Here is a 55,382-nt window from a genome sequence, read left to right on the forward strand (position 1 = left end):
GTGAGAAGCTGCAGCCAGCCATCGATGCCCCGCGCTGGCGGTTGGAGGGCGATATGGCACTGGCGATCGAACCGGGCACGCCGGATGCGATCGTCAGGACGCTGCGCGACGCAGGCTACAGCGATCCGGAAGGTGCCGGCGAACTGGCCGGCCGCAGCGATTTCGGCGGTGCGCAATTCGTTGTGCGCGACGAAGACGGCGGCCTGCTCGGCGGCTCGGACAAGCGCAAGGACGGCGTGGCACTAGGCGCCTGAGCCGAGCACCTGCAAACATCACTCTCAACAGCTTTGGGGACAAGGATTTGACCACATCATTCGATCGCATCGTGCTCATCACCGGTGCCGGCAGCGGCATTGGCGCCGAAACCGCCCGCCGGCTTGCAACCCCTGGCATTGGCCTGGTGCTGCACACACGCAAGAATGCCGAGGGGCTGGAGAGCGTCGCCGAGACCTGCCGGGCATCGGGTGCTGCGACCGAGATCGTGCTCGGCGATCTCGCCGATCCCGTTGTGCCGGCGGCAATGATTGCTGCCGCCCGCGCCCGCTTCGGCCGCGTCGACCAGATCGTTTCCAACGCCGCCCAGGCGACGCGCTCGACGCTCGGCGAGGTCGGGCCAGACGATCTGGCCCAGGCGTTCGAGACGATGCCGACTGCATTGCTCCGTCTCGTCAATGCAGCGATGGCCGACCTCGTCGCCTCGGCCTGCGGGCGCGTGGTGGTGGTCAGCTCGTTTGTCGCTCACATCTTCGGCACCGCCGAGATCCATTTTCCGGCGACGTCTGCCGCCAAGGGCGCGCTCGAGGCGCTGGCTAAATCGATGGCCGTGCAACTTGCGCCGAAGGGCGTGACGGTCAATTGCGTCGTGCCGGGCTTCACCCGCAAGGATCCGACCGGCCATTTCGCGGCGACGACCTCGGCACTGGAAAAGGCGATCGCCGTGACGCCTACCGGCCGGCTGACCGAACCGGCCGACGTGGCGGCGGCGATCCTGTTCCTGCTGTCGCGCGACGCCAGGCAGATCACCGGCCAGTCGCTGCATGTCGACGGCGGGTTGACGCTGCCGTGACCGCGCCCCGCCGCCTGGCGCAATTCCAGAAAAAGTGTGCCGCGGTTTTCCGTCCGGAATTGCGCAAGAACAAGAAGGTGGAGCGCTTCCGCATTTCGAGGAAGAGCGGAAACGCTTTAGCCGCCGAAACGCGAAGGCGCGAAGGCGGCAACCGGCACCGGTGGCTGCTCGTCGTGGAGCAGGCTGGCGACGACGGCACCTGTCATCGGGCCGTTGGCGAAGCCGATATGGCCGTGGCCAAAGGCGAAGATCAGCCTGGGATGGCGGGCGGCGCGGCCGATGACCGGCAGCCCGTCCGGCGTCGACGGCCGGCTGCCGAGCCAGGTTTTGCCGTCGACCGGCGTGGTGAAGGAAAGCGTCTTTCGCGCATCGGGTTCGACACCGTCGATCTGGGCATGCTCTGGCGGATCGTCCTGCCGCGCCAACTCGACACCGGTGAGCAGGCGCACGTTGCCGTTCATCGGCGACAGCACGTAGCCACCGGCAGCATCATAAACCGGGCGGCGCAGCTCAACGCCCTCGGCAAGGGCAAAATGGCGATGGTAGCCGCGCTCTGCCGCAAGCGGAAAACGATAGCCAAGGGTGCGAGCAAGCTCGGCCGAACGGGCACCGGCGGCGAGCACGACATGGCGACCTTCGATCCTCCGGCCAGCGACCATGACCGCCATGGTCGTGCCGGTTTCGAGGATGGCTTCCGCCTTGCCGGCGACAAGGACCGCGCCCCGACCTTCTGCCGCCTGCCGGTAGAGCTCGACAAGTTCGCCGGGGCTTTCGACGGAACCGGTGTCGGGAAAGAAGATGCCATTGCTGAAACGGCGGGCGAGATGCGGCTCGAGCTGGCGGATCTCATCTTCGCCGAGGCAGTCGACACGGACGCCGTTCTCTTTCAGGACCGCCTGCTCCAGGGCGCTGCCGGCGAATGCCTCGGCGCTACGATAGAGGCGGAGCCAACCGTTGCGCTTGATCAGATGGCGGCCGCCGACGAGATCGGCCAGCGCGACATGGCGGTCGAACGCCTCGGCGACCATTGGGTTGAGTGCCGCCGCAGTGCGGCGCCATGCGCCCTCCTCGGCGGCAAGCAGGAAGCGCACCAGCCAGGGTGCGAGATGCGGCAGCGAGCGCAGGCGGGCACGCACGGCGATGTCGCGGCCAAGCGCATAACGCGGCAAGCGCGCGCGGATACCGGGTGCGGCCATCGGGAAGATCGAGCCACGGCTGAGCACGCCGGCATTGCCGAAGGATGCCCGGGCCTCGGCAATGTCAGGATCGATGACGGCGACGCTGAGACCGCGCGACTGCGCTTCGAGCGCCACCGACAGCCCGACGATGCCGCCGCCGACAACCACCACGTCGAACGGCTTTTCATTCTGCTTCACGCTGCCCACCCGATGCCCCGGTTGGTTCGATACCGGCCGATTCCAACAATGCATAACAGACGTATACTGATCAATTCCTATCTCTCAGCACCGGACGAAACATGCGCGACGTGACCCCACCTGCTCCCGCCTCCCAAGAGATCGCGCTGCCGCCCGAGGCAAGTGCTGCGGAAGCCGCCGATTTCGCGCGCGGCATAGCAGTGCTCGACAGGCTGGCCAGGCGCGTCACAGAGCTGGCCCGCACGCAGGAGCGAGAGGACAAACAATGAGCAGGCTGGAACAGCTTTCCATTGCGGAACTTGCCACCACAGTGACCCGCCGCGAGATCGCCGCCGTCGAGGTGACGGGCTATTTCCTCGACCGCATCGCGCGTTTTGATGGCGAGCTTTCGGGTTACGTCCATGTCGCCGACGAGGCAGCACTTTCGCAGGCACGGCGTCTCGACGCGCGCCTCGCGGCCGGCGAGACTGTCGGCCCGCTTGCGGGCGTGCCGATCTCGGTCAAGGACATAGTCGCGGTTGCCGGCATGCCCAACACCGGCGCCTCGCATTCGCGGCTCGGCCGCAGGCCGACGCAGGATGCGCCTGTCGTGCGCCGGCTCAGCGATGCCGGGGCGATCATCATCGGCAAGGCCAATTGCCATGAACTGGCCTTCGGCGGACCGTCCTTCGACCTGCCGTTTCCGCCGGCACGCAATCCCTGGAACCCTGAGATGTTTCCGGGCGGCTCGTCGAGCGGGTCGGGCGTCACTGTCGCCGGTGGGCTGTGCCTGGGTTCGGTGGCGACCGATACCGCCGGTTCGATCCGCCTGCCGGCGACGATGTGCGGCATGGTCGGCTTCAAGCCGGGCTTCGGCCTCGTTCCCGTGGACGGCATCGATGCGCTGGCCCATTCTATGGACCATTGCGGGCCGATCGCCGCGCGTGTCGACGACTGCCGCAGGCTCTATGCCGCGATGGCGGCGCACGAAATCGGGCCGATGCCTGCCGGCGACGCGCCGTCATTTACCGGCATGCGCCTCGGTGTATCACCTGACGCCTGGGGGCTGGGCGCCAGCCTGCGGCCCGAAGTGGTAACGGCAATGCGCAACGCGCTCGAGCTTTTCGCTGCCAACGGCGGCGAGATCGTCGAACTCGACCTGCCGCCGCTCGAAACCTTCCATGCGCCGGGCGCTGTGGTGATGATGGCCGAGATCGCGGCACATTACGGCGCCGAGGTGCGCGGCAATTTCTCCGCCTTCGGCGAAATGTTTCGCGGTCGCGCGCTGGTTGGTGAAAGTCTTGCCGCCGCCGACGTCGTCGCGGCACGGAAGCTGCGCGACGTGCTGCGCAGACGGGTCGACGCCAGCCTCGCCACTGTCGACGCCATGCTTTTGCCTGGCGCACTCGCACCGGCGGGACCGCTCAAGACAGTCGACAAGTTCTACTTCCTCGAGGAGCCTATCCCCAACATCCTGGCCAACCTGACCGGCCACCCGGCGCTGGCCTTCCCTTTCGGCAAGGCCGGCAGTGGCATGCCTCTGGGGTTGCAGATCGTCGGGTCAAGCGGGACCGAAAACCGCATCTTCGACATCGCCGCCATGTTCGAGCGCCTCGACGGCGATCTGGTCAGGCTGCCACCGCGCTATTTCAGCTGACGCCAGCCCCGCCGATCTGGCGGCCGACTCCTTGAACCACCGCAACAGTGGCGCCCGCCTGCTGCCCGCGTAACACTGCAGGCGGGCAACAGTTCAACATCGCTGCCAGCGAGAAACGCGATAACAGAACGTACAAGCAGTTCCTTGTTCGAAACGAGTATTGCCCAGCAATCTCATGCCGCGGTGGAGATCAGCCAAACAGGATAACGTCTCCCGCTGCACCAACAGGCTGGCGCAATTTGCACTCTTGTCGCCCAACACCAGCGCAGCCGTGGCTGTCGTCGCGATGTATTTTCCGCAGTCGTGACCGCCGGGAAAGGCGGAGGAACGCCGTCGTCCTTCTTACCATCGTCATTTTTGGTATACTATATGCAAGAAATTGCCAAAAAGAACCACTGGACCGATTTCTTGCGTGATATTCGTGAACGAAATTTCAGCAATCACGTTCTAAATTTTGTGCATTTTCAATAATTTACGGCGCCGTTTGGCGAATTTCAGAAACTCGACCCGGTATCGTCAGCAAAGTTGATCAACAATCGCTTGACAGTCGATTGCATACAATCCACTCTTCTGGCCGAGGGATGTGGCGGCCCACACTATCAGCGCAGCACAAGACTGCGCGCATCAGGTCGATTTTGTTGTCTTTGGCGAATGGGTGGACCAATGAACGTACTGACGAGACTGACAAGCAGCGCCGCCGTGGCGGCAATCATGGCACTTTCCCCGCTGTCGGCGCTGGCCGCCGACATCACCATCGCGATCGGTTCGGAGCCTTCGACGCTCGACCCGCAGGTGCGCGACGACGGCGGCGAGCGCGCGATCAACGACAATGTCTATGAGACGCTGATGGCGCGCACGCCGGACGGCGAGCTCATCGCCGGCCTTGCGGCCGCGGCGCCGACGCCGGTCGACGCCAAGACCTGGGAGTTCAAGCTCAGGCCCAACATCAAGTTCCACAATGGCGAGGCGTTCAACGCGGATGCCGTCGTCAACAGCGTCAAACGCGTCATCGATCCGGCGCTGAAGTCGGAGCAAGCCGCCTATTTCGGCACCATCACCGGCGCCGAGAAGGTGGACGACCTGACAGTGCGCATCATCACCTCCGGTCCGGATCCGATCCTGCCCTCTCGCATGTACTGGATGAAGATGATCCCGGCGACCTATGCGGCGGACGCCAAGTTCGCCGAGGCGCCGGTCGGCACCGGCCCATATAAGTTCACCAGTTGGAACCGCGGCCAGGACATCGTGCTGGAGAAGAACGCCGACTATTGGGGCGATGCCGCGTCGATCGACAAGGTGACATATCGCTTCGTAGGCGAATCCGGCACGCGCCTTTCCGGCCTGATGGCGGGCGAGCTCGATGTCATCACCAACCTTCTGCCGGAGTTCGCCCAGCAGGCGCCGAAATTCGCGGCCGTCAGCGGCCTCGAAACCAGCCTGATGATCGTCTCGACCGACAACGAGGTGACCAAGGATCCGCGTGTCCGCGAAGCGATGAACATTTCGGTCGACCGCAAGGCACTGGCCGAGAGCCTGTTCGGCGGCTACGCCACACCGGCCAAGGGCCAGGTCGTCAACCCCAAGGCCTTCGGCTACAACAAGTCGCTGCCCGACTATGTCTTCGACGTGGACAAGGCCAGGGCGCTGATCAAGGAAGCAGGCGCCGAAGGCAAGACCATCAAGCTCGTCGGCGAGGCCGGGCGCTGGCTCAAGGACCGCGAACTGATCGAGGCCGTCGGCGCCTACTGGAAGGACGCGGGCCTCAACGTCGACATCAAGATCGAGGACTTCGGCGAGTACCTGAACCAGTTGTTCGACAAGAACACACGGCCGGATGCGATCTTCCTGTCGAACTCCAACGAGCTGCTCGACGTCGACCGTGAAATGACCGCCGTGCTACAAAGCAAGGCGAGTTCCGCGTCCAACAGCGACCAAGAAATGTCGGACCAGATCAGCGCCGCCAGGACCGAGACCGACATCGAGAAGCGCCAGGCCATGTATGACGCCATCACCAAGAAGTCGTACGATCTGTCCTATCTCGTCCCGCTGCTCAACCAGCAGGACATCTACGGCTTCTCCAAGCGCCTGGAATGGCAGCCTCGCGTCGACTCCAAGCTCCTGGTCAAGGAGATGAAGATCACGGAGTAACCGGAACGATTGCGGCTTCGAACAACACAACAAGCGAACCGCAACAGATACGGGGCCGGCTCGACGAGGGCCGAGCCGGTTCCGGCAAATGGAGAGGACTATGGGTGGTTTTCTGCTCCGCCGGATTGGACAAGGTCTCCTTGTCGTGATCGGCGTGACCGTGATCGTTTTCATCGCCACACGCATGGTCGGCGATCCGGTAAAGGTGATGCTGCCGCTGTCGGCGACCGACGCCCAGCGCGCGGCCTTTGCCCAGCAGATCGGCCTCGACCGGCCTATCGCCACGCAATTCGTCGATTTCGTCAGCGACATGGCCCGCCTCGATTTCGGCGACAGCCTTTGGCAGCGCCGGCCGGCCCTCGACGTGGTGCTCGAACGCCTGCCCAACACGCTGAAGCTGATCGGCGCCGGCCTCGGCCTGGCGATCCTGTTGTCGCTGCCGCTCGGCGCCATCGCCGCGCTCCGGCCCGGTGGCTGGGTCGACCGGACGACCGTCTTCGTCGGCCTGTTCGGCCTGTCCCTACCGCAATTCTGGTTCGGCCTGCTGATGATCGTGTTCTTCGCCGTCACCCTCGGCTGGCTGCCGACATCGGGCATGGGCGGTGCGCGCTACTACATTCTGCCGGCAATCACGCTGGCCCTGCCCTCGCTGGCCCGGCTGGTGATGCTGGTGCGCTCGTCGATGATCGACGAGCTGAACCAGCAATATGTCCGCACCGCCCGCGCCAAGGGCCTGCATTTCAAGCGCGTGGTGATGGTGCATGCGATGCGCAACACGCTGGTTCCATTCGTGACGCTGGCCGGCTGGGAGCTGATCAGCGCACTGGCCGGCTACACTGTCGTTGTCGAGACGGTGTTTGCCTGGCCCGGCCTCGGGCTGACGGCAATGCAGGCGATCCAGAAGAGCGACCTGTTCCTGCTCCAGGCCATCGTCTTCACCGTCGCCGTTCTGATCGTGGTCATCAATGTCGGCCTCGATGTCATCTACAAACTCATCGACCCACGGATAAGGTTGGCTTGAGATGGCTATCCCCATGCCTGTGACGACGCCGGTGGCAACCGCCCGCAACGCCGCGCAACGTCCGACTCTGCTGAGCAGGCTCGACGAATTCGGCCGTGAGCTCTGGCAGGACAAGCTCGGCACGCTCGGCTTTGCCGTCATCGTCGCCCTTTTGCTGATGGCGATCCTCGCGCCACTGCTGGCGCCCTACGATCCGGCCGCCCAATCGGTGATCTCGCGTCTCAAGCCGCCGGCCTGGCTGCCAAAGGGCAGTTGGGAACACATCCTCGGCACCGACCATCTCGGCCGCGACGTGCTTTCGCGCGTCATCTACGGCGCCCGCGCCTCGCTGCTGGTCGGGGTGCTTGTGGTGCTGTTCGCCGGCAGCTTCGGCGTCGTGCTCGGCCTGTGGGCCGGCTTCAGAGGCGGCCGCACCGACTCGATCATCATGCGCATCGTCGACGTGCAGGTGGCATTCCCCGGCCTGCTGCTGATCCTGCTGGTCATCTCGGTCATCGGCCCGAGCATGGCGACCATGATCATCGTGCTCGTCGTCACCAACTGGATGGTCTATGCCCGCGTCGTCCGCGGCATCGTGCTGTCGGTCCGGCAGACACCCTATGTCGAGGCAGCCGAAATGATCGGCTGCAAGACCTCGCGCGTCATCTTCCGCCACATCCTGCCGAACCTGACCTCGCCGCTTCTGACGCTCGGCATCCTCGAATTCACCAACATCGTGCTGGCGGAAGCGGCTCTGTCCTTCCTCGGCCTCGGCGTGCAGCCGCCGGCGACGAGCTGGGGCCTCGATGTCGCCAATGGCCGCGACTACATCTTCGTCGCCTGGTGGCTGATCACCTTCCCCGGCCTGTCGATCGCCACCACGGTGCTTGCGGTCAATCTGTTCGCCAGTTGGGTGCGCGTCACCACCGACCCGCAGGAGCGCGAGAAGCGCTTCGCCTACCAGCGCGCCAAGCTGGCCGCCCGGCGGGCCCGCCGCAGCCCGCAAGCCCAAAGCTCGGAAGCCAAAAGCCAAGGAGGCCGCTCATGAGTGTCAGCGCCAACAGCACAGGCACGCCGCTCCTCGAGGTCGAAAAGCTGAAGGTCGAGTTCGACACCAGGCGCGGGCTGGTCCAGGGCCTGCGCGGCGTGACCCTGTCGATCGGCCGCGGCGAGACACTCGGCGTTGTCGGTGAATCCGGCTCGGGCAAGAGTGTCACCGCGCAAGCTGTGATGGGGTTGATCGACCTGCCCGGCCGCATCGCTTCGGGCGACATCAGATGGAAAGGCCGTTCGCTGCTCGGCTCCGATGGCGAGCGTTACGCCCGCGACATCAGGGGCAAGGAAGTGGCGATGGTCTTCCAGGACCCGATGACCTCGCTCAACCCGGTGCTCAAGATCGGTACCCAGATCGGTGAGGTGCTGGAGCGGCATCTCGGCATGACGCGCGCCCAGGCCCGCAACCGCGCCGAAGAGCTGCTTGCCGCGGTCGGCATCAGCGCCCCCGGGCGTCGGCTCGATCAGTATCCGCACGAGTTTTCAGGCGGCATGCGCCAGCGCGTCATGATCGCCATGGCGATTGCCTGCGAGCCTGAGCTGTTGATCGCCGACGAGCCGACGACGGCGCTCGACGTCACGATCCAGGCGCAGATCCTCGAACTGCTCGCCGAGTTGCAGCAATCGCTCGGCCTGTCGGTGGTGCTGATCACCCACGACCTCGGTGTCGTCGCCGGGCTCTGCCATCGCGTGGCGGTGATGTATGCCGGGCAGATCATCGAGACCGGACTGGCCGAGGACGTGTTCGAGCGTCCGGCGCATCCCTACACGCAAGGGCTGTTGCGCTCGACTCCGCGGCTCGACGAGGTGTCCGACCGCCTGGTTTCGATCGAGGGCACGCCCCCGAACCTGGTGACGCCGCCGGAGGGTTGCTCGTTCCAGCAGCGCTGTCCGCTGTCGGGCGAGGCCTGCCGCAAGGCGCCCAAGCTCGAACATATCCGCCCGGACGCCGAGGCCGCCTGCTGGCGGCCGTCGGTACCGGCCTGGGCAACGCCGCTGATGTCGCCCACCTTCCCCTGACAGGAATTTTTCGATGCTCAACCCCGTGCCAGCCCAGCCGCCAGCACCGCCACTGCTCAGCGTGCAGGGCCTCGACGTCACCTATGAAACAGGTGCTCAGGGCTTCTGGGGGCGACCCAAGGCGTTCAAGGCGCTGGAAGATATCTCCTTCGACCTCCACCCGGGCGAGACACTCGGACTTGTCGGCGAATCCGGCTCCGGCAAGACCACGACGGGCCGCGCCGTGCTGCGGCGCATCACGGCCTCGGCGGGCAAGATCGTCTTCCAGGGCAAGGACATCACCCACACCAAGGGCGAGGCGCTGCGCAAGCTCCGCCGCAACATGCAGCTGGTGTTCCAGGATCCTTATGCCAGCCTCAACCCGCGGATGCGGGTGATCGACCTCGTCGCCGAGCCGCTCCTGGTGCACGGACTGATCCGCCATGTCGACGAAGCCCGCGACCGCATCACCGAATTGCTGCGCATCGTCGGTCTGCCGGCGGACGCGCATGACCGTTTTCCGCACGCCTTTTCCGGGGGGCAGCGTCAGCGTATCGGCATTGCCCGGGCGCTGGCGTTGCAGCCCGAGTTCATCGTCGCCGACGAGCCGGTGTCGGCGCTCGACGTCTCGGTGCGGGCGCAGGTGGTGAACCTGATGCAGGACCTGCAGCGTGAGTTGGGGCTGAGCTACCTGTTCATCGCCCACGACCTCTCGGTGGTGCGCCACATCTCGCATCGCGTGGCGATCCTCTATGCCGGGCGCATGGTCGAGATCGCCGATCGCGACGATCTCTACGACCATCCGATCCACCCCTATACCGAGGCGCTGCTGTCGGCGGTGCCGGTGCCCGACCCGCGTACCCAGCGCCAGCGCAAGCGTATCGTCTATGGCGGCGAGATCCCCGACCTGGTCAACCCGCCGGCCGGCTGCCGCTTCTCGACACGCTGCCCGCTGGCGACGGAGCAGTGCCACAAGGAAGCGCCGAAATTGTCGGAGCGTTCCGCCGGCCATCTCGTCGCCTGCTGGAACAGATAGCCCCCGCTATCGGCCTGACGGCCTTCGGTCATTCGCCGAACTTGCCGGTGGCGAGCGCCGCCCGGCCGTATTTGTTGTTGGCCTCGAGCAGCCTGATCAACGTTGCCAGGAACGCATCGCGTTCCTTGTCGCCGAGCGTGTCGAGCAGCCTGTCCTGGGCGCGGCTCATCGCCGGATGCATGGCCGCGACCAGCTTCTCGCCCTCGCCGGTAAGGCGCGCCAGTACCATGCGCTTGTCCTCGGTGCTGCGGGTGCGCTCGACCAGCCCGCGCTGGGCCAGCCGCGACAGCACGTCGGCGACGTTGGTGCGGTCGATGCCGAGCGCCTGGGCAAGTGAGATCTGGTCGGAATCGGGATTGCCCGAAAGGATGGTCAGCAGCCCGTATTGCACCGGCGTAATGCCGAAACCCTCGCACTCCTCAAAGAACAGGGCGTAGTGGACCTGGTGCAGCCGGCGGATGAGATAGCCCGGCCGCTTCCACAGCGGCAGCCGCTCGATGAGCTGCTGCAGTTCGGGATTAGGCGCGGCGGCCGTTGCTTTTTTGTTCTGCGTCCCGTCCGTCCTAACCGACTTGGCCACGCTCATTCCCCTTGCCTGTCACTGCCCATCTCTATCCCTTGCCGGACCGGCGGGAAAGAGCGGTACCACCGCATACTTCCGGCCCTCGAAACGGCAATCGCGGGACGCCCGCCGCTCTGGAACCTTTGCCTGGCAAGGCGTTGCGCCTTGCGCACGCAATAAAAGGAAGTATACTGATGATTATTGGGAACACCGGAAAAGGAGAGTAGCATGGCGCAGGAACCGCTGGCCACGAAAGGCAACTTCCTTCACATCTACGACTTCCGCGTGGAAGTCGGACGCGAAGACGAATTCGTCCAACTGTTCGAGGAGTTCGACTATTCGGACGGCAATCCGATGCACAAGTCCTGGGCCCAGGTGAAGGACGGCGTGTTGTGCCGCGACACCGAGGATCCGCAGCGCTTCTTCCTCATCGCCGAGTGGTCCGACATCGTCGAGCACGCCAAGATCCGCAAGGTGCTGGCGGAAGAGCTCAAGCCGGCCTTTGTCGGCCTGATCGAGGGCCGCAAATTCGTGCCGAAATATGTCGAGGTCGTCTCGTCGACGCCCGACGAGATCCTCAACTCTGCGTCGCACTGACTGCCGGGGCGATGCGCACGCTCTACACCTTCTTCAGATCGTCGACCTCGTATCGGCTGCGCATCGCGCTCGCGCTCAAGGGGCTCGACTGGGAGCCCCGCTTCATCAGCCTGCCCAGGATGGATCACCGCACCGCCGACTATATGGCTCTCAACCCGCAGGGCCTGGTGCCGGCGCTTGTGGACGACGGCCAGGTCTTCGCGCAAAGCCTCGCCGTGCTCGAATATCTCGACGAAACCCACCCCGAGCCGCCGCTGCTGCCCACTGACCCCGCCGGGCGCGCTTATGTCAGGGGCCTCGCCCAGATCATCGGCTGCGACATCCACCCGCTCAACAATGTGCGCGTGCTGAAGTACCTGAAGGCGCGCTGGCAGCTGTCCGACGACGACACCAACGAATGGTACCGGCACTGGATCGAGGAAGGCTTCAGGTCGTTCGAGGCGACACTTCGCGCCGGCTGCCGGCATGGCCGCTATTGCCTTGGCGACACGATCACCATCGCCGACATCTGCCTGGTGCCGCAGGTGGCCAATGCCCGCCGCTTCGACTGCGACCTTTCCGCATTCCCGCTGTCGGTCGAGATCGCGGGCGCCGCTGCCGCCCTGCCCGCTTTCGCCGAGGCACATCCAAGCCTTCAGCCGGACGCGTTTTGAACTGTCGGCGCGGCCGTCCCGGTCAGCGCTTGCGCGCGACGATATAGGGCCTGTTGTCGTTGCCCTTTGTCGCGTGGTTTTCAGTCGCGACGACCTCGAAGCCCGCGGCAGAAATCATCCGGACCAGTTCTGCTGTACTGAAGGCACCGGCATGCGGCGCAAGTCCTGTGGCACGCATGACTGGCAACAGCGCCAGCCGGATCAGCGGGTTCATGTCGCCGAGGCACGGCGTCTTGGAGACGAACAGACCGTCGCTGGCCAGCAGCGTGTGGATGCGCCGCAAGGTGCCGGGCAGGTCGCGCACCAGATGCAGGTAGTTGAAACCGAGAACTACCTCGAACTGCCCGGACCCGAGCTGGTGCGCCTCGGCTGTAGCGGTCAGGAAGTCGAGACCCCTGATCGGGCAAACCAACCGCTTTTCCTCGGCAATCTCGATCATCGCTGGCGAGAAATCCGTCCCGAGATAGGATTTCACGTCACCGGCCAGCAGCATCGCCGTCGACCCGGTGCCGCATCCCAGTTCCAGCACCTGGTCGCCGGCCCGCAGCAGCCCGCGCGTCCGGTCCAGCGTGCGGGCGTAGCCGCTTTGGTCGGCCACCGCCGCCTTGGCATATCTGCGTGAAGACCGGTCCCAGAAGCGGGCGTCGCTCGCAATGCTCATCAAGGATGCTCCTTCACGGTCATACGAACCGGTACAATGTCGAAACCACGATCCAATCGAAATGGCATGTCGCAGTGATGAATAATCGGAGAGTCTTGCGGCAACATTGCGAGAAGCAGATGCGCAACGCGCGCGCACCTTTATCTATCTCCACTTCTTACGCGGCGGCACGTATCTGTCTTGTAGAGAACACAGACATATTCTTCCGTGCCCCGCGCCACCCTCAGGAAAGCACCATGGCGGCCCAATATGGCTTCAAGCTCCCCCCCGGGAACCTTGCCTTCTCCCGCCATCGATACGATCTGATCATCCAGAGTTGTGAAGCCCGTCCACCGTGGCACGACGACAAAAATTCGCTTCATCGTCAGCCGGCCTGCGGCAACGGGCTGGTATCCTTGTCGCAGCAAATCGTTGCTTGAGGGGCGTTCAGCCGCCGCCGAGTGGCCGGGACATGCGCACAGCAGTAATGCAAGCGTCAAAGCTGCCGCGATGCCACGGTTCATGAAGAACACCCTACGTCACGAGATGATAAGGCGGCAAAGCAGTTTATTGGCGCCAATAGGCCCACGCCCTGGCGCTTCGGCAAAACTGCCTTGTTCTCGATCAGCCATGAAAGATGCATGACAAGGCCTGCATCGCTCCCGGTTCAACCGCTCCACTCAACAACCGCAAGTCTCGGCCTGTTGCAACGGGTCAAATCTTGGGGTCATGCAGCGGGCCATGAAACGACCGGAGATCCTCGACCCGGGTGCCGCCGGCCGTTTGGCAAGAGCCACCTTCTCGCGCGCCTTCATGTCAGACACCAAGTGGCGGAAACTGATTGCCGCAGTGCGCGCCACGCGCATGTGAGATGCATGACGGTTCAATTCATCGATGCCGCCAATGTCCGACAGATGCGCTTTCCACCTGGACTAAGCCTACCCTTGGCCTTACATCGACACCATCGAATTCGGGCCGGTCGAACTTCGGTCCATTGTATGGGTGGAATTCGATGCCGACCTCACGGACCTGCTCGGCCCGATCGGCAGATGTTCGATCGAGCTGCGTGACGGCAGGACCAGAATAGTCGGCTATCTGGCCTGAGCGCGCCCACCCCTCACGCCGTTCGCCGCTCGGCTACCGTTGCCTTGTCGTAGCCGGCGACCTTCTTGTAGCTGTTCGACAGCGCTGCCAGTTCGTCCTGGGTGATGACGTCGTCGAGCCGGGCGAAAGGGCGGTCCCCGGTGCGCTCATGGACCTCCTTGAGGATGACATCGGGCGGAGTGGAGCGGTTGGTGCGCACGACAGTCGCGGTCGCCTGCAGCCGCTTGTCCTCATACGCCTTGAGCACAGCCGCGACATCGCCCCCCGATGCAAAGCAGTCGGCAAGCGCACGCGCATCAAGGATCGCCTGGCCGGCACCGTTGGAGCCGCGCGGATACATCGGGTGGGCGGCATCGCCGAGCAGCGTCAGCCGGCCAAAGCTCCATCGGGCGAGCGGATCCTTGTCGACCATCGGATATTCGAGGATCGCCTCGGCACCTCGGATCAGGCCGGGCACATCGAGGAAATCGAAGCTCCAGTCGGCGAAGGCATGGATGAAGTCGTCGAGCCGGCCGCGGCGGTTCCAGTCCTGCTGGTGATAATCAGGCGTCTCGATCTCGGCGACCCAGTTGATCAGCTGGCGACCGTCAGCGTCGAGCTTGTTGCGGATCGGGTAGATGACCATCTTGCCATGCGTCAGCCAGCCGGCGCGGACGTAGCTCGCGCCGCCGAGATAGGGCCGCCACCAGGTCGTGCCGCGCCACATGTTGACGCCGGAATAGATCGGGCCGCCATCGTCGGGCACAAGCTTGCGGCGCACGACGGAGTGGATACCGTCGCAGCCGACGATTGCGGCACCGGTCTGGACGGGCCGGTCTTCGCCGGTGCGGCCGTCGACGAAACGGGCGATCGCCGCATCCGCTGTCTGTTCGACATCGATGCATTTCCAGCCGGTAACGACGCAATCCGGGCCGGCCGTCTCGACGAGTGCTGCGTAGAGGATCTGCTGCAGGTCGCCGCGATGGATCTGGAACTGCGGGTAATCATAGCCGGCAAATGTACCGACCGGTTCCTTGTAGATCAGCTGGCCGAAACGGTTGAAGAAGCAGGATTCTCGCGCCGTGACCGCCACCTCGGCGAGTGCTGGCTGCAGGCCGAGCTCGGTCAACTCGCGGCTGGCATGCGGCAGGATCGAGATGCCGACGCCGATCGGCCTGATCTCCTGCGCGCTTTCGTAGACGCGGAAGGCAATGCCCGCCTTGTGCAGCATCAGGGCCAATGTCAGCCCGCCGATGCCTGCGCCGATGATCATCACGTCCATATGGCTCTCCGATCAATTTAAGCAGTATACTGACTATTTTTTTGCTCGAAAGGTGCGACCCGCCGGGTGCCGGGCCTAGACCGCCTCGCGGAACGGCAGCTCGAATTCCTGGCGGGCGTTGCGGTCGAGGATTTCCTTCGCAAGTGCTGCGGCGACGCCCGTCGGCTCGTTGGCGGCGCTGGTCAGGATGAACTCGACCTCCTCGAGCTGCGGCAGTTGCGGGCTGGTCGGCAGCACCATCAGCCCCGACGACACCATGCTGCGCGGCTGAACCATGATGCCGAGCCCGGCGCGCGCCGCTGCCTGCAAGCCGCTCAGGCTGCCGCTGGTGCAGACGATGCGCCAGGGGATGCCCTTGCGGTCGAGCGCCTCGATCGCCGCGACGCGGGTGATGCCGGGACGCGAGAACAGGATCAGCGGCAAGGGCTTGCCGGCTTCGACGACCGATGGGTCGCGCGCCGCCCAGACCAGCCGCTCTGTGCGCACGGCAACACCGCTGCGCGCCTCGCGCTGCTGGTTGAGCCCGACGCGGCGTTTGGCGATGACGAGGTCGAGCGCACCTTCGTCGAGCAAGTCGAACAGCGTGCTCGACAGCGCCACCGTCAGCTCGAGCTCGACCGACGGGTGGCGCTCGGTGAACTTGTGCAGCACGTCGGCCAGGCGGGTGGTGACGAAATCCTCGGAGGCACCAAAGCGGATGCGGCCGCTGAGCCTGGCCCCCTGCAGATAGCTGCGGGCACGTTCGTTGGCGTCGAGGATCGAGCGGGCGAAACCGAGCATCGCCTCGCCGTCCGGCGTCAGCATCACCGAATGGGTGTCGCGGACGAGAAGCCGCCGGCCGACGCTGACTTCGAGCCGCCGGATGTGCTGGCTAACCGTCGACTGGCCGAGGCGCAGATGCACCGCCGCCCCGGTGAAGCTGCGCGAGCCGGCAACCGCTACGAAGGTCTGGAGGAGTATCGGATCGAACATGATCCCTCCCTGTGTTCACGAAACGAAATGAGCATCATTCCTGTATGCGCCATTCACAATACCGCCGGCATTTGGCATACTGTATACAAAATTAGCTCATTGCCAAGGGATCACACGCCTTGTTCGCACGTTTTCGCCCCGACACCTTCATCATGCTGATGATCGCCTGCATCGTGCTGGCATCGCTTCTGCCGGCACAGGGCAGCTTCGCCGGCCATTTCGGCACCGCGACCAACATCGCCATCGCACTGCTGTTCTTCCTCCACGGCGCGCGGCTGTCGCGGGCGACGGTGATTGCCGGCATGACACATTGGCGACTGCACCTTCTGGTGTTCTCGACCACCTTCGTGCTGTTCCCGATCATCGGGCTTGGGCTCGGCCTGCTGGTGCCGACGGTGCTGCCGGCAGCGCTCTATGCGGGCGTACTGTTTTTGTGCGTGCTGCCGTCGACCGTGCAGTCGTCCATCGCCTTCACCGCCCTTGCCGGCGGCAACGTGCCGGCCGCCGTGTGCTCGGCCTCGGCCTCAAACATCATCGGCATGTTCCTGACGCCGCTTCTGGTCGGGCTGCTGTTCGCCAAGACCGGCGGTGGCGGCGTGTCGCTGTCGGCGATCGAAGGCATCATGCTGCAGCTTCTGGCGCCCTTCATCGCCGGCCAGCTCGTCCAGCCCTGGCTTGCCGGCTGGCTCGGCCGGCACAAATGGCTGGTGACTGTCGTCGACCGCGGCTCGATCCTGATGGTGATCTATCTCGCCTTCTCCAAGGCGATGGTCGCAGGCCTGTGGCAGCAGTTGCCGCTGCAGTCGCTGGTGGTGCTGCTGCTGATCGCCGCCTTCCTGCTGTCGACGGTGCTGGCAGTCACCATCTTCGCCAGCCGCTTCCTCGGCTTTTCCAGGCAGGACGAAATCACCGTCGCCTTCTGCGGCTCGCACAAGAGCCTGGCCTCGGGCGTACCGATGGCCAACGTCATCTTCGCCGGCCAGGAGATCGGCGCGATCGTCTTGCCCTTGATGCTCTATCACCAGCTGCAGCTGATGGTCTGCGCCTGGATGGCCAGGCGTTATGCCGAGCGCACCGCCGCCGAACACGCGACGGCAGCGGAAGCCCAAGGCGCGGCGCAATAGCCGCGCCGGAAAGACCTAGATCTTGGTGGCGCCGCCGTGGTTGGCCGGCAGCGAGCGGGCGCGCAGCGGGGCGACCGAGGCGTGCTGCTCGAAAGTCTCCTCACCGAGGCGCTCGACCTTGTGGCTGGGCAGGTCCTTTAGCAGGCCGGCAACGCGGGTGAACGACTGTTCGAGCGCGCGCTCCTTGATCTCGCCGGCCTTCAGGCCGGCCGCCATGTAGTCGATCATGCGCGTGATGATCTCGGTGTCGGCCCAGTAGGCGCACATGCACAAAAGGTCACAGCCGGCATTGATGATGCGGATCGTGGTTTCGGGCTTGTCGAGCCGGTCGGAGATCGCCTTCATGCCGAGATCGTCGCTGACGACGACGCCCTCATAGCCCAGTTCCTTGCGCAAGATATCCTGCAGGATCACCTTCGACATCGTCGCAGGAACGCCTGGGTCGATCTGCGAGATGACGATGTGTGCGGTCATGATCATGCGCGTCCGCGCATCGTTGAAATGACGGAACGCCTCGAGCTCGCGGCTGCGGAACGTCCTGGGGTCGACGTCGATGACCGGCAGCGAATAGTGCGAATCCACCGCCGTATCGCCATGGCCGGGGAAATGCTTGGGGCAACCGAGGACGCCTTCGGCCTGCATCGCATCGAGAAACGCCCTGGCAGCCGGCACCACATCGTCAGGCGTCGTGCCGAACGAGCGCTGGCCGATGACGGGATTGGCCGGGTTGGAATTGACGTCGACGACGGGCGCGAAATTGACGTTGAAGCCGAGCGAGCGCAATTCGACGCCCATCGCCTTGCCGACGTCGGCGGCCTGCTTCGGCCACTCACGCGCATAGGCAAAGGCGGTGATCGGCGCCGGCGGACGCAGCACGCCGCCGCCCTCATGGTCGATCGAGACGATCACCTCGTCACGTTCGATGTATTCGCGCACGTCCGACAGCAGCCTGCTGTGATTGTCGAGCCAGTCCTCATAAGGCGCGTCGGGCAGGAAGTTGGCGCGGAACAGAACGACGCCGGCAGGCCTGAGCAACGACAGCAGCCGCTTGTCCTTGTCGCCGAGCACATGGCCGGGCTGCAGGCCGATCAGAAATCGGTGTCCATAGGACGCAGGACCGCGCCCGAGATCGAATGAGAGATCCATTGCCGTGCCAAACTCCGCCGCTGTCCGCTGCCATCATGTGGCAGACCGATGCAAACAAAGTCCTTAGAACATGAGCGAAGGATTCGGAATCGCTTTCGGATCCGCCGCCCCGCAAAAGATGCGAGGCGGCGTGCCGGCAACGTCAGTTTATGTTAGTCCCCGAACTTCCGTGACTGCCTGGCGACGATGTCAGGCAATTCGGGGTGGCCGCGCAGCGCGGTGAAGGTCCAGTAGCTCTCCAGCCATTCCGGCTGCCCCTCCCAGTCGCCGTCGACCAGCCGCCCGAGATGGACCAAGGCGCGATCGAGGTCGCCGCCAAGTGCGAACGAACCCGCGGCATGGAAGGCATACCAGGAGATGTCGTCGCTGGCCGCCGCGTAGTGACGAGCCCAGTCCAGGCACTCCTCTGCTGGCAGGTCGCCGACATTCTCGGCCGGAAAGGTCGAGCTGAACGCCACATAGGTTGTCGCCTCGACAAGGCCGTTTGTTTCGGCGATCCGCATCGAGGCAGCGTTCGAGGCATGACAATGCCAGCCAATCCGCCGGATGCCGCGGTCGAGGCAACGGGCGACGGTCTGGCGGGTCACCAGCGCGCCGAACCCGCGTCCGCGATAGGCCTCCTCGGTGCCGACGCCGAGTTCGCAGCGGTCGCCCACCACGCTGTCGGCCATGCAATGGCTGACAACAGTGCCGTCATGGATGACGCAATAGCCGATGGCGTGCTGAAGGAAGAGGTCGGGCGAGGTCCAGCTTTCGAGGTGGTCGGTGATCGTCTCGATATCGATTGATACACCGCGGTCGAGCAGTGTCTGGTCGACGAGCGCGAGCTCGAAGCCGTCGGGCAACTGCCGTGCAACGTTCCCCATTCCGCCGATATGCCGAAAGGCCTTGCGGCGATGCAGCCGGGCATATGGATTGTCCCAGATGTCGGCCAGCACCTCACCCCATTCCACGCGGTCGGGGATCAGATAGGCGGTATGCGGGATCGTCCGTTTCAAGGCCGCATAGGACGGCTGGTGGTCGACGTCGCCGGCGAGATAGTAGCCGTCGCCACCTTCGCAAAGCAGCGCCACCCTGGGCCGGGTTGGATCATCCACCCAGATATCGCCGTCAAGCACGCCGGAGGCCACCGCCTCGATGCTGGCGTGTGTGGCAGTAAGACGATCAAGCAGAGGTTCGGCGACGGCAAAGCGGCCGGGTCGAGTTTGTACATAGGCATATGTCCTTGGTCGGCCACGCGCCTCAGCGCGGGCACAAAGATCGATGGTTTCAAAGGCGGCGGCCGGCTTGTCCCGGCCACCTGCCCGTTCTGTCGCGTAAAAGGTCGCTGTCATCTGTCTCTCCGTCGTTTTGAAATGAAACGTGGCTGCTCGCCGCCGCCACGCTGGAAACTCTTGGGGCAAGAGACCGGCAGCCAGCCTCCCGCAAATCTCAGGCCTGTCAGCCCCTCGCCCGTTCGGCGATCAGCTCGCCTTCTGCGCGGTCCGCCTCGGTCACCGATGTCAGCCGCTTGAGGCGGCGGGCGAACCAGGCATTGAGGTCGTCCATCGAGGTGAACATGACCGGCACCACGACAAGGCTGAGCAGCGTCGACGTGATCAGGCCGCCGATCACCGCTACCGCCATCGGCGCACGGAAGCTTGCGTCTGCACCAATGCCGGCCGCCGCCGGCACCATGCCGGCGACCATGGCGATCGTCGTCATGATGATCGGCCGGGCACGGGTCATGCCCGCCTGCATCAGCGCCTCGCGACGCGCCATGCCCTGGGCACGGCAGTCGATGGCGTAGTCGACGAGCAGGATCGAGTTCTTGCAGACGATGCCCATCAGCATCAGGATGCCGATGGTCGACGACAGGTCGAGCGCCGCGCCATAGAGCAGCAGGGCCAGTGCGGCACCCCCGAGCGACAAAGGCAAGGCGATCAAGATGGTGATCGGCTGCAGGAAGTTCCTGAACAGCAGCACCAGCACCGCCATCACCATCAGGATGCCCGCCACCAACGCCAGCGCGAAGCCGCGGAACATCTCGCCCATTTCTTCCGAGGCGCCGTACTTCACATGCTGGACACTGGCGGGAAGGTTCTTCAGCAGCGGCAGCGCTTCGACGGCCGCCATCGCGTCGCCGATCGTCACCCCGTTCAGATTGGCTTCGACGGCCACCATGCGCTTGCGGTCGAGCCGCTCAACCTTGCCTTCCTCGGCGCCGAAGTCGATGTCGGCCACCGAGGTCAGCGGCACCACGGCGCCACTATCGGTGCCGACCCTGAGGTTGCGCAACGTCTCGAGGTCGCCGCGCGCCGACTTGTCGAGCAGCACGCGGATCGGCACCAGCCGGTCGCCCAGGTTGAACTGCGCCGAATTGGCATCGGTTTCGCCAAGCGTGGCGATACGCGCCACGGTGCCGAGCGAGACCACCGACACACCAAGGCGTGCCGCCTCGTCCATGCGCGGCCTGACCAGCAGCTCGGGTGCTGCGGGAGGTTGATTGGACAGCACATTGACCAGTTGCGGCAGCTTGCGCATCTCGTCCTCGAGCTGGCGCGCGGCCAGGTTCAGCTCCTCCGGATTGTTGCCGGCGAGGAAGATGGACAGCTCCTTGCCGCCGGAGTCGCTGGCAAAGCTGAACTGAATGTCCGGCACGCCGGCCAGGATGGGCAACACGGAAAGCTCGAACTCCTTGCGCGAGAGCTGCCTCTCGCTGCGCGGCTTCAGCCTGATGATCAGCGACACCCGGTTGACGTCGCCGGTGATCGCCAGGACACTCGCCACTTCCTGCCGCTTAAACAATTGCGCAACGATGTGATCGGAAACACGCGCCGTCTCCTCGAGCCTGGTGCCCGGCGGCAAGGTGATGCTGGCGTCGGAGACGTTGCTGTCCGTGCTGGGCACGAAACCGGTCGAAAGCTGCGACAACAGGAAGATCGAGCCGGCAAAGAATGCGGCAACCAGCGCGAATGTCGTCTTGCGATGATCGAGCGTCCAGCCAAGCAGAGCGATATAGCGGCGCGACAGGCGCGAGGGTTCGGCAGCATGGTGGCCTGCCCTTTTCGGCTGCAGCAGATAGGCGGCCATCAGCGGCGTCAGCAGGCGGGCCACGACCAGCGAGATCATCACGGCAACTGCGACGGTGATGCCGAACTGCCTGAAGTACTGGCCGACCGCACCGCCGATGAAGCTTACCGGCGCAAACACGGCGACGATGGTCAGGGTCGTGGCGACCACCGCCAGGCCGATGGCATCCGCCGCCTCGATGGAGGCGAGATACGGCCGCTTGCCCATGTCGACATGGCGCTCGATGTTTTCGATCTCGACGATGGCGTCGTCGACGAGGATGCCGATCACCAGGGTCAGTGCCAGCAGGCTGACGCCGTTCAGCGTGTATCCGAGCAGATCCATGACGGCGAAGGTGGGCAGGATCGACAGCGGCATGGCGACCGCAGCGATCAGCGTGGCGCGCCAGTTGCGCAGGAACAGGAACACCACAAGCACCGTCAGGCCCGCGCCCTCGAGCAGCGCGGTCACGGCGGCATTGTAGCTTTCGAGCGTGTATTCGACGTTGGAGATCACCTCGTTGAAGGTGATGTCGGGCGTGCGTGTCGAGATCTCACCGAGGCGTTTGGTCACCGCATCGGCGACGGCGGTGTCGCTGTAACCCTTGGCGCGATAGACCGAGAAGCCGACGACGGCGTCGCCATTGTAGCGGGCGAAGCTGCGCGCCTCGGTCGGTCCATCGGTGATGGTGGCGATGTCGCTGAGCTGCACCCAGCGCTTGCCCGGCAAGGAGACCGAGAGGTTGAGCAGTTGGTCGAAGGAGGTCACGCTGCCGAGCGTGCGGATCGACTGCTCGCGGTCGCCGACCTCACCGCGTCCGCCGGGCACGTTGACGTTGATGCCACGCAACGCGGTGTTGACCTGGTCTGCGGTGACCCCGAGCGCCAGCAACCTGTCGGGATCGAGCGAGACGGTGATCTCGCGGTTGACGCCGCCGAAACGCTCGACCTTCTGGACGCCCGGCACGGCCAGCAACTCGCGGCTGACCATGTCCTCGACGAACCACGAGGCATCGAGCGCCGACATATTGGGCGCCTGCATGGTGAAATAAAGGATGGCGCCGCCTTCGACGTCGACACGCGAGATGACCGGTTCCTGGACCGACTGCGGCAGGTCGGAGCGTATCTGGCCGACCGATTCGCGGACGTCGTTGGTCGCGCGGTCGGGATCGACACCGATCTTGAATTCGACAGTCGTCGTCGACACGCCGTCCTTGATCGTCGAGCGGATGTTCTTGACCCCCGCAAGGCCGGAGATCGACCCCTCGACACGGCGAGTGATCTGGCTCTCCATCTCGGCCGGCGCGGCACTCGGCTGCGTCACCGCGACGGTGACGATCGGAAACGACAGGCTGGGATTGGCGTTGACCGGCAGGCGCATGAAGGCGGCGATGCCGGCCAGCGTCGCCACCACGAACAGCACGATGGTGGGCACCGGCTTGCGGATGGCCCAGGCGGAGATGTTGCTGATCATGGCCTGACGCTTCCGGTCTTGCCGGCGACGTCGATCGTCGCGACCACGTCGCCGTCGCGCAGCGAAGCACCGGCCTTGGCGACGACGACGTCGCCGTCCTTAAGGCCGGCGCGGATTTCGAGCCGGCCATTGTTGCGCATGCCTGTTAGCACCGGCCTGAGGTCGACCTTGCCGTCCTCAACCACGAAGACGGCGGTCTTGTCCTGGCCGCCATAGACCAGCGCCGAGTCTGCAATGACGATCGCCTGGCGCTTTGCCACGACGATGGCGGCGCGGGCAAACGCGCCCGGGAACAGGGCCGTATCCGTCTTGAAGGCGACGCGGGCGACGCCAAGGCGGGTCTCACGGTCGATCTTCGGGGCGATCAGCCGGACCTTGCCGGGGATCTTGCCGTCGACGCCCGGCAGAGTGACCGAGGCATCCTGGCCGACGGCCAGTTGCGGCAGCTCGCGTTCAGGAATCTCCGCCGCCAGCTCGACCTCGCCATCGCGGATCAGCCTGATCAGCGGCTCCCCGCCGGTCAGCGCACCGGCATTGGCGTGGCGTTCGGACACCACGCCGGCAACTGGCGCCACGACAACGTTGCGCTCGACCAGTCGGCGGGATTCGGTGAGCTGGGCCTCGGCCTGGGCAACCTCGGCCTGGGCTAGGACGACGCCCTCGCGCTCGACCGCTTCGGTCGATGCCCGGTCGGCATAACCCTGGGTGGACAGTGCGCCTGACTGCTTCAGCGGCGTCGCACGCTGCAGGGCTGCCAGCGCCTGTTCCGCCTTCGCCTGCTGCTGCGCCAGCGCCGCCTTGGCCCGCGCCAGCCGGCCCTCGCTCTCACGCAGCTGGTTCTTGCGCATCTCGGTGTCGAGCCGAACCAGAATCTGGCCAGCGGCGACGCGATCGCCAACCTCGACCTCGACGCTTGATATGCGCTGTTCCTGGAATGGCGCGCCGACGGCGACCTCTTCGCGGGCCGCAAGCACGCCGGTGAAGGACAGCGTCCATTCGGTCATGTCGCTGGCAACGACGAAGGTCGACACCAGGCGCTTGGCGGTTTCGCCCTGCGCGGCAGCATTGGCGGCGGTATCGGCCGCCGCAGGCAGGACCGCGCTTGCCAGCAGCGCCGCGGCTATCGCCGCGATCCGCGCCCGGCGGTGAAGATAGTGCGTCATTTGGTACAACTTTCCACAGTCCGATGTCTCCGAAGACGGTGCACGCTGGCGCCCTCCAAGCCAGCCTATAATTATTCGATTGATCAATCTATTAATTGGGCCAAACCCGTTTTCATGATCAGCCAAATGACAGGGCACCATTGCAGCAATCTGTCGTCGCGCCGGCGGCCGGCCATTTTTGCGGTGGCAACTTGATTTTCCTCGGGCAAGGCCGATCGAAAGGTCATTTGCCGAGATAGATTTGCCGGCGTGGCTGCGATGACCATCACCCCAAGAAGAGCACGCCGGACTACTTCGTCGGGGCTGGACAGATCACGGCTGATGCGTGGATCGTCGAGGCCGGTCTCGACCTCGCGCTGAGCCCCGATGCCAAGCTCGGCATAGCCTATACCGGCCAGTTCGGCTTCGGCGTCGTCGACCAGAGCTTCCGGGCTAGTCTCGGCGTCAATTTCTGATCAAGGGGGCGACGGAGACGCCGCTCCGGTCTGTCCGCAGTCAGGGCCCCAGACACTCCCCCGCCGCGTACGAACAGTTGGCCAGACCGAGACGCTCGGGAACTCCCTTCGCCGCCCCTCAGATGGAACCTCCCGAGACGCCAGGGGTTGAACCTCCTTCAAGGAGATTCACAATGGCCGACAAGCGAGAGTTCGAAGCAAAATTCTGGAAGTCGATACGTTCAGACATGACCGTGATGGTAAGCGTCTCAGGCATCGACCCGCGCCCGATGACCGCGCAGTTCGATGGCGAACGTAAGACCATCTACTTCTTCACGGCAAGCGACACGGAGCTTGCAGGCAAGCTAGCGCGCGCCAGAAAAGCAACGCTGGTCTACGCGGCCAAGAAACATGACCTGTTTGCCACCGTCCATGGCACCCTCAGGATCGACGGCGACCGCAGCACGATCGATCGGCTGTGGAACCGCTTCGTCGCCGCGTGGTTCGAGAAGGGCAAGGATGATCCGAAGCTCAGGCTGCTGCGGTTCGAACCGGCGGACGCCCAGATCTGGCTCGACGCTTCCAGCCTCGTTGCCGGCGTCAAGATGTTCCTGGGCCTGGGTGATCCCAAGCAGGACTACAAGGACAGCGTGGCGAAAGTGCCCCTTTAGCCAAGAGGCGAGCGAGCTCGGACGTGGTTCGATGAGCGACCCGAGCCATAGGTGACGTTTCGTACCGGACACATGGGTAACACTTTTGGCTTTTGGCCGGAGGTGTTGATGCCGTGGAAGGAGAGTTCGGTGATGGAGGAACGTCTTCGTTTTGTTGCGCGGCTTCTGGATGGCGAGGGCATGAGTGATGTGTGCCGAGAGTTCGGGATTTCCCGCAAGACCGGCTACAAGACCGGCTACAAGATCCTCAACCGCTACAAGGACGACGGCCTGGAGGCGCTGACCGACCGGTCACGGCGGCCGGTCCGCTATGCCAACCAACTGCCCTGTCAGATCGAGCAGGCGATTGTGAAGGCCAAGAAGGACAAGCCGCACTGGGGCGCCAGGAAGATCCGTGAGCTTCTGGTGCGCAAGCTGGCCGGCGACGTTCGGCTGCCGTCGACGAGCACGGTCCATGCCGTGCTCGACCGCCACGGCCTTGTCACGCGCGCCCGTCAGAGGCGGCGCTGCAAGGCCGAGGGCACGCCGCTGTCGGCGGCATGCTGCCCCAACGATCTGTGGTGTGTCGATTTCAAGGGCGAGTTCAGGCTCGGCAATCGCCAGTACTGTTACCCTTTGACGGTGACTGACCAGGCCTCGCGCATGATCCTTCTGTGCGAAGCCCTCGAATCAACGCGGGAGGTGCCCGTCGTCGAAGCCTTCGTGAGGTTGTTCAAGCAGCGCGGCCTGCCGGCGGCGATCAGAAGCGACAACGGGCTGCCCTTCGCCTCTCCCAACGGGCTCTACAATCTGTCCAGGCTCTCGGTCTTCTGGCTGCGGCTGGGCATCGACATCGAGCGCATCAAACCCGGCAACCCGCAGCAGAACGGCAGGCATGAGCGTATGCACCGGACCCTCAAGCAGGAGACGACCCGGCCGCCGGGCATGAACATTCTACAGCAGCAGGCCAGGTTCGATGCATTCGTCAGCGAATTCAATGCCGAACGACCGCACCAAGCGATCGGCATGAAGGTGCCGGACGAACTCTATAAGCCCTCTTCAAGAGCCTATGAGGGGCTGCCAGACCTGCATTACCCCTTCCATGACCGCGACATCCTCGTCACCGCCTGTGGCCGCATCTGCATGCACCGCAAGAAGATCAATATCTCGACCGTGCTCGCCGGCCAGAGGCTCGGAATCACTGAAGTCGATGACGCCATTTGGCTCGTCTCCTTCATGCACTATGATCTTGGCTATATCGACCTCGAACAGAGGACCCTGCAGACCATCGACAACCCGTTCGGCACGAGGTTGTCACCCATGTCTTAGGTACAAACTGTTACCTATGTCTGCGGGCTGTACAGAAATAAGCTGGCGCACCCGACAGGATTCGAACCTGTGACCTCTGCCTTCGGAGGGCAGCGCTCTATCCAGCTGAGCTACGGGTGCTCGTCCGCGGCAGGCCGCGAACCACGCCCGGCGCACCGGACGACGCGCGTTAATAACCGATGCCGCGGCGGGCGGCAACGGGGGGTAGTGGCAAATCGCTATGCTCGGCACCTGCAAATCGCAGCATCACCACTGCCTCCGCCTTCGGACAGCCTAACGCGCCATTCCGCTCGCACGGCGCAATTGACGGCCACCCGCCCGGCGTTGTCTAACGCCACCAGACATGTTCACGCTCGCTCAACCCGAAACCTTCGCCCAGGACATCAAGAAGAGCCGCTTCCTGGCTGCTGCTGGGCCGGTGGCGGACGAGGTGGGGGCGAAGGCGTTTGTTGCTGCCCATTCCGATGCCGGGGCCAACCACAATTGCTGGGCCTGGCGCATCGGCCAGAGCTATCGCTTCAGCGATGACGGCGAGCCGAGCGGCACGGCCGGCAAACCGATCCTTGCGGCGCTCGACGGCCAGCACCTCGACAATGTCGCCGTCGTCGTCACGCGCTGGTTCGGCGGCATCCTGTTGGGTAGCGGCGGGCTGGTGCGAGCCTATGGCGGCACTGCGGCCGCCTGCCTGCGGGCGGCCGCCAAGACCGAGATCGCCATCTCGCTCGAAGCGAAAATCACCTGCGGCTTCGCCGATCTGGCGATCGTTCAGGCAAGGCTCGCGGCCCAGTCGGGCGTGCGCATCGTTGCCGAGACCTTCACCGCGACCGGTGCCGAATTGAAGGTGGCGCTGCCCGAGGCCGACGTCGAAACGATCGTGCGGAAGATCGCCGACCTGACCAGCGGGCGGGCGATCGTCGCCCTACCGGACTGAGGCTGCTTCGATGCTTCGATCGGTCTGGGGCCGGGCCGACTGCCGCGGCCAAACGGTGCGACTGCTGCCTGACCTTGTCGGAGACATGCGAGGCGACGTCCATCAACGCGGCGTTCCCGTCCGCAAAATGCGTGCGTAATCCCGTCCACAATGCTTGCTGGAACAATACTCCAGGAAAAGCGTGCAGTGGTTTTCCGTCCGGAATAGCGTAGCAACGGAAATGAGGCTCCGCGCTCCGAAGCGACCGGGCAGGCAAGACCACAGGAGACAAAAAGATGGACATCAAACGCAGCGGTTCGCGGCCTTCGGCGACGCCCTCGCCCGACTATTTCACCGGCGCGGTGCGCCAAGATCCGGTCATCGAGGCGCCGGCGCCGGCGCGGCTGCGCGCCGTCACCGTCACCTTCGAGCCGGGCGCGCGAACGGCCTGGCACACCCACCCGCTCGGCCAGACACTGGTCGTCACCTCAGGCCTCGGCTGGGCCCAGGTCTGGGGCGGCAAGGTCGAGGAGATCAGAACCGGCGACGTGGTATGGTTCGCGCCCGGCGAAAAGCACTGGCACGGTGCCTCGGCGGCAACGGCCATGACCCACATCGCGCTGCAGGAGGCACTCGACGGCCGTGCCGTCGACTGGCTCGAGCACGTCACTGACGAGCAGTACACCGCGCCGGCCTGAGCCGCGCGGCACCAACCCGTCTGGCTACTGGATTTCGCCCATCGGCACGGGCGCGTCGCCCTGCTGGATGGTCGCGGACGTGTCGACCGGCATAGGCCTGCCAGGGGTAGCGGGTGCCGGCAGGGGTGCTACCAATGCGGTGGCCGCCGGTGCCGGGGTGAACATCTGCGACGCCAGGCTGCCGCCGGCGGCCTGCGGCATGTAGCGCACGATCATCTCCTCGACCTGGGCATTGCGCTTGCGCGCCGTGTCGCCGCCCATGACGACGATCACCAGCTTGCGGCCGTCGGCCTGCACCGAGGTGACGATGTTGAATCCCGAGGCCCTGATGTATCCGGTCTTGATGCCGTCGACGCCGTTGACCCGGCCGAGCAGGTCGTTGTGGCCGCGAATGCGCTTGCCGCGGAAATTGAAGTCGGTGGCCGAGAAGTAATAATAGTGCTGCGGGAAATGCTTGCGCAGCGCCATTCCGAGCACGGCCATGTCGCGCGCCGTGGTGCGCTGCTGCGCATCGGGCAGGCCCGAGGCGTTGCGGAAGACGGTGCTGGTCATGCCAAGCTGGCGCGCCTTCGCCGTCATCTGGCGGGCAAAACCTTCTTCCGAACCGCCGAGATATTCACCGACGGCCACCGCAACGTCATTGGCCGACTTGGTCGCCAGCGCCCGGATCGCCGCATCGAGCTCGATCTGCTCGCCGCGCTTGAAGCCAAGCTTGGACGGCGGCTGCGAGCGCGCATTCTCCGACACCGGAATGAACGTCGTCTTGGCGACGCGACCCTGCTGCATCGCCTCGAAAGTCAGATACAGCGTCATCATTTTGGTCAGCGAAGCGGGATAACGCGGCGCCGTCGCATAGGCTTGGTATAGCGTGCGCCCGTTGGAGGCGTCGACGACGATGGCCGCGAACTTGTCGGGCGCAGCGGCTTGCGGCGCGACGCTCAACGTCTCCGAAGTGGCGCAGCCGGTGACAAGCGTGACCACGGCAAGCAGCGCCACGATAGTGCGCCACAGCCCAGACCACAGAGACCGGGTAAGTCTGAAAGGCGGCAAGAAAGAGTGGGTCTGGGCTAACAAGAAAAGAACCTGTCGGTGATCGCCAAAATTGGGCCCAAGATTGGGATTTGTCACATGCCGGCCGGCAACAACAGCCGAAAATTACAGAACGCACGCCATTCCGTCCATTTCGCCTGGCGCAGCAGATGCATGTTGCGCCGGCGGTGTTGAATATTGGTTACACCCGCCGGCTTGCGCGAAGGATGCCAAATCGGCTCTGTTGGCTGACATAGCGAGGTGATTTGGCATGAGTGAGCATGGTTTCCAGGCCGAGGGCATATCAGCCGCGCTCGACCTTGCCGTTGGCCACATCGCCGATTTCGCCATCACAAGCGGCGGACGCACGCTGAAGCCGCTGCACCGCGCGCCCTGGATCGACCACGACGACTTGCCTGAAGGCCTGCCCGAAGGTGTCGTCAGGCTGTCGGGTGATTTCCTGTGCGCGCCGTTTTCGCGCAGCGACGTGGAAGCGGCACCGCTGCATGGTTGGCCGGCCAACAGCGCATGGGATTTGCTCGCCGACGAAACCATATCAGGCGGACGCCGCGTCAGCTTCCGGCTGCGGCACAAGGTGATGGGCGCCACCGTCGACAAGACGCTCATCCTGCGCGACGACCACCCGTTCCTCTACCAGGAGCATTCGTTCACCGGCGGTGCAGGTTCCATATCGGTCGCCCACCATCCGATCACCGAGATGGCCGCTGGCGGCCGCCTCGCCTTTTCGCCGAAGCGGCTGGCAGCGACACCGCCCGATGTGACCGAGCCCGACCCGGCGCGCGGCGCCCATCTGCTCGCCTATCCCGCCCGCAGCGCCAACCTCACCCGCTTCCCGACAGCGGATGGCAGCCAAACCGACCTCACCTGCTACAGTGCGACGCGCCGGCACGAAGATTTCGTCACCCTCGTCGAGGCCGATCATGGCGGCATGGGCTGGACGGCAGTGGCGCGCACGGCCGAGGCCGACGTCGTGCTGGTGCTGAAGAACCCGGCCGAACTGCCCGTCACCATGCTGTGGATCAGCAATGGCGGCCGCTACTACGCGCCGTGGAACGGCCGGCACGGCGTACTCGGCATCGAGGACGCGCGATCGGCGATCGGCCATGCCGCATCCCTCGGCGATAACTGGCTGAAGCAGGAAGGCATAGAGACGGCCTTCGCACTCGGCAGTCGCGTCGCCTTCCGCCAGATTGTCGGTGCCATGCCTTGGGATGGCGGCGAAGCGCCGTTGCAGGTCGAAGCCCTGCCGGGCCGTCTGCGCCTGACCTTCGCCGATGGCAGCCGGCGCGAGGCACCGTTCGACGAAACCTTTCTGCGGATCGGCCAGCCGATCTTGAAGTGACGCAGCGGCCGCCTCATTTTTGACGGGTGCGGCGGCAGAATGTCATCGAAACCATTGGGGAGATCCATGTCCGAAATCGCCCACATCGCCGCAACCCTGTTCAAGCGCGCCCACCATGCCGAGCGCTTCGTGATCGGCATCGCCGGCCCGCCCGGATCGGGTAAGTCGACGCTGTCGGCGGCGCTGCGCGACGTGCTGCCCGAAGGCTCGGCCGCAGTGGTGGCGATGGACGGCTTTCACTTCGACGACGCGGTGCTAGCCAGTCGTGGCCTGAGCGAGCGCAAGGGCGCGCCCGAAACCTTTGATTTCGCCGGCTTCGAAGTGCTGCTCAAGCGCCTGCGCGCCGCCGAACCCGACATCGCCATCCCGGTCTTCGATCGCAGCATCGAGCTGTCGCGGGCGGCAGCCGAGATCGTCTCGGCCGACGTCAAGTTCATTCTCGTCGAGGGCAACTATCTGCTGCTCGACGAAGAGCCGTGGCAGCGGCTGCACCAATTGTTCGACTTTACCATCTTCGTCGACGTGCCACGCGAGGAGCTGGAGCGGCGGCTGGTCGAGCGCTGGCGCGAGCATGGCCGCTCGGACGCCGATGCGCGCAACTGGATCGACAGCAACGACATGCCCAACATCGACCGGGTGCTCGCAGCCAGGCGCGAAGCCGACCTAGTGATCGGACGTACCGGGCCGCTTTGACGGTCCGCAGTCGTCAGAAGCGCCGCGTGTCACGAGGACGCGCGGCGCTTTCTTTCGATTTTCGGGCTGACTAGCCGCGTGCTGGAATGTTCAGGCCTGCCTGCACCGCCGGGCGGGCCAGGCCCCGCTCCAGCCATGCCCCGACATTCTCGAAGCTCTTGAAGCCGACAAGGTCACCGGCGTCGTAGAAGCCGATCAGGTTGCGCACCCAACCGAGCATCGAAATGTCGGCGATGGTGTAGTCGTCGTCCATGATCCACTTGCGGCCTTCGAGCCGCTTGTCGAGCACGCCGAGCAGGCGGCGCGACTCGTCGCGATAGCGCTCGAGCGGGCGCTTGTCCGCGATCTCGCGGCCGGCGAATTTGTGGAAGAAGCCGAGCTGGCCGAACATCGGGCCGACAGACGCCATCTGGAAGAACACCCACTGAATGGTCTCGTAATGGCGGGCGCGGTCGGCGGGGATCAGGCGGCCGGTCTTCTCGGCAAGATAGAGCAGGATCGCGCCCGACTCGAACAGCGCCAGCGGCTTGCCGCCGGGGCCGTTGGGATCGAGGATCGCCGGGATCTTGCCGTTCGGGTTGAGCGACAGGAACTCGGGCGTCCAGCTCTCGTTCTTGCCGATATTGATGGCGTGCGCCTCGTAGGGCAGGTCGAGCTCTTCGAGTGCGATCGATACCTTCACGCCGTTCGGCGTCGGGAAGGAATAGAGCTGGATGCGGTCGGGGTGCTGTGCCGGCCAGCGGGCAGCAATCGGAAATGGAGTGAGATCGCTCATCGACGGTTCCTCGTGGGATGGGCCGGCGGGAAGCGCGCTGGCCAGAATGGTGGGGGCCGCCAAGAGTTAGTCATGCAGACACGCCGCATCAATATACAGCGTGCCTGTTTTGTCAAAATGACAGATGAGACCGGAGACGGCGGTCAGACTGCCTTGACCGCCACCACGGCATTGGTGCCGCCAAAGGCAAACCCGTTGCTGATCGCCACACGCACGTCGCGCTTCTTCGCCACGTTCGGCGTCACGTCGAGATCGCAATCGGCGTCCGCCTCGCGATAGTTCGCAGTCGGCGGCACGATGCCTTCGCGCACGGCATTGACGCAGGCGATCATTTCGAGCGCACCCGAGGCGCCGAGGCAATGGGCATGCATCGACTTGGTCGACGACACCGACAGCTTGTCGGCATGGGCGCCGAAGACCCGACGGATGGCCGCCGTTTCGATCTGGTCGTTGGCCTTGGTGCCGGTGCCATGGGCGTTGATGTAATCGACGTCCTCAGGGGCCAATCCGGCATCCGCCAGGCAGGCGCGCATCGCCGATGTCGGGCCATCGACGGTCGGCGCCACGATGTCGGAGGCGTCGCCAGACATGCCGGTTCCGGCAAGTTCGGCCAGGATCGTCGCGCCGCGGGCAACGGCGTTGTCATAGGTTTCGAGCACGACCATGCCGGCGCCCTCGCCGAGAACCAGCCCTTGCCGGTCGGCGGAGAACGGACGGCACGTGTCGGGTGCAACGACGCGCAGCGCTTCCCAGCCCTTGATCACGCCCCACACCAGCGGCGCATCGGTACCGCCGGCGACGATCGCGTCAGCGCGGCCGAGCAACAACTGGTCCATTGCGGTTGCGAATGCGTGGTTGGACGACGAGCAGGCGGAGGTGACGCCGAACACCGGCCCGCGCAGGCCAAGGCTCATGCTGACCTGGCCGGCGGCGGCACCCGGCATGACCTTCGGCACGGTGAAGATGGCGGCGCGGTTCCGGCCTTCGAGCAGGATGGCGCGGTAATTCTCCTCGATCGCTTCCCAGCCGCAGACGCCGACGCCGACGATCGTGCCGACACGATGCGTGTTGTCTTCGTTCACAACCAGGCCGGACTGGCGCAACGCTTCCTTGGCCGCGATCACGGCGAGAAGGCTGAAGCGGTCCATGGAAACGAGCTGCTTGCGGTCGATGCCGTGCTCGGGCAGTTGCTTGATCTCGGCGCCGATGCGGATCTTCAGCTCATGCAGCTCGCCATTGGTCAGCGGCCCGATGGCCGAACGGCCGGCGCGCATGGCATCCCAGATGGCGGGTGCATCGGTGCCGAGCCCGCACAGCCCGCCGATACCGGTGATGACGATGCGGGGACGCTTCATCTCAGGCAGATTTTGCAATCAGGGCGCGAACGGCTTCGACCATGTCGCCGACATTCTTGAGGTTGCTCCAGGCGTCGACGGTATTCATCTCGATCTCGATATCGTACTCTTCCTCGAGGTCGAAGATGATCTCGGTGAGTTCGAGCGAGTGGATGCCAAGCGCCGTCAGCTCGGTGCCGAGCGTGATCTCTTCGCCACCTTCCTCGGCATGCGCCTTGATCTTGGCGATGATGTCCGTTGCCAACTGGTCGGCCATAAATACCCTTCCCCAGAACTCTCTAACTTGTCATGTCCGTGCCGGCAGCCCTGCGCCGGGCCAGAACCTGACATTATCAGACGATACCGCCCCCGAATTGAGCCAAAAAGGCGTCCCTGTATAGAAAGCGAAACGCGAGGAGGCAACAAGCTTGTATATCGACAAATCCCCCATTGCCGCTACCCTCCGGGCATCATGACATCAGGCACATCCTTGTCCGCCCAGGCTGACGCAGCGGCAATTTCCACGCAGCGCGTGAAGGCGCGGGCCCGCATCGAGGTCGAGCACCGCGCCGGCCGCAGCCGTCTCGCCCGCCTCTACCAGGATGGCGCGGCCAAGATCAGGCTGCCCGAGACCAGCGCCGATCCGCTCGAAGCGGTGCTGATCAACATGGCCGGCGGGCTGACCGGCGGTGACAGGCTCGACTGGGAGGTTTCGGTCGGTGCGGCCGCGCGCGCCGTCCTCACAACCCAAGCCTGCGAGAAGGTCTACCGCGCGCTTGCCGGACACGCCGAGGTCGACGTTCGCCTGTCGGTAGGCGCCGGCGGCTTCCTCGGCTGGCTGCCGCAGGAAACGATCAGTTACGACCGCGCCGCCTTTTCACGCACGCTCGACGCCGATCTCGCCGCGGGCGCCGAGGCGCTGATCGTCGAGGCGACCGTGTTCGGCCGCTCCGCCATGGGCGAGCGCGTCGAAAACGGCACCTTCCGTGACCGCTGGCGCATCAGGCGCGAGGGCCGGCTTGTCCATGCCGAAGATTTTTCCGTCGGTCCCGACATCGGCAAAACACTCAACCGGCCGGCCTCGGGCGACGGGCGCATCGCCGTTGCAACATTGCTGCTCGTCTCCGAACGCGGCGAACAGTTGCTCGAGCCGGCGCGGCAAATCGTCGGCGACGACGGTGGCGCCAGCTTCTGGACGGTCGGGCAAACTGGCAAGCTTCTTGCCAGGCTTTACGCCGGGGACGGCTACACGCTACGGAAACGACTCATGCCGCTGGTCGCCCTGCTCAATGGACGGGCAGGACTGCCCAGATTGTGGTCACTCTAAGAATTTCGGTGCGCGAATGAACCTGACGCCAAGGGAAAAGGACAAGCTTCTGATCGCCATGGCGGCAATGGTCGCGCGCCGGCGTCTGGAGCGCGGCGTCAAGCTCAACCATCCCGAAGCGGTGGCACTGATTTCCGACTTCATCGTCGAGGGCGCCCGCGACGGTCGCTCGGTCGCCGAGCTGATGGAAGCAGGCGCTCATGTCATCACCCGCGCCCAGGTCATGGATGGCATTGCCGAGATGATCCACGACGTCCAGGTCGAAGCCACGTTTCCCGACGGCACCAAGCTCGTCACAGTCCACGAACCGATCCGCTGAGGCCGCCATGCTCGAACTGCGTCCCAATTGCGAATGCTGCGACCGCGACCTGCCGCCCGAGGCGAAGAACGCCGTCATCTGCACCTTCGAATGCACCTTCTGCAGCGACTGCGCGGAAGGTGTGCTCTCGGGCAGCTGCCCCAATTGCGGCGGCAACTTTTCGGCTCGGCCGATCCGGCCCGCGGCCATGCTTGCGAAATATCCTGCTTCGACCAGGCGCGTGCTGAAAGCCGAAGGCTGCGCGTCGAAATCCGCCGCCTGATTGCCCTGAACGAAAGGTTATCAACGATGCTCAAGCGTCTCGCTGTCGCCCTCTCCTTGATGTCTTTGTCGGTCGCGCCCGCTTTCGCCCACCTCAATCCGGATGAGCACGGCTCGCTGCTCGCCGGCGTGTCGCATCCGCTGTTCGGCATGGACCACATCCTCGCCATGGTGGCCGTCGGCCTGTGGGCTGCCCTGCTCGGCGGCCGCGCCCTGTGGCTGGTGCCCGCGGCGTTCGTCGCCACCATGGCCGTTGGCTTCGCGGCTGCCATCGCCGGAGCGCCCCTGCCCTTCGTCGAACCGGTCATCCTCGCATCCGTCGTGGTGATCGGCCTGCTTGCCGCGATCGCGCTCAAGGTGCCGACATGGGCCGGCATGTTGGTGGTCGGCGTCTTCGCCCTCTTCCACGGCCACGCCCATGGCGGCGAACTCGGCTCGGCCGGCGCGCTGAGCTTCGGCATCGGCTTTGCGCTGTCGACGGCACTGCTGCATGCCACCGGCGTTGGTCTCGGCCTCGGCATCGGCGGCGACACCGGCCGCCTCGTCACCCGCATCGCCGGCGCTGCCACGGCCCTCGGCGGCCTCTGGCTGGCGCTAGGAGCATAAGAGCATGATCCCCGGTGAAATCATTACGGCCGAAGGTTCGATCGAGCTCAACAAGGGCCAGCCGACGGTAACGCTCAAGGTCGCCAATACGGGCGACCGGCCGATCCAGGTCGGCAGCCACTTTCACTTCTACGAGACCAATGGCGGCCTGAAATTCGACCGCGAACAGGCACGCGGCATGCGGCTCGACATCGCCGCCGGCACCGCCGTGCGCTTCGAGCCCGGCCAGGAGCGCGACGTCACGCTGGTGCCCTATGGCGGCAAGCGCGAGGTCTATGGTTTCCAGAAGAAGGTGATGGGTAAACTCTGATGCCGGCACAAATCTCCCGCGCCTCCTATGCCAAGATGTTCGGCCCTACCGTCGGCGACAAGGTCCGGCTCGCCGACACCGAGCTGTTCATCGAGGTCGAGAACGACTTCACATGTTATGGCGAGGAAGTGAAGTTCGGCGGCGGCAAGGTCATCCGCGACGGCATGGGCCAGAGCCAGCTGAGCCGCGCCCAGGGTGCCGTCGACTGCGTCATCACCAATGCCGTGATCCTCGACCACACCGGCATCTACAAGGCCGATGTCGGCCTCAGGGACGGGCGCATCGCCGCCATCGGCAAATCAGGCAACCCAGACACCCAGCCCGGCGTCACCATCATCATCGGACCGGGCACCGAGGTCATTGCCGGCGAAGGCAAGATCCTGACCGCCGGCGGCATCGACACCCACATCCATTTCATCTCGCCGCAGCAGGTCGACGAAGCACTGAACTCCGGCGTCACCTGCATGGTCGGCGGCGGCACCGGCCCGGCGCATGGCACGCTCGCCACTACCTGTTCGCCGGGACCATGGAACATCGCCCGCATCATCCAGGCCTTCGACGGCCTGCCGATGAACATCGGTGTCTTCGGCAAGGGCAACGCCTCGCTGCCGGGCGCGCTGGAGGAGATGGTGCTGGCCGGCGCCTGCGGGCTCAAGCTGCACGAAGACTGGGGCACGACGCCGGCGGCCATCGACACCTGCCTGTCGGTCGCCGACGCCCATGACGTCCAGGTGACGATCCACACCGACACGCTCAACGAAGGCGGTTTCGTCGAGGACACCGTCGGCGCCTTCAAGGGCCGCACCATCCACTCTTTCCACACCGAAGGTGCCGGCGGCGGCCACGCGCCTGACATCATCAAGGTCTGCCAGTACCCGAACGTCATCCCGGCCTCGACCAACCCGACGCGACCCTACACGGTCAACACCATATCAGAGCATCTCGACATGCTGATGGTCTGCCATCATTTGTCGCCGTCGATCCCCGAAGACATCGCCTTCGCCGAAAGCCGCATCCGCAAGGAGACCATCGCGGCGGAAGACATCCTGCACGACCTCGGTGCGTTTTCGGTGATCTCATCCGACAGCCAGGCCATGGGCCGCGTCGGCGAGATGATCATCCGGACCTGGCAGACCGCCGACAAGATGAAGCGCCAGCGCGGATCGCTGCCCGGGGAAAAAGGCAACAACGACAATTTCCGTGCCCGCCGCTACATCGCCAAATACACCATCAATCCGGCGATCGCGCATGGCATGTCGCGCGAGATCGGCTCGATCGAGGTCGGCAAGCGCGCCGACCTGGTGTTGTGGAATCCGGCCTTCTTCGGCGTGAAGCCCGATATGGTCCTGCTCGGCGGCTGGATCGCCACCGCGCCGATGGGCGATCCCAACGGCTCGATCCCGACGCCGCAGCCGAGCCATTTCAGGCCGATGTTCGGCGCCTATGGCAAGGCGCTGACCCACAGCTCGATCACCTTCGTCTCGAAGGCCGGGCTGGAGGGCGGCCTGCGCGACCGCATCGGCGTGGCAAAAGAGATGGTGGCGGTCGAAAACACCCGCGGCGGCATCGGCAAGCGCTCGATGATCCTCAATGATGCCATGCCTGAAATCGACGTCGACCCCGAAACCTATGAGGTCCGTGCCGACGGCGAGCTACTCACATGCGAGCCGGCGACGGTGCTGCCCATGGCGCAGCGCTACTTCCTGTTCTAGCTTCAGGCTTGCGATGAGGAGGCCGCGATGAAGCTCGAAATGATCCAGGTGGACGCCTTCACCGACAACGTTTTTTCGGGCAATTCGGCTGCCGTCGTGTTCCTCGCGGACTGGCTGCCCGACCAGGTGCTCCAGGGCATCGCCCTGGAGAACAACCTCGCCGAGACGGCGTTCCTCAAGCCAGGCCACGATGGCTGGGACATCCGCTGGTTCACGCCCACCGACGAGGTGCCGTTCTGCGGTCACGCCACGCTGGCCTCGGCCTGCGCGCTGCATTTGCGCAAGGGTGTCGAGCGCACCATGCGTTTCTCCACCCGCGAGGTCGGCGATCTTCTCGTCACACCGCAGGGTGACGGCTATCGCATGGACATCCCGCGCTTCGACCCCGACTTCGCCATATCAGGCGATGCGCTGGTCAACGGCCTGCGCGATGACCGCTGGGTGCAGTTGTTCCGCAACCGCGAGAACTACTTCGTCGAGCTGGCCTCCGAGGCTGCGCTGCTTGCCTACCGGCCCGACCTGCCGCGCATCGCCGAACTCGGATCGTTCGGCCTGTGCATCACAGCGCGCGGCAATGATTGCGACTTCGTCTCGCGCTACTTCGCCCCCGGCGCCGGCATTCCTGAGGATCCGGTTACCGGCTCGACGCATGCCACGCTTGCTCCCTACTGGGCTGCAAAACTCGGCAAAACGAGCCTTTCAGCACGCCAGCTGTCGTCCCGCGGCGGTGTGCTCGGCTGCGAAGTCGCGGCCGCCCGGGTCTATCTGATTGGCCAGGCGGTGATCTATATGGACGCCACGATCCACCTTCCCTGACCGCGTCTGCCGCCGGGGAATCGCCCGCGACCTGATGCCACGTCGGTTGCGCTGGAACCGCCTCCGGCCAATTGGTATTGAGCCCGCGCTAGCTAAAAATTCGGCAGGATTCCCCGAGCCCAAGATCGGGGGTCCCGCTATCTTGGAAATGGAGTTTCAAATGATCGGCAAGAAAGTTCCGGCTGTCACCTTCCGCACGCGCGTGCGCGACGAGGCCGTCGGCGGCCCGAACCCCTTCCGTTGGGAAGACAAGTCCTCAGCCGACTATTTCGGCGGCAAGCGCGTCGTGCTGTTCTCGCTGCCGGGCGCCTTCACGCCGACCTGCTCGACCTACCAGTTGCCCGACTTCGAGAAGCTGCATGGCGAATTCCAGGCCGAAGGCATCGACGAGATCTACTGCGTCTCGGTCAACGACGCCTTCGTCATGAACGCCTGGGGCAAGTCGCAGAACCTCGACAAGGTCAAGCTGATCCCCGATGGCTCGGGCGAGTTCACCCGCAAGATGGGCATGCTGGTCGCCAAGGACAATGTCGGCTTCGGCATGCGCTCCTGGCGCTACGCCGCCGTCATCAACAACGGCCGCATCGAAAAGTGGTTCGAGGAAGAAGGCTTCGCCGACAATTGCGACAGCGACCCCTATGGCGTCTCCTCGCCGCAGAACATTCTTGAAGCGCTGAAGAACGACGACGTCGCCGAAGCCGCATAAGCTTCGCCGTCCTCGCTTGATACATACCCCGGCCGCGAAAGCGCGCCGGGGTTTTTTTGTGTCTCGCACACGGCGTGCTCACGGCAACGTCTATTGGCTGGACAGCTGATTCGGCGCACGATGCTCCCTCCAACCCTCGCCGTGAAAACTTTCCCGGAACCGACAATGCCCGCATTCGACCATCCTAGGAGCGTCCCATGACGCCCGATATCCCGGCCGAGGTCTTCCCGCATATCCGCATCGTCATGGGCATGATCATCGGCCTGGGCATGGCGCGGCTCCTGTCGGGCGTCGCCCGCATCGTCCAGCATCCCGACCAGTACAGGCTCTACCCGGTGCACCTCGCCTGGGTGGCGTCGCTGCTTCTGACGCTGGTGCATTTCTGGTGGTGGGAGTTCGGCCTTTACGCCATCGACAGCTGGACCTTCGGCACCTACCTGTTCATCCTCGGCTACGCCATCGCGCTGTTCCTGCTGTGCGCGCTGCTCTTCCCCGATTCGATGCAGGACTACAAAAGCTACGAGGATTTCTTCTATTCGCGCCGCGCCTGGTTTTTCGGGCTGCTGGCGCTGACCTATCTGCTCGACGTCATCGACACGCTGGTCAAGGGCGAGGCGCATTTCGCCCATTTCGGTGGCGAGTACCTGATCCGCACGCCGATCCTGGTGGCACTTTGCCTCATCGCCATCGCCACCGCGAGCAGGCGATATCATCTGGCATTCGTGACAGCGACTTTGCTGTATCAGATATCGTGGATCTGGCGGCTGTTCGACACCATCGTCTGAGCCGCCGCCGGCCCCCGCCACAGGAACAACGCCCCATGCTGCGCGCAACCAAGATCATCCGTGCCGAGCCCACATCAGGCGCGCAGCCCTTCGACGTCGCCGTGCTCGCCCATGACGAGCGCCACATCAGGCGCCGTGCCATCGCGCTGTCCAATGGCGAACGCGTGCTCGTCGACCTGCCCGAGCCGGTCGTGCTCGAAACCGGCGACCTGCTGCTGCTGGAAGACGGCCGCACGGCCGGCGTCGTCGCCGCCGAGGAGGAGCTCTACGACATCCGCGCCCGCGACGCCGTCCACCTGACGCAGCTCGCCTGGCACATCGGCAACCGCCACCTCGCCGCTGCCATATCGGCCGATCGCATCCTCATCCTGCGCGACCATGTCATCAAGGCGATGTTGGAGGGTCTGGGTGCCGAGGTGATCGACATCGTGGCCCCTTTCGAGCCTGTGCGCGGCGCCTATTCCGGCCATGGCAACGATCACAGCCACGCGCATGATCATGTTCATTCCCACGGTCACGCCCATCATCACGAACGCGGCCGCAATCATGGTCATGACCACCATGAGCATGATCATGAGCACGACCATGCTCATCACCACGACCATGGCGGCCACCATCATCACCACCATGACTGAGCGCGGCAATGCCTCGCTGTTGCGGCTGATGGCCTGGCTGTCGCCGACCTTCCCGGTCGGCGGATTTTCCTACAGCCACGGCCTCGAACGGGCCGCACATGATAATCTGATCGGCAGCCGCGACGACCTCGCAGCATGGCTGACTGCGCTCGCCGAGATCGGCTCGGGCTGGAACGACGCGGTGCTGTTCGCAGAAAGCTGGCGCCGCGCCGCTGCCGACGGCGACCTGCGCGAGGTGGCGGAACTCGCCGAAGCATTGGCCGGCTCGCGCGAGCGCCACATGGAATCGATGCTGCAGGGCGAGGCCTTCCTCAGCGCCGCCGCTGCTTGGCCGCATCCTGTCGTCGCGCGGCTTCCGGCCGAGTGCCCCTATTGCGTCGCCGTCGGCGCCGTCACCGGCGCCCATGGCATAACGCTGGAAGATGCGCTGGCCGCCTGGCTGCAGGCTTTCTCCACCAACCTCCTTCAGGCGGCAATCCGGCTAAGCGTCATTGGCCAGACGGCTGCAACCAGCATCATTGCCGGCTTCGAGCCTGTGGCGCTCCGTGTGGGCGCACGTGCGGCAGTATCGACCCTCGACGATCTGGGGTCCGCTGCCCTAACCTCCGACATCATGGCGATGCGCCACGAGACCCAACATTCGAGACTGTTCCGCTCATGATCGTTCTCGCCTTCGCCCTGGCCTTCGTGCTCTATCTGATCGCCGCAATCCACGCCTATTGGGGCCTCGGCGGCGTCTGGCCCGGTACGGACCAGGCCTCCTGCGCCCGCGCTGTCGTCGGGGCTCGCGGCATCAGGACCATGCCCACGCCCTTTGCCTGCTTCGCCGTCACCGCTTGTCTCATCGTGGCGACGCTGTGGCCGCTGGCGCTTGTCGGTGTCTTCGCCACGCCCTTTCCCAAGCCTGGCCTGGCAGCGTCGGCGCTGATGGTCGCGCTGGTGTTTATCGGCCGTGGCATTGCCGGCTTCACGCCGGCATGGCGCAGGCTCTCGCCCGAGATGCCGTTCGCTCGGCTCGACAGGCAGTATTATTCGCCACTGTGCCTCGTCATCGGCACGGGTTTCGTCATCCTCGCCTTCAACGGATTCCAGTCATGACCTCGAAAAACGGCCCGCTTCGTATCGGCATCGGCGGCCCGGTCGGCTCGGGCAAGACGACGCTGACCGAGAAGCTGTGCAAGGCGCTGCGCGACGAGTTTTCCATCGCGGTCGTCACCAACGACATCTACACCAAGGAAGACGCACTGCTGCTCGCCCGCCTGCAGGCGCTGCCTGAAGAGCGCATCATGGGCGTGGAGACGGGCGGCTGCCCGCACACGGCCATCCGCGAGGACGCCTCGATCAATCTGCAGGCGATCGCTGAGATGAACAGGAAATTCCCCGACCTCGACATCGTCTTCATCGAATCCGGCGGCGACAATCTGGCCGCGACCTTCTCGCCCGACCTCGCCGACATCACGCTTTACGTCATCTCGGTCTGCCAGGGCGAAGAGATCCCGCGCAAGGGCGGCCCCGGCATCACCCGTTCCGACTTCCTGGTCATCAACAAGAGCGACCTTGCGCCTTATGTGAACGTCAATCTCGAGGTCATGGAAGGCGACGCCGCCCGCCAGCGCGGCAAGCGTCCGTTCGGCTTCACCGATCTGTCGCGCGGCAAGGGGCTGGAAGCGGTCATCGACTTCATCGTCGAGAATGGCGGGCTGAGGCTGGACCAGCTGAAATCAGCATGAGCCGATGTTGCCGCGCCAGTCATGACGCGGCATTCTTCCTGCCACCGCATCGCTCCGAAGCCGGCAACGACCTTGCGAAGGTACGATACGCCAGCAAATTGCGAGGGAGGAACAAATGCCCGTCACCCAGCTCAAGCAGACCAATCTGCCGTTCTACGAAGAGCGCGTCGACCTCGCCTGCGCCTTCCGCTGGACGGCGCGACTCAATATGCACGAAGCTGTGGCCAACCATTTCTCGCTTGCCGTCAACGACGAGGGCTCGAAGTTCCTGATGAACCCCAACCAGGTGCATTTCTCGCGCATCAAGGCGAGCGACCTTCTGTTGATCGACGCCAACGACCCCCAGACGATGTCAGGCCCCAACGCGCCCGACCCGACCGCATGGGGCCTGCATGGCGCGGTCCATCGCAACTGCGCGCACGCGCGCTGCGTCATGCATGTCCATTCGATCCACGCCACCGTGCTGGCCTCGCTTGCCGATTCCACCTTGCCGCCGATCGACCAGAACACCGCGATCTTCTTCCGCCGCCATGTCGTCGATGGCCATTATGGCGGGCTCGCCTTCGAGGAAGAAGGCGAACGCTGCTCGCAGTTGCTGGCCGACCCCAAGATCAAGGTGATGATCATGGGCAATCACGGCGTCATGGTCATCGGCGACAGCGTCGCCGATACCTTCAACCGGCTCTATTATTTCGAGCGCGCCTGCGAAACTTACATCAAGGCGCTGTGGACCGGCCGGCCGCTGCGCACGCTATCCGACGAGATCGCCGAAAAGGCCGCGCTCGAGCAGGAAGACTATCCCGGCCAGGCCGAGCGCCACCTCGCCGAGCTCAAGGCGATCCTCGACGAGCAGGAGCCGGTGTACCGGAACTGAGAGGCAGGTTTTATTTCGTCTCCGTTTGATCGCCGACGCTACGGCACGGACGCGGGGTCTGCGCAGTCGTTCCACTCCTGCGCCGCCGGAGGATGACGAATGTGAGATGACGGCTCTGCGATTCACCGTCGTTGGGAGTTAGCCATGAGGGCAAATGCGTTCGTCACCCTCGGGCGGAGCAGAGCGAAGCGACGTCGCGAAGATCCGGGATTCACGCCGTGACATCTCCGCCGCGCCAAAAAGTCCCGTCCAGATCCTCGTAGCTAGTCCAGCCCAAGCAGCGCCCTGACCTCTTTAGCGCTATGCGCCACCAAGGCGCCAGCCGGGCCATCGATCCTGTCCTGCGGCCAGAAGATTGTGCGCATGCCGGCGGCAACGCCGGCCATGGCGCCGGTGACGCTGTCTTCCATGACAGCCGTGTCGGCCAGGTCGATGCCGGTGAGGTAGGCAGCGCGCAGATAGGGTTCGGGATCGGGCTTGCCGAGACGCACGTCGTTGCGGCTGATCGTCTTCATCGTCGGCTCGTGCACGCCGACGGCCTGCAAATTGGCCTCGACCACTAAGCGGTCTGAATTGGAGACGATCGCCTGGACCACACCCCTTGCCTTCAGATCGCGAAAGATCTCCATCGCGCCCTCGCGCGGAAGCAGGTCCGGCGCGCGGCCCAGATAGTGATCGTATTTGAGGGCAATCCAGTCGTCGAAGTCTAGGGCGAGGCCGAACTGGTCGCGCAGCACCTCATAGACCGGCCGCGCCGCCTGGCCGACGACACGCGCGTGCAGGTCGGCCGGCGGCTCGATGCCGACGCTGCGCAGCGCCGAAACAAGCGATTCCTCGTGCAGCGGCTCGCTGTCGATCAGCGTGCCGTCCATGTCCCAATACACTGCCTTCGGCGTCATATGACCGGTCCCTGTTCACCCCATTGCTCATAGGAGCTTTGGCGGCGGAAATGAACCGTTGATATGACAGCGGGGAACACATGCGCGTGCGGAGGCTCAAACCCGCCGGCCGCAAGGGTCCTTGCCGTCGATGTAGCCGACGTCGCGCTGGAGGTGGTCCGGCAGGTCACGGAAGTCCAGCACGCGTTTGCGCGAACGCAGCCCGAAGGCTGCAGCCAGACGCGAGGTCCAGCCGATCTGCTCGCAATGGAAAAGGCTTGCCTGTGCCGTGGCCATGATCGTCATCCTTTATAGATGCTTGAAGTGTGCTGATGTCTTGACCTAGATATTGGTCTGGAATGATTGACTTTTCCAATTGAACGTCGATCACGACCCATTAAATGGCCTTATGTATGGGAGTGCGGGAAATGCCGCTTCAACTGCCGCCTTTGACCGCGATCAGGGTGTTCGAAGCCGCTGCCCGCCAGGGCAGTTTCACCAAGGCCGCGGCCGAGCTCGGCATGACCCAGGCCGCCGTCAGCTACCAGATCAAGCTGCTCGAGGAGCGCGTCGGCGCACCGCTGTTCCTGCGCAAACCGCGCCAGGTGGTGCTGACCGAGGTCGGCAGCCGCATGGTGCCTATGGTGACAGAGGCATTTGGGCTGTTGAGCGAGGCCTATCAGGTGGCGCGCGCCGGCTCCGGCGGCACGCTCGGCATTTCGACGGTCCACACCTTCGCGTCGAACTGGCTGGCCCCCCGCATCGGCTCGTTCCAGCTGCGCCACCCCAACATCGCCGTCCGCCTCGACACCTCGAGCTACCTCGTCGATTTCTCGCGCGAGGAGATGGATATCGGCATCCGCTCCGGCTCAGGCAAATGGCCCGGGCTTGCCACCCATTTTTTGCTGCGCTCGCAATTTTCGCCCATGCTCAGCCCGCGCCTTGCCGAAAGCATCGGCGGGATCAAGGAGCCGGCTGACCTGCTCAAGCTCAGGATCCTCAACCCCGCCGACATCTGGTGGAAGGACTGGTTCGCAAAGGCCAATGTGCCGGCGGACGCACTCGACAGGATGCCCGATACCAGCCTGGGTTCGCAGGCCGCCGAGGCCAATGCCGCCATAGCCGGCCAGGGCGTGACGGTCCTGACCACGGCGCTGTTCACCGCGGAACTGGCCGAGGGCCGGCTGATCCAGCCGTTCGAACTCACTGCCCATGGCGGCGACTACTGGCTGGTCTATCCCGAGGGACGCCGCAACGTGCCCAAGATCCGGGCTTTCCGCGAATGGATCATGGCCGAGCTCAATTGCCCGACGGATGCGACAGGCGACTGACAGCACAGCCTGCCCACCTCTGCTGGCATAATCCTTGGTCTTGGTGACAGCTTGCCACAACTGGCACTTTCGGTCACAAACGGCGCCACGACGCGCCAAAAGGGCGGATTCCGTCGTCAAAACTCGCGATATCGACGCCAAATGAGCCGCGATATCGCCACCGAAAGACGAAAAACCATGTCTGCGATCGCAACCGGCGCGCAATCACCGGCCACTCCTTGGCGCGACGAACTTCGCGCCATGCTGGCGCTTGCCTGGCCGATGATCCTCACCAATCTCGCCCAGACGGCGATGACGGCGACCGACGTGATGATCCTCGGCCGGCTGGGTCCCGATGCGCTGGCCGCCGGCGCACTCGGCTCCAACCTCTATTTCGCACCACTGATCTTCGGCCTCGGCCTGATGTATGCGACCTCGCCGATGATGGCGGCCGAGCTTGGCCGCAAGCGCCATTCGGTGCGCGACGTCCGCCGCACCGTGCGCCAGGGCCTGTGGATCGCCGTGCTCATCTCGATCCCGATCTGGGCCCTGTTGTGGTACGCCGAGGAGATACTTCTGGCGATGGGCCAGGAGCCCAAACTCGCCGAGCAGGCCGGTATCTACGTCCATCACCTGCAATGGGCGGCCTTGCCGTTCTTCGGCTACATCGTGCTGCGCTCGTTCATCTCGGCGCTGGAGCGGCCCGGCTGGGCGCTGGTCATCATGGCGATCGCGGTGGCGGCCAACGCGCTCGGCAACTGGCTTCTGGTGTTCGGCAAATGGGGCTTCCCCGAGATGGGCATCGCCGGCTCCGGCCTTGCCACCAGCATCGCCAGCGGCATGATGTTCGTCGGCATGGCGGCCGTCGTCATGATAGAGAAGAAGTTCCGCCGCTACCACCTGTTCGGTCGCTTCTGGCGCGCCGACTGGCCGCGCTTCAGGGCGCTGCTCAAACTCGGCTTGCCGATCTCCGGCATCCTTGCCTTCGAGGTGACTATCTTCAACGCCGCGGCATTCCTGATGGGGCTTATCAGCTCGTCCTCGCTCGCAGCACACGCCATCGCGCTGCAGATCTGCTCGGTCACCTTCATGATCCCGCTCGGTCTCGGCCAGGCCGTCACTGTGCGCGTCGGGCTGGCTTACGGCGCCAGGGACCGCGACGGCATCACGCGTGCCGGCTGGACGGCCTATGTGCTTGGCGTCGGCTTCATGGCTCTGATGGCGCTGGTGATGGTGTTCTGGCCGCATTTGCTGATCTCGGCCTTCATCGACGTCGGCGACCCGGCCAACGCGCAGGTGGTCGGCCTCGCGGTCAGCTTCCTGGTCTTCGCGGCCCTGTTCCAGGTCGTCGACGGCGCCCAGGCGGTATCGGCAGGCCAACTGCGCGGGCTGCAGGATACGAAGGTGCCGATGATCCTCGCTGCGATCGGCTATTGGGGCATCGGCCTGCCGCTTGGCGTGCTGCTTGCCTTCCACTTCGGCTTCGAGGGCCGCGGCATCTGGATCGGCCTGTTCTCCGGCCTCGCCGTGGTGTCGGTGCTGCTGTTATGGCGCTGGCTCCGGCGCGACCATCTCGGCCTGATGCACAAGCCGGTGATCTGACGGGCGCTTCGCAGCACCCGTCTAGGCAACCGCCACCGACACCCGGTTGGCGACCCATTTGCCGGCCGCATTGATGATGCGATCGGGATCGCTGTAGCTCTGCCGCAGAAGGCTCTCATAGACCGCGCCCTCGGCGGCGCGGTCGAGCGGCGTGGCCGAGCCGGTCATTGCCTGCAGTGCCTCGCCAAGTGCCGTCACAGCTCCCGACCCCTCGTCGAACTGCGCCTTCTTGCGCCAGACGAGATCATGCGGCAGCAAGTCGGCGCAGGCCTTGCGCAGGATCCATTTCTCCGTCGTCGGTCCGGTGCTTTCGGGTGAAGCCGGATCGGTGCGCCTGAGCTTCAGCGTCGCCGGAATGCTCTGGGCGAAATCGATCAGCTCGCGGTCGAGGAACGGCGTGCGCGCCTCCAGGCTCTCGGCCATGGTGACGCGGTCGACGCGCTGCAGATTGATGTTGTGCATCGTGCCCAGCGAGCGCGTCAGCTCGTCTGCCAGCTCGCGCGGCCGGTCGATATAGGCGTGGTGATAGCTATAGCCGGCAAACAGCTCGTCGGCGCCTTCGCCCGTCAGCACCGCCTTGACGTGCCGCCGCGCCAGCCTGGCGGCCAAATGCGTCGGCACCGCCGAACGCACCAGGTCGATATCAGCACTTTCGAGATGATAGATGACATGCGGCAGCACGTCGGCAACCTCTTCCGGCGTAAACGCATGCTCGAAATGCTCGGTGCCGAGATAGCCGGCGACCCGCCGCGCCGCGATCAGATCGGGGCTGCCGGCGAGGCCGACGGAAAATGTCTTCAGCCGCTTCGGCGACTGCCTTGCGGCGATTGCCGCGATGATCGAGCTGTCCAGCCCGCCCGACAGGAACGACCCGACCTCGACGTCGGCGACCATCCACTTGGCGACCGCCTCTTCCAGCACCAGCCTGAGCTCGCGCCAGGTCAGCTCCTCGTCGATACCGGGCTCCGGGTCGGCCGCACCTTGCGGTATGCGGTACCAGCGCCGCATGCCGGCCTGGCTGTCGAACATGACGCCAGGTTCGAGCGCTTCGATCTTTGCGACATCTACGCCGTCGAAGGCCTTGAGCTCGGATGCAAACGCCAGCCCCTCGCCGATATGGGCGACATAGAGCGGCTTGATGCCGAGCGGGTCGCGCGCGGCAATGATGCGATCCGGGGTCGCCAGCACGAAGGCGAACATGCCGTCCAGCCGCGACACCCAGCGCAGCGCGTTCTTGCGGAAAAGATGCAGCACGGTCTCGCTGTCGCTGCGGGTCTGGAAGGCGCTCTCGCCGAGGATCGCCCTGAGATCGCTATGATTGTAGATCTCGCCGTTGACGACCAGGATGTCGTCGCCCTGGTAGATCGGCTGGGCCCCGTTGTCGGGGCCGATAATGGCCAACCGGGCGTGCGCCATGACCACCGGGATGTTCCTTGGCCGCAGCACCTCCAGTGCGTCCGGCCCGCGGTGCTCCATCTTGCGGATCATCCGCGAGGCCAGTTCCTCGTCATCGAGGTTCCAGAGGCACACAAATCCGCACATGGCGCTTCGCTCCCGCATGGCCGCCGGGGGTTTTGGTCGGCATGATTGCGATGCTAGGAGCGGCAGCCACCGGGCGCGACAACCGGGCGGCTGACAATTGTCACTCAGGCGACACCGTTCGAAGGTGCCGCCCGACTTGTCGCAGGCGCGTCAGGTCTCCGAGGACATCGCACCCAAGAGCCGCCTGATGTCACCGAATTTGGCGATCAGGCCGAACACCAGCGCCGCCACCGCGACGAAGAACACCGACACCGAGGCCATGGTCGGCGTATAGCCGTAACGCAGGGCATTGAATATCTTGATCGGCAGTGTTTCCAGCGTGAAGCCGATGGTCATGTAGGCGACGATGTACTCGTTGAGCGACAGCACGAAGGCGAAGGCATAGCCCGAGACGAGATAAGGGCGGATCAGCGGCAGCACCACCGTCTTCAGCACCGTGCGGTCGTCGGCGCCCATCGTCGCCGCTGCCTCGACCAGCGAACGATCGATGGAGGCGAAGCCGAGCGACAGCGTCACCAGCGGCAGGGTGACGAAGAAGATCGCGTGGCTGATGACAGCCGTCCAAGGTTGGCCGTAGAAGCCTGACGTCGCCCAGAAGGTGAGCATGCCGAGTGCGGTGATGACAGGCGGCAGTATGAACGGGGCCAGCCCGAGGATCTGGAACACGTTGGCCCATGGCGCTATGCGCCGCCACAGGAACCATGCCAGCGGAAGCGCTATGGCGACAGCGAGAGCCGCCGCAGTGACCGCCAGCGACAGCGAGGCAAACAGCGCCTTGCGCCATTCCGGATCGACAAAGATCTGTGCGTACCAGGCCAATGAAAAGCCTTTCGGCGGAAAGGCCAGGTCCTGCTTTTCGTTGACCGAGACGCCGGCAACGACGATCAACGGGGCCGCCAGGAACAGGGCAACGGCGACGAAATAGAGCCGGCGAAGGAAAGTCTGTATCACAGCGCGTTCTCCCTGCGTCCGACCAGCAGCGTCAAGCCGACAAGCGCCAGCGACATCAGCACCAAAAACACCGCCATCGCCGCGGCAAACGGCATGTTGGACTGGTAGATGGCCTGGTCGGTGATCAGCACCGACAGTGTCCAGTGCGACGGCCGGCCGAGGATCTGCGGCAACAGATAGGAGCCGAGCGCGAAGACGAAGACCATGATCAGTGTGGCGACGATGGTGTTGCGCAACGCCGGCACCACGACGTTCATGAACGCCCTGACCGGCGAGGCGCCGAGTGTCCGCGCCGCCTCCAGCAGCGTCGGGTCAAGCCGCACCAAGGCGGGATAGAGCACCAGGATCGTATAAGGCAGCGCCTGGTAGACCATACCGGTCAGCACCGCCCAGAAGCTCGGCGTCAGCGCCACCGGCTCCTTCATCAAGCCGATCGCCACAAACAGATTGGTGATGCCGGCGGTTCGTGTAAACAGCGTCGACCAGGCAAAGCCGATGATGACTTCCGACAGCGACAGCACCGACAGCAGGCAGACCAGCCAGATCGTCTGCACCTTTCGCGGCCGCTTGGTGAGCAGATAGGTGAAGGGAAAGGCTATGACCACGCAGCAGATCGCCACCATCACCGCCAGCACCAAGGAAAAGCCCAGCACCTTGCCGAAGAACAGACTGAGGAAACGGGCATAGTTGGAGAAGACGAAATCCGGCGTATAGAAGCCGGAGGGATCGCGCTGGAAGAAGCTGACGGCGATCATCGTCGAGAACGGCACGACGAAAAAGACGATCAGCATCAGCCCGGGAAAGAACAGCGGGCTGTAATCGGCAAGCGATTTCGGCGCCTCGCGTTTCATGATTTCAGCACCACGCAAGACTGCGCCGGCAATGTCACGCCGACCTGCTGGCCGGCCTTGACGTCGGGCCGCTCGCGTGGCGTCGCCACTGCGATGATTGTCTTGCCGCCTGTTTCAACGAAGGTCTCGATGGTGCCGCCGAGATCGCGGACGAAGGTCACCGTGCCTGATATGGCGTCGCCGCCGACGGAGCCGAGATGAACGTCCTCGGGGCGGATCGATACCGAGGCTTTGGTCAGGCCTTCAGGTATCGTGAGGCCTGCAATGGCCTGGCCGAGCACCGAGACCCGGCCGGCGCGATCAACTTCCGCGTCGAGCAGGTTGGTCATGCCGATAAAGTCGGCGACGAAGGCATCGGCCGGCTTGCGGTAGATATCGATCGGCGGTGCGGCCTGCAGGATCTTGCCGTTGCCCATGACGACGACGAGGTCGGCCATGGTCATCGCCTCGCGCTGGTCGTGGGTGACGACGAAGGTGGTGATGCCCAAGCGCTGCTGCAGCTGGCGCAATTCGACCTGCATCGCCTCGCGCAGCTTGGCATCGAGCGCCGACAGCGGCTCGTCGAGGAGGAACAGCTTCGGCGACAGTGCCAGCGCGCGGGCAATGGCAACACGCTGGCGCTGGCCACCCGACAGCTTGGCGACTGGACGGTCGGCGAAACCGGGCAGATGAATGAGCTTCAACAGCTCGTCGGAGCGCTTCTTCTGCTCTTCGCGTGACGCCCCGCGAATGCGCAAGGGATAAGCGATGTTGTCGCCGACGGTCAGATGCGGAAACAACGCCAGCGACTGGAACACCATGCCGAGATTGCGCTTGTGCGTCGGCACCGGTGTGATGTCGGTTCCGTCGAGCAGGATCGCGCCGCTCGAGGGGTCCTCGAGGCCGGCGATCATGCGCAGAAGCGTTGTCTTGCCGCAGCCGGACGGGCCGAGCAGGCAGACGAACTTGCCATGCGGCACCGACAGGTTGGCCGTATCGACAGCGGTGAAGTTGCCGAATGACTTGGTGATGTCCTTAAGCACGAGTCCGGACATGAGGGGGCCTTGAAATGTTGGAGCGGCGTTGCGGAAACCGTTGCTTCTCCCCGTTCACGGGGGAGAAGATGCCGGCAGACAGATGAGGGGCGGTGCGAGCCTTGCCGCGCCGGCTCTGCCCCTCATCCTGCCCTGCGGGCCACCTTCTCCCCGCGAGCGGGGAGAAGGAAAAACGCAGATCAGCCGACGATCAGTTCGGTCCACTTCTGGTTAATCCAGTCGGCCTTGGTGGTGTAGAGATCGTAGCGCGGGATGATCGGCGGGATGTCGGACGACACGCCGGCGAACTGTTCCGCCGTCAGGTCGGTCAGCTCGCGCTTGACCGTCGGTGCGGTGCCGACCTTGCGCGACATCAGCGCCTGTACCGCCGGCTGGCACATATGGTCGATGAAGGCATGCGCCTCTTCTGTCTTCTTCGAGGCGCGCGACAGCACCCACGAGCCGGAATCCTGGATGCCGCCTTCCTTGGGAAAGGTCGAGCGCACGGGCTGGCCCTCGGCGGCGGCGAGGCCGGTGACGTCGTGGTAATACTGCCCCATCGGAATCTCGCCCGACTTCAGCGCCTGTTCGAACTGCGCCTCGTCGCGATACCACAGGCGGACATTCGGCTTGACCTCGGCGAGCTTCTCCAGCGCCTTCTGGATGCCTTCCTCGGTGTCGAGCGCCTTGGTGCCGCCCATGAAAGTGGTCGCCGTCACCTCGAGCAGGAAGGAGTTGGAGGCGAGCGCCAGCAGGCCGAGCTTGTCGGCATTGGCCGGATCCCAGAACGCAGCCCAGCTGTCGGGCGCGGTCGGGAAGACGTTGGTGTTGGTGACCAGCGTGATGTACCAGGCAACAGCACCGATGCCGGCGACGCGTCCATCAGGATATTTGTTGATGAAATGCTCGATCAGGTTCGAGCTGTTCTTGATCTTGGCGAGGTCGAGCGGTGCCCACAGCTCGGTCGACTGGCCCTTGAGCATCGAAGTCTGCGACATCATCGACAGGTCGGCCGGCGCCTGGCCTGCCTTGGCCGCCTGCTCCAGCTGCACCAGCCAGGCTTCGCCGGTCGGCTCGGCGACGGATTCGACCGCGATGCCGGTCGCCTTGGTGAATTCGGGGAAGATGTGCTCGTCGAACGACTTCTTGAAGTAGCCGCCATAGACGCCGATCTTGATCGACTTGTCCTGGGCTTTGAGGATCGACGGCATCGCCAGAAGGCTTGCCGAAGCGACGCCCGCGCCCAGCACGGCGCGCCGGCTGATCGGATGGTTCAGGATCTTGGTCATCTCAGTTCTCCTCATTTGGCGCTGGCTTTGTGCCAGCTGTTCCCTGTCGTTATTGTGATGGGCGGTTCAGTGTGCTGCGGCACGGGCCTCCAATGAACGGGCATACTGGGTCAGGGGGTAGCACAGCACGAAGAAGATCAGCGCCACCAGCCCATAGACGGTGAAGGGTTCGAACGTCGCGTTGTTGATGGCGTTCGAGGTCCGGAGCAGTTCCTCAAAGCCGATGATCGAGGTCAGTGCAGTTGCCTTGATCAGCTGGACGAGGAAACCGACAACCGGGGCCCGGGTGATGGCGAAGGCCTGCGGCAGGATGATCAGGCGCAGTTCCTGCAGGTAGTGCAGGCCGAGGCTGGCGCCGGCATCCCACTGGCCGCGCGGCAAGGCATCGACGCCGCTGCGCCAGATTTCGGCGAGATAGGCGCTGGCAAAGAAGGTCAGGCCGAGCACCGCCGCCGTCCATGGCTCGATCCGGAAGCCCAGCATCGGCAGGCCGAAGAACATCAGGAACAGCTGCATCAGCAAGGGCGTACCCTGGAACAAGGCGATATAGCCGCTGGCGAAGCGCCGTGCCCATTTGGCCTTGGAGATGCGCAACAACAGGATGGCGACGCCGACAATGCCGCCGCCGGCGAACGCCGCGATCGACAGCAACACGGTCCACCGTGTGGCGAAGATCAGGTTGCGCGCAATGTCCCAGAAGGTGAACTCGATCATGATACACCTGCCGAAAGCGTGCGGCGCCCTATGCCGACGAGCAGGCGGCGCAACAAGATCGACAAGCCGAGATAGATCATCGCCACGACGAAATAGGTTTCGAAGGGACGGAATGTCCGCGCCTGCAGCATGTCGGCCTCGTAGGTGAGTTCACTCACTGCGATCTGCGACACGACCGAAGACTCGAGCATCATGATCACGATCTGGCTCGTCAGCGCGGGGAAGATGACCTTCAGTGCCTGCGGCAACACGATCTTGACGAAGACCTGGCGTGGCCGCAAGCCCAAAGCAGCGGCCGCCTCGCGCTGGCCCCTCGGCACCGCGTCGAGGCCGGCGCCGACGATCTCGGTGGTGTAGGCTGCCATGTTGAGCGTCATCGCCAGGATGGCGGCGACGATCGGGTCGAGCCGTATGCCGAGGCTCGGCAGGCCGAAGAAGATGAAGAACAGCTGTACCAGGAACGGCGTGTTCCTGATCACCTCGACATAGCAGGTGATGGCCCGCTGGAGCCATTTCGGCCCGTTGCGACGACCGGCGGCGGCAGCGATGGAAATGACTGTGCCGGCGATCGTCGTCACGACGATCAGCAACACCGTCATGGCGGCGCCGCGGGCGATCGCGCCCACGGCCCCTTCAAGCCAGCCGAAGTCGAGGCTGTAGCTCACGGCTCAGTCCTTGAGGTTCTCGGGGTTGAGCGGAACCTTGAGCCAGGCCTCGGACGACTTCGACAGCCGGCCGTCGGTGAGCATCGCCGCGACCGTGTCGTTGATGACCTTCTTCAGGCCTTCCTCGTTCTTGTTGAGGCCGATATGCGACGGCGAGGTCAAGAGCTGGAACTTCTGCTCCGGCTTAAGCGCCTCCTGGCGCGCCAGCACCTGGGCGCCAACGTCGTTGCCCACCACCATCAGCTGGGTCTGGCCCGAGATGAAGGCCTGGATGACGGCGTTGTAGTTGTCGAAGCGCTTGATGTCGGCGGAAGCCGGGGCGGCCTCGGTTAGCGAGGTGTCCTCGAGCGTGCCGCGGTTGACGGCGATCGACTTGTCGCCAAGGTCTTCCTTGCCCGCCACCTTGAGTTCGGCCGGGCCGATCACGGCGATGTAGTAAGGCGCGTAGGCCGCGGCGAAGTCGATGACCTCTTCGCGCTCCTTGGAGTAGCCGACGCTCATCAGAAGGTCGACGCGCTTGTCGGTGAGATAGGGGATGCGGTTCTGGCCGGTCACCGGCACCGGGTTGAGCTTGACCTTGAGCGCGTCGGCGATCGCCTGGGCGACGTCCATGTCATAGCCCTTGAGGCTCATGTCGGCGCTGGCCGAAGAAAAGGGCGGGAAGTCGGCGAACACGCCGACATTGATCTGGCCGGCCTTGGCAATGTCTTCGAGCGCATCGGCATTGGCGGGCTGGAGGCCGAAGGTGACGCCGCCCGCGACGATGAGGGCGGCAACTGTCTGATGCAGTGCGGTCTTGATGTTCATGTTTCGGTTCCCTCTGGATTGATTGGGTTGTCGGTTGCGGTCGTTGCCGCCTGGCCGCCGCTTCCAGGTCGGCGGCCAGCGTTGATCTGTCCGGTCAGTCCTTCTTGCCGGTGACGAAGGGGCTGAACAGCATCAGGCTGAGGATCTCGAACAGCACCTGGGCACCGGCATGGGCAGTGTTGGTGGTTGAATCATATTGCGGCGCGACCTCCACGACGTCGCCGCCGACAAGGTTGAGGCCCTTTAGGCCGCGGATGATTTCCAGCACCTCGCGCGTCGTCAGACCGCCGACCTCGGGCGTACCTGTGCCGGGCGCGAAGGACGGGTCGAGGCTGTCGATGTCGAAGGAGAGATAGGTCGGGCCATCGCCGACGATCTTCTTCGCCTTCTCGATGACCGCGGGG

60 protein-coding genes and 1 tRNA gene (2 of these 61 only partly in view) are annotated in these 55,382 nt (G+C 64.5%); 35 read left to right on the top strand and 26 right to left on the bottom strand.

Annotation, left to right across the window (positions count from 1 at the left end; all coding sequences use genetic code 11):
* Positions 1–254 carry the end of a gamma-glutamyltransferase family protein gene (locus N7E70_RS01700; RefSeq protein ID WP_263005378.1) on the top strand. 1,219 nt of this gene lie to the left of the window's left edge, so 254 of the gene's 1,473 nt are visible here — the last part of the coding sequence; its start codon lies beyond the left edge, outside the window; the stop codon is at positions 252–254.
* 47 nt (positions 255–301) lie between these two features.
* Positions 302–1,066: an SDR family NAD(P)-dependent oxidoreductase gene (locus N7E70_RS01705; RefSeq protein WP_263005379.1), complete on the top strand. Its 765-nt coding sequence runs from the start codon at positions 302–304 to the stop codon at positions 1,064–1,066.
* A gap of 116 nt (positions 1,067–1,182) precedes the next feature.
* Here N7E70_RS01705 and N7E70_RS01710 read toward each other — a convergent pair whose 3' ends face one another.
* Positions 1,183–2,442 (bottom strand): NAD(P)/FAD-dependent oxidoreductase, encoded by a 1,260-nt coding sequence (locus N7E70_RS01710; protein ID WP_263005380.1) that lies wholly within the window; start codon positions 2,440–2,442, stop codon positions 1,183–1,185.
* Between the two features lie 101 nt (positions 2,443–2,543).
* Between N7E70_RS01710 and N7E70_RS01715 the strand changes: the two genes are divergently transcribed.
* From N7E70_RS01715 to N7E70_RS01745, 7 genes are all read left to right on the top strand, one after another.
* Positions 2,544–2,711, top strand: a complete 168-nt coding sequence (locus N7E70_RS01715; protein ID WP_154384523.1) for a hypothetical protein — start codon at positions 2,544–2,546, stop codon at positions 2,709–2,711.
* Positions 2,708–4,078, top strand: a complete 1,371-nt coding sequence (locus N7E70_RS01720; protein WP_263005381.1) for an amidase — start codon at positions 2,708–2,710, stop codon at positions 4,076–4,078. Before N7E70_RS01715 ends, N7E70_RS01720 begins: the two co-directional genes overlap by 4 nt.
* Before the next feature lie 663 nt (positions 4,079–4,741).
* Positions 4,742–6,226 carry an ABC transporter substrate-binding protein gene (locus N7E70_RS01725; protein ID WP_442866486.1) on the top strand — a complete coding sequence of 495 codons (1,485 nt, stop codon included), beginning with the start codon at positions 4,742–4,744 and terminating at the stop codon, positions 6,224–6,226.
* 100 nt (positions 6,227–6,326) lie between these two features.
* On the top strand, positions 6,327–7,247 hold the full coding sequence (locus tag N7E70_RS01730; RefSeq protein ID WP_067955034.1) for an ABC transporter permease: 921 nt from the start codon (positions 6,327–6,329) through the stop codon (positions 7,245–7,247).
* 1 nt (position 7,248) lies between these two features.
* Entirely contained in the window at positions 7,249–8,274 is a 1,026-nt protein-coding gene (locus tag N7E70_RS01735) for an ABC transporter permease (protein ID WP_246340571.1), read from the top strand.
* Positions 8,271–9,299, top strand: a complete 1,029-nt coding sequence (locus N7E70_RS01740; RefSeq protein WP_154384522.1) for an ABC transporter ATP-binding protein — start codon at positions 8,271–8,273, stop codon at positions 9,297–9,299. Before N7E70_RS01735 ends, N7E70_RS01740 begins: the two co-directional genes overlap by 4 nt.
* Positions 9,300–9,312: 13 nt before the next feature.
* Positions 9,313–10,314, top strand: coding sequence for an ABC transporter ATP-binding protein (locus N7E70_RS01745; RefSeq protein ID WP_067955038.1), 1,002 nt, complete (start codon positions 9,313–9,315; stop codon positions 10,312–10,314).
* 28 nt (positions 10,315–10,342) lie between these two features.
* Here N7E70_RS01745 and N7E70_RS01750 read toward each other — a convergent pair whose 3' ends face one another.
* Positions 10,343–10,894, bottom strand: coding sequence for a MarR family winged helix-turn-helix transcriptional regulator (locus N7E70_RS01750; protein WP_246787013.1), 552 nt, complete (start codon positions 10,892–10,894; stop codon positions 10,343–10,345).
* A gap of 210 nt (positions 10,895–11,104) precedes the next feature.
* Between N7E70_RS01750 and N7E70_RS01755 the strand changes: the two genes are divergently transcribed.
* Both N7E70_RS01755 and maiA read left to right on the top strand, forming a co-directional pair.
* Positions 11,105–11,473 carry a hypothetical protein gene (locus N7E70_RS01755; protein WP_263005382.1) on the top strand — a complete coding sequence of 123 codons (369 nt, stop codon included), beginning with the start codon at positions 11,105–11,107 and terminating at the stop codon, positions 11,471–11,473.
* An 11-nt stretch (positions 11,474–11,484) separates the two neighbouring features.
* Entirely contained in the window at positions 11,485–12,126 is a 642-nt protein-coding gene (gene maiA / locus N7E70_RS01760) for a maleylacetoacetate isomerase (protein WP_154384521.1), read from the top strand.
* 22 nt (positions 12,127–12,148) lie between these two features.
* On the opposite strand, the gene N7E70_RS01765 is transcribed toward maiA, so the two are convergent.
* Together N7E70_RS01765 and N7E70_RS01770 are read right to left on the bottom strand one after the other, a co-directional pair.
* The gene (locus N7E70_RS01765) at positions 12,149–12,787 is read right to left on the bottom strand and encodes a class I SAM-dependent methyltransferase (protein ID WP_263005383.1); all 639 of its coding nucleotides are present in this window, start codon (positions 12,785–12,787) and stop codon (positions 12,149–12,151) included.
* A gap of 140 nt (positions 12,788–12,927) precedes the next feature.
* Entirely contained in the window at positions 12,928–13,290 is a 363-nt protein-coding gene (locus tag N7E70_RS01770) for a hypothetical protein (RefSeq protein WP_263005384.1), read from the bottom strand.
* A gap of 217 nt (positions 13,291–13,507) precedes the next feature.
* On the opposite strand from N7E70_RS01770, the gene N7E70_RS01775 reads away from it, so the two are divergent.
* Positions 13,508–13,636, top strand: a complete 129-nt coding sequence (locus N7E70_RS01775; protein WP_263005385.1) for a hypothetical protein — start codon at positions 13,508–13,510, stop codon at positions 13,634–13,636.
* A gap of 247 nt (positions 13,637–13,883) precedes the next feature.
* On the opposite strand, the gene N7E70_RS01780 is transcribed toward N7E70_RS01775, so the two are convergent.
* Both N7E70_RS01780 and N7E70_RS01785 read right to left on the bottom strand, forming a co-directional pair.
* On the bottom strand, positions 13,884–15,131 hold the full coding sequence (locus N7E70_RS01780) for a flavin-dependent oxidoreductase (RefSeq protein ID WP_263005386.1): 1,248 nt from the start codon (positions 15,129–15,131) through the stop codon (positions 13,884–13,886).
* Between the two features lie 75 nt (positions 15,132–15,206).
* The gene (locus N7E70_RS01785; RefSeq protein ID WP_067955049.1) at positions 15,207–16,103 is read right to left on the bottom strand and encodes a LysR substrate-binding domain-containing protein; all 897 of its coding nucleotides are present in this window, start codon (positions 16,101–16,103) and stop codon (positions 15,207–15,209) included.
* Positions 16,104–16,255: 152 nt separating this feature from the next.
* Here N7E70_RS01785 and N7E70_RS01790 point away from each other — a divergent pair, with 152 nt between their 5' ends.
* On the top strand, positions 16,256–17,227 hold the full coding sequence (locus N7E70_RS01790; RefSeq protein WP_067965796.1) for a bile acid:sodium symporter family protein: 972 nt from the start codon (positions 16,256–16,258) through the stop codon (positions 17,225–17,227).
* Positions 17,228–17,242: 15 nt separating this feature from the next.
* On the opposite strand, the gene N7E70_RS01795 is transcribed toward N7E70_RS01790, so the two are convergent.
* The 4 genes from N7E70_RS01795 to N7E70_RS01810 form a co-directional block, all read right to left on the bottom strand.
* Entirely contained in the window at positions 17,243–18,373 is a 1,131-nt protein-coding gene (locus tag N7E70_RS01795; RefSeq protein WP_154384517.1) for a glycoside hydrolase family 3 protein, read from the bottom strand.
* Between the two features lie 152 nt (positions 18,374–18,525).
* The gene (locus tag N7E70_RS01800; protein ID WP_263005387.1) at positions 18,526–19,707 is read right to left on the bottom strand and encodes a GNAT family N-acetyltransferase; all 1,182 of its coding nucleotides are present in this window, start codon (positions 19,705–19,707) and stop codon (positions 18,526–18,528) included.
* A gap of 106 nt (positions 19,708–19,813) precedes the next feature.
* Complete coding sequence (locus tag N7E70_RS01805) at positions 19,814–22,897, bottom strand: efflux RND transporter permease subunit (protein WP_263005388.1); 3,084 nt, start codon at positions 22,895–22,897, stop codon at positions 19,814–19,816.
* A complete protein-coding gene (locus N7E70_RS01810) occupies positions 22,894–24,060 on the bottom strand; it encodes an efflux RND transporter periplasmic adaptor subunit (RefSeq protein ID WP_263005389.1) in 1,167 nt (388 codons plus the stop codon). Before N7E70_RS01810 ends, N7E70_RS01805 begins: the two co-directional genes overlap by 4 nt.
* 628 nt (positions 24,061–24,688) lie before the next feature.
* Here N7E70_RS01810 and N7E70_RS01815 point away from each other — a divergent pair.
* Together N7E70_RS01815 and N7E70_RS01820 are read left to right on the top strand one after the other, a co-directional pair.
* Positions 24,689–25,165, top strand: coding sequence for a pyridoxamine 5'-phosphate oxidase family protein (locus N7E70_RS01815; protein WP_263005390.1), 477 nt, complete (start codon positions 24,689–24,691; stop codon positions 25,163–25,165).
* Between the two features lie 108 nt (positions 25,166–25,273).
* Entirely contained in the window at positions 25,274–26,473 is a 1,200-nt protein-coding gene (locus N7E70_RS01820; protein WP_263005391.1) for an integrase core domain-containing protein, read from the top strand.
* 43 nt (positions 26,474–26,516) lie between these two features.
* Here the strand turns inward: N7E70_RS01820 and N7E70_RS01825 are convergent.
* Positions 26,517–26,593: transfer RNA gene (locus N7E70_RS01825), tRNA-Arg, on the bottom strand.
* A 223-nt stretch (positions 26,594–26,816) separates the two neighbouring features.
* On the opposite strand from N7E70_RS01825, the gene N7E70_RS01830 reads away from it, so the two are divergent.
* Together N7E70_RS01830 and N7E70_RS01835 are read left to right on the top strand one after the other, a co-directional pair.
* Positions 26,817–27,404 carry an IMPACT family protein gene (locus N7E70_RS01830; protein ID WP_263005392.1) on the top strand — a complete coding sequence of 196 codons (588 nt, stop codon included), beginning with the start codon at positions 26,817–26,819 and terminating at the stop codon, positions 27,402–27,404.
* Positions 27,405–27,679: 275 nt separating this feature from the next.
* The gene (locus N7E70_RS01835) at positions 27,680–28,081 is read left to right on the top strand and encodes a (R)-mandelonitrile lyase (RefSeq protein WP_263005393.1); all 402 of its coding nucleotides are present in this window, start codon (positions 27,680–27,682) and stop codon (positions 28,079–28,081) included.
* Between the two features lie 24 nt (positions 28,082–28,105).
* Here N7E70_RS01835 and N7E70_RS01840 read toward each other — a convergent pair whose 3' ends face one another.
* Positions 28,106–29,077 (bottom strand): D-alanyl-D-alanine carboxypeptidase family protein, encoded by a 972-nt coding sequence (locus tag N7E70_RS01840; protein ID WP_331461868.1) that lies wholly within the window; start codon positions 29,075–29,077, stop codon positions 28,106–28,108.
* Positions 29,078–29,381: 304 nt separating this feature from the next.
* On the opposite strand from N7E70_RS01840, the gene N7E70_RS01845 reads away from it, so the two are divergent.
* Positions 29,382–30,473 (top strand): hypothetical protein, encoded by a 1,092-nt coding sequence (locus tag N7E70_RS01845; protein WP_263005394.1) that lies wholly within the window; start codon positions 29,382–29,384, stop codon positions 30,471–30,473.
* Between the two features lie 66 nt (positions 30,474–30,539).
* Positions 30,540–31,166 carry a nucleoside triphosphate hydrolase gene (locus N7E70_RS01850; RefSeq protein ID WP_067955166.1) on the top strand — a complete coding sequence of 209 codons (627 nt, stop codon included), beginning with the start codon at positions 30,540–30,542 and terminating at the stop codon, positions 31,164–31,166.
* Positions 31,167–31,236: 70 nt separating this feature from the next.
* Here N7E70_RS01850 and N7E70_RS01855 read toward each other — a convergent pair whose 3' ends face one another.
* From N7E70_RS01855 to N7E70_RS01865, 3 genes are all read right to left on the bottom strand, one after another.
* Positions 31,237–31,941, bottom strand: a complete 705-nt coding sequence (locus N7E70_RS01855) for a glutathione S-transferase N-terminal domain-containing protein (protein ID WP_154385764.1) — start codon at positions 31,939–31,941, stop codon at positions 31,237–31,239.
* Between the two features lie 143 nt (positions 31,942–32,084).
* A complete protein-coding gene (locus N7E70_RS01860) occupies positions 32,085–33,296 on the bottom strand; it encodes a beta-ketoacyl-[acyl-carrier-protein] synthase family protein (RefSeq protein WP_263005395.1) in 1,212 nt (403 codons plus the stop codon).
* A 1-nt stretch (position 33,297) separates the two neighbouring features.
* Positions 33,298–33,552 carry an acyl carrier protein gene (locus tag N7E70_RS01865; protein WP_067955172.1) on the bottom strand — a complete coding sequence of 85 codons (255 nt, stop codon included), beginning with the start codon at positions 33,550–33,552 and terminating at the stop codon, positions 33,298–33,300.
* Positions 33,553–33,747: 195 nt separating this feature from the next.
* Between N7E70_RS01865 and N7E70_RS01870 the strand changes: the two genes are divergently transcribed.
* From N7E70_RS01870 to N7E70_RS01935, 14 genes are all read left to right on the top strand, one after another.
* Positions 33,748–34,602, top strand: coding sequence for an urease accessory protein UreD (locus N7E70_RS01870; protein ID WP_263005396.1), 855 nt, complete (start codon positions 33,748–33,750; stop codon positions 34,600–34,602).
* Positions 34,603–34,618: 16 nt separating this feature from the next.
* Positions 34,619–34,921: an urease subunit gamma gene (locus N7E70_RS01875; protein ID WP_115729710.1), complete on the top strand. Its 303-nt coding sequence runs from the start codon at positions 34,619–34,621 to the stop codon at positions 34,919–34,921.
* A gap of 7 nt (positions 34,922–34,928) precedes the next feature.
* Positions 34,929–35,183 carry a DUF1272 domain-containing protein gene (locus N7E70_RS01880; protein WP_067955178.1) on the top strand — a complete coding sequence of 85 codons (255 nt, stop codon included), beginning with the start codon at positions 34,929–34,931 and terminating at the stop codon, positions 35,181–35,183.
* 26 nt (positions 35,184–35,209) lie between these two features.
* Complete coding sequence (locus N7E70_RS01885; RefSeq protein WP_263005397.1) at positions 35,210–35,788, top strand: HupE/UreJ family protein; 579 nt, start codon at positions 35,210–35,212, stop codon at positions 35,786–35,788.
* A 4-nt stretch (positions 35,789–35,792) separates the two neighbouring features.
* Entirely contained in the window at positions 35,793–36,098 is a 306-nt protein-coding gene (locus tag N7E70_RS01890) for an urease subunit beta (protein ID WP_067955182.1), read from the top strand.
* Positions 36,098–37,810, top strand: coding sequence for an urease subunit alpha (gene ureC, locus N7E70_RS01895; RefSeq protein ID WP_067955184.1), 1,713 nt, complete (start codon positions 36,098–36,100; stop codon positions 37,808–37,810). Before N7E70_RS01890 ends, ureC begins: the two co-directional genes overlap by 1 nt.
* A gap of 27 nt (positions 37,811–37,837) precedes the next feature.
* Positions 37,838–38,626 (top strand): PhzF family phenazine biosynthesis protein, encoded by a 789-nt coding sequence (locus N7E70_RS01900; RefSeq protein ID WP_263005398.1) that lies wholly within the window; start codon positions 37,838–37,840, stop codon positions 38,624–38,626.
* Positions 38,627–38,786: 160 nt separating this feature from the next.
* Entirely contained in the window at positions 38,787–39,332 is a 546-nt protein-coding gene (locus N7E70_RS01905; RefSeq protein ID WP_067955188.1) for a peroxiredoxin, read from the top strand.
* Between the two features lie 197 nt (positions 39,333–39,529).
* Positions 39,530–40,117: a hypothetical protein gene (locus N7E70_RS01910; protein WP_067955190.1), complete on the top strand. Its 588-nt coding sequence runs from the start codon at positions 39,530–39,532 to the stop codon at positions 40,115–40,117.
* A gap of 35 nt (positions 40,118–40,152) precedes the next feature.
* Positions 40,153–40,752: an urease accessory protein UreE gene (locus tag N7E70_RS01915; RefSeq protein WP_263005399.1), complete on the top strand. Its 600-nt coding sequence runs from the start codon at positions 40,153–40,155 to the stop codon at positions 40,750–40,752.
* The gene (locus tag N7E70_RS01920; RefSeq protein WP_371746538.1) at positions 40,691–41,413 is read left to right on the top strand and encodes an urease accessory protein UreF; all 723 of its coding nucleotides are present in this window, start codon (positions 40,691–40,693) and stop codon (positions 41,411–41,413) included. Before N7E70_RS01915 ends, N7E70_RS01920 begins: the two co-directional genes overlap by 62 nt.
* Positions 41,410–41,850: a DUF3995 domain-containing protein gene (locus N7E70_RS01925; RefSeq protein ID WP_263005400.1), complete on the top strand. Its 441-nt coding sequence runs from the start codon at positions 41,410–41,412 to the stop codon at positions 41,848–41,850. The genes N7E70_RS01920 and N7E70_RS01925 overlap by 4 nt, the downstream gene beginning before the upstream one ends.
* Entirely contained in the window at positions 41,847–42,482 is a 636-nt protein-coding gene (ureG, locus tag N7E70_RS01930; RefSeq protein WP_067955196.1) for an urease accessory protein UreG, read from the top strand. Before N7E70_RS01925 ends, ureG begins: the two co-directional genes overlap by 4 nt.
* Before the next feature lie 115 nt (positions 42,483–42,597).
* A complete protein-coding gene (locus N7E70_RS01935) occupies positions 42,598–43,356 on the top strand; it encodes a class II aldolase and adducin N-terminal domain-containing protein (protein ID WP_263005401.1) in 759 nt (252 codons plus the stop codon).
* Between the two features lie 263 nt (positions 43,357–43,619).
* On the opposite strand, the gene N7E70_RS01940 is transcribed toward N7E70_RS01935, so the two are convergent.
* On the bottom strand, positions 43,620–44,255 hold the full coding sequence (locus N7E70_RS01940) for an HAD family hydrolase (protein ID WP_263005402.1): 636 nt from the start codon (positions 44,253–44,255) through the stop codon (positions 43,620–43,622).
* A gap of 96 nt (positions 44,256–44,351) precedes the next feature.
* Complete coding sequence (locus tag N7E70_RS01945) at positions 44,352–44,531, bottom strand: hypothetical protein (protein WP_154385754.1); 180 nt, start codon at positions 44,529–44,531, stop codon at positions 44,352–44,354.
* Positions 44,532–44,662: 131 nt separating this feature from the next.
* Here N7E70_RS01945 and N7E70_RS01950 point away from each other — a divergent pair, with 131 nt between their 5' ends.
* Positions 44,663–45,565, top strand: a complete 903-nt coding sequence (locus N7E70_RS01950) for a LysR substrate-binding domain-containing protein (RefSeq protein ID WP_154385753.1) — start codon at positions 44,663–44,665, stop codon at positions 45,563–45,565.
* 177 nt (positions 45,566–45,742) lie between these two features.
* Entirely contained in the window at positions 45,743–47,146 is a 1,404-nt protein-coding gene (locus N7E70_RS01955) for an MATE family efflux transporter (RefSeq protein ID WP_263005403.1), read from the top strand.
* A gap of 21 nt (positions 47,147–47,167) precedes the next feature.
* On the opposite strand, the gene asnB is transcribed toward N7E70_RS01955, so the two are convergent.
* From asnB to speB, 9 genes are all read right to left on the bottom strand, one after another.
* Positions 47,168–48,688 (bottom strand): asparagine synthase (glutamine-hydrolyzing), encoded by a 1,521-nt coding sequence (gene asnB, locus N7E70_RS01960; RefSeq protein ID WP_263005404.1) that lies wholly within the window; start codon positions 48,686–48,688, stop codon positions 47,168–47,170.
* A 150-nt stretch (positions 48,689–48,838) separates the two neighbouring features.
* Entirely contained in the window at positions 48,839–49,636 is a 798-nt protein-coding gene (locus N7E70_RS01965; protein ID WP_185910376.1) for an ABC transporter permease, read from the bottom strand.
* The gene (locus N7E70_RS01970) at positions 49,636–50,490 is read right to left on the bottom strand and encodes an ABC transporter permease (RefSeq protein WP_154385751.1); all 855 of its coding nucleotides are present in this window, start codon (positions 50,488–50,490) and stop codon (positions 49,636–49,638) included. Before N7E70_RS01970 ends, N7E70_RS01965 begins: the two co-directional genes overlap by 1 nt.
* Positions 50,487–51,524: an ABC transporter ATP-binding protein gene (locus N7E70_RS01975; protein ID WP_154385750.1), complete on the bottom strand. Its 1,038-nt coding sequence runs from the start codon at positions 51,522–51,524 to the stop codon at positions 50,487–50,489. The genes N7E70_RS01970 and N7E70_RS01975 overlap by 4 nt, the downstream gene beginning before the upstream one ends.
* A gap of 179 nt (positions 51,525–51,703) precedes the next feature.
* Positions 51,704–52,792, bottom strand: a complete 1,089-nt coding sequence (locus N7E70_RS01980; RefSeq protein ID WP_154385749.1) for an ABC transporter substrate-binding protein — start codon at positions 52,790–52,792, stop codon at positions 51,704–51,706.
* A 66-nt stretch (positions 52,793–52,858) separates the two neighbouring features.
* The gene (locus tag N7E70_RS01985; RefSeq protein ID WP_067955210.1) at positions 52,859–53,506 is read right to left on the bottom strand and encodes an amino acid ABC transporter permease; all 648 of its coding nucleotides are present in this window, start codon (positions 53,504–53,506) and stop codon (positions 52,859–52,861) included.
* Complete coding sequence (locus N7E70_RS01990) at positions 53,503–54,171, bottom strand: amino acid ABC transporter permease (protein WP_067955212.1); 669 nt, start codon at positions 54,169–54,171, stop codon at positions 53,503–53,505. The genes N7E70_RS01985 and N7E70_RS01990 overlap by 4 nt, the downstream gene beginning before the upstream one ends.
* 3 nt (positions 54,172–54,174) lie before the next feature.
* Positions 54,175–54,978, bottom strand: coding sequence for a transporter substrate-binding domain-containing protein (locus N7E70_RS01995; protein ID WP_067955214.1), 804 nt, complete (start codon positions 54,976–54,978; stop codon positions 54,175–54,177).
* A 94-nt stretch (positions 54,979–55,072) separates the two neighbouring features.
* Positions 55,073–55,382, bottom strand: partial view of an agmatinase gene (gene speB / locus N7E70_RS02000; protein ID WP_263005405.1) — the final stretch only. It continues 752 nt past the right edge of the window; only the last 310 of its 1,062 coding nucleotides appear in the window; its start codon lies beyond the right edge, outside the window — the gene reads right to left on this strand; its stop codon occupies positions 55,073–55,075.

The organism is Aminobacter sp. NyZ550, assembly GCF_025628925.2.
Taxonomy (GTDB): domain Bacteria; phylum Pseudomonadota; class Alphaproteobacteria; order Rhizobiales; family Rhizobiaceae; genus Aminobacter; species Aminobacter ciceronei.

Coding starts and splice junctions, on each gene's coding strand:
- N7E70_RS01785 (WP_067955049.1), bottom strand. CDS start 16,103: ATGTTCGATCCGATACTCCTCCAGACCTTCGTAGCGGTTGCCGGCTCG.
- N7E70_RS01925 (WP_263005400.1), top strand. CDS start 41,410: ATGATCGTTCTCGCCTTCGCCCTGGCCTTCGTGCTCTATCTGATCGCC.
- N7E70_RS01950 (WP_154385753.1), top strand. CDS start 44,663: ATGCCGCTTCAACTGCCGCCTTTGACCGCGATCAGGGTGTTCGAAGCC.
- N7E70_RS01985 (WP_067955210.1), bottom strand. CDS start 53,506: ATGATCGAGTTCACCTTCTGGGACATTGCGCGCAACCTGATCTTCGCC.
- N7E70_RS01880 (WP_067955178.1), top strand. CDS start 34,929: ATGCTCGAACTGCGTCCCAATTGCGAATGCTGCGACCGCGACCTGCCG.
- N7E70_RS01820 (WP_263005391.1), top strand. CDS start 25,274: ATGCCGTGGAAGGAGAGTTCGGTGATGGAGGAACGTCTTCGTTTTGTT.
- N7E70_RS01970 (WP_154385751.1), bottom strand. CDS start 50,490: ATGAAACGCGAGGCGCCGAAATCGCTTGCCGATTACAGCCCGCTGTTC.
- N7E70_RS01775 (WP_263005385.1), top strand. CDS start 13,508: ATGAAACGACCGGAGATCCTCGACCCGGGTGCCGCCGGCCGTTTGGCA.
- N7E70_RS01790 (WP_067965796.1), top strand. CDS start 16,256: ATGCTGATGATCGCCTGCATCGTGCTGGCATCGCTTCTGCCGGCACAG.
- N7E70_RS01830 (WP_263005392.1), top strand. CDS start 26,817: ATGTTCACGCTCGCTCAACCCGAAACCTTCGCCCAGGACATCAAGAAG.
- N7E70_RS01900 (WP_263005398.1), top strand. CDS start 37,838: ATGAAGCTCGAAATGATCCAGGTGGACGCCTTCACCGACAACGTTTTT.
- N7E70_RS01715 (WP_154384523.1), top strand. CDS start 2,544: ATGCGCGACGTGACCCCACCTGCTCCCGCCTCCCAAGAGATCGCGCTG.
- N7E70_RS01975 (WP_154385750.1), bottom strand. CDS start 51,524: ATGTCCGGACTCGTGCTTAAGGACATCACCAAGTCATTCGGCAACTTC.
- N7E70_RS01860 (WP_263005395.1), bottom strand. CDS start 33,296: ATGAAGCGTCCCCGCATCGTCATCACCGGTATCGGCGGGCTGTGCGGG.
- N7E70_RS01905 (WP_067955188.1), top strand. CDS start 38,787: ATGATCGGCAAGAAAGTTCCGGCTGTCACCTTCCGCACGCGCGTGCGC.
- maiA (WP_154384521.1), top strand. CDS start 11,485: ATGCGCACGCTCTACACCTTCTTCAGATCGTCGACCTCGTATCGGCTG.
- N7E70_RS01935 (WP_263005401.1), top strand. CDS start 42,598: ATGCCCGTCACCCAGCTCAAGCAGACCAATCTGCCGTTCTACGAAGAG.
- N7E70_RS01815 (WP_263005390.1), top strand. CDS start 24,689: ATGGCCGACAAGCGAGAGTTCGAAGCAAAATTCTGGAAGTCGATACGT.
- N7E70_RS01795 (WP_154384517.1), bottom strand. CDS start 18,373: ATGGATCTCTCATTCGATCTCGGGCGCGGTCCTGCGTCCTATGGACAC.
- ureG (WP_067955196.1), top strand. CDS start 41,847: ATGACCTCGAAAAACGGCCCGCTTCGTATCGGCATCGGCGGCCCGGTC.
- N7E70_RS01730 (WP_067955034.1), top strand. CDS start 6,327: ATGGGTGGTTTTCTGCTCCGCCGGATTGGACAAGGTCTCCTTGTCGTG.
- N7E70_RS01855 (WP_154385764.1), bottom strand. CDS start 31,941: ATGAGCGATCTCACTCCATTTCCGATTGCTGCCCGCTGGCCGGCACAG.
- N7E70_RS01770 (WP_263005384.1), bottom strand. CDS start 13,290: ATGAACCGTGGCATCGCGGCAGCTTTGACGCTTGCATTACTGCTGTGC.
- N7E70_RS01780 (WP_263005386.1), bottom strand. CDS start 15,131: ATGGACGTGATGATCATCGGCGCAGGCATCGGCGGGCTGACATTGGCC.
- N7E70_RS01720 (WP_263005381.1), top strand. CDS start 2,708: ATGAGCAGGCTGGAACAGCTTTCCATTGCGGAACTTGCCACCACAGTG.
- N7E70_RS01885 (WP_263005397.1), top strand. CDS start 35,210: ATGCTCAAGCGTCTCGCTGTCGCCCTCTCCTTGATGTCTTTGTCGGTC.
- N7E70_RS01945 (WP_154385754.1), bottom strand. CDS start 44,531: ATGGCCACGGCACAGGCAAGCCTTTTCCATTGCGAGCAGATCGGCTGG.
- N7E70_RS01850 (WP_067955166.1), top strand. CDS start 30,540: ATGTCCGAAATCGCCCACATCGCCGCAACCCTGTTCAAGCGCGCCCAC.
- N7E70_RS01765 (WP_263005383.1), bottom strand. CDS start 12,787: ATGAGCATTGCGAGCGACGCCCGCTTCTGGGACCGGTCTTCACGCAGA.
- N7E70_RS01725 (WP_442866486.1), top strand. CDS start 4,742: ATGAACGTACTGACGAGACTGACAAGCAGCGCCGCCGTGGCGGCAATC.
- N7E70_RS01940 (WP_263005402.1), bottom strand. CDS start 44,255: ATGACGCCGAAGGCAGTGTATTGGGACATGGACGGCACGCTGATCGAC.
- N7E70_RS01835 (WP_263005393.1), top strand. CDS start 27,680: ATGGACATCAAACGCAGCGGTTCGCGGCCTTCGGCGACGCCCTCGCCC.
- ureC (WP_067955184.1), top strand. CDS start 36,098: ATGCCGGCACAAATCTCCCGCGCCTCCTATGCCAAGATGTTCGGCCCT.
- N7E70_RS01800 (WP_263005387.1), bottom strand. CDS start 19,707: ATGACAGCGACCTTTTACGCGACAGAACGGGCAGGTGGCCGGGACAAG.
- N7E70_RS01745 (WP_067955038.1), top strand. CDS start 9,313: ATGCTCAACCCCGTGCCAGCCCAGCCGCCAGCACCGCCACTGCTCAGC.
- N7E70_RS01875 (WP_115729710.1), top strand. CDS start 34,619: ATGAACCTGACGCCAAGGGAAAAGGACAAGCTTCTGATCGCCATGGCG.
- N7E70_RS01740 (WP_154384522.1), top strand. CDS start 8,271: ATGAGTGTCAGCGCCAACAGCACAGGCACGCCGCTCCTCGAGGTCGAA.
- N7E70_RS01865 (WP_067955172.1), bottom strand. CDS start 33,552: ATGGCCGACCAGTTGGCAACGGACATCATCGCCAAGATCAAGGCGCAT.
- N7E70_RS01735 (WP_246340571.1), top strand. CDS start 7,249: ATGGCTATCCCCATGCCTGTGACGACGCCGGTGGCAACCGCCCGCAAC.
- N7E70_RS01870 (WP_263005396.1), top strand. CDS start 33,748: ATGACATCAGGCACATCCTTGTCCGCCCAGGCTGACGCAGCGGCAATT.
- N7E70_RS01810 (WP_263005389.1), bottom strand. CDS start 24,060: ATGACGCACTATCTTCACCGCCGGGCGCGGATCGCGGCGATAGCCGCG.
- N7E70_RS01805 (WP_263005388.1), bottom strand. CDS start 22,897: ATGATCAGCAACATCTCCGCCTGGGCCATCCGCAAGCCGGTGCCCACC.
- N7E70_RS01995 (WP_067955214.1), bottom strand. CDS start 54,978: ATGAACATCAAGACCGCACTGCATCAGACAGTTGCCGCCCTCATCGTC.
- N7E70_RS01955 (WP_263005403.1), top strand. CDS start 45,743: ATGTCTGCGATCGCAACCGGCGCGCAATCACCGGCCACTCCTTGGCGC.
- N7E70_RS01980 (WP_154385749.1), bottom strand. CDS start 52,792: ATGACCAAGATCCTGAACCATCCGATCAGCCGGCGCGCCGTGCTGGGC.
- N7E70_RS01920 (WP_371746538.1), top strand. CDS start 40,691: ATGAGCACGACCATGCTCATCACCACGACCATGGCGGCCACCATCATC.
- N7E70_RS01915 (WP_263005399.1), top strand. CDS start 40,153: ATGCTGCGCGCAACCAAGATCATCCGTGCCGAGCCCACATCAGGCGCG.
- N7E70_RS01910 (WP_067955190.1), top strand. CDS start 39,530: ATGACGCCCGATATCCCGGCCGAGGTCTTCCCGCATATCCGCATCGTC.
- N7E70_RS01755 (WP_263005382.1), top strand. CDS start 11,105: ATGGCGCAGGAACCGCTGGCCACGAAAGGCAACTTCCTTCACATCTAC.
- asnB (WP_263005404.1), bottom strand. CDS start 48,688: ATGTGCGGATTTGTGTGCCTCTGGAACCTCGATGACGAGGAACTGGCC.
- N7E70_RS01845 (WP_263005394.1), top strand. CDS start 29,382: ATGAGTGAGCATGGTTTCCAGGCCGAGGGCATATCAGCCGCGCTCGAC.
- N7E70_RS01890 (WP_067955182.1), top strand. CDS start 35,793: ATGATCCCCGGTGAAATCATTACGGCCGAAGGTTCGATCGAGCTCAAC.